Annotated in this window: 51 protein-coding genes, 1 pseudogene and 1 riboswitch (1 of these 53 cut by a window edge); of the genes and pseudogenes, 23 read left to right on the top strand and 29 right to left on the bottom strand. The window is 68.0% G+C overall.

Annotated features, from left to right (window positions below):
- The 5 genes from HWX14_RS33295 to HWX14_RS33275 form a co-directional block, all read left to right on the top strand.
- Nucleotides 1-1003: the 3' portion of a LacI family DNA-binding transcriptional regulator gene (locus HWX14_RS33295; RefSeq protein ID WP_175886396.1), read on the top strand. Its footprint begins 62 nt before the window's first position; 1003 of the gene's 1065 nt are visible here — the last part of the coding sequence; its start codon lies beyond the left edge, outside the window; it ends in the stop codon at nt 1001-1003.
- Between the two features lie 143 nt (nt 1004-1146).
- Nucleotides 1147-2148 (top strand): xylose isomerase, encoded by a 1002-nt coding sequence (locus HWX14_RS33290; RefSeq protein ID WP_175886395.1) that lies wholly within the window; start codon nt 1147-1149, stop codon nt 2146-2148.
- 37 nt (nt 2149-2185) lie between these two features.
- Nucleotides 2186-3013: a TIM barrel protein gene (locus tag HWX14_RS33285; protein WP_175886394.1), complete on the top strand. Its 828-nt coding sequence runs from the start codon at nt 2186-2188 to the stop codon at nt 3011-3013.
- Between the two features lie 74 nt (nt 3014-3087).
- Nucleotides 3088-4074 (top strand): inositol 2-dehydrogenase, encoded by a 987-nt coding sequence (gene iolG / locus HWX14_RS33280; RefSeq protein ID WP_175886393.1) that lies wholly within the window; start codon nt 3088-3090, stop codon nt 4072-4074.
- Nucleotides 4075-4219: 145 nt separating this feature from the next.
- Nucleotides 4220-4906 carry an HAD-IA family hydrolase gene (locus HWX14_RS33275; protein ID WP_175886392.1) on the top strand — a complete coding sequence of 229 codons (687 nt, stop codon included), beginning with the start codon at nt 4220-4222 and terminating at the stop codon, nt 4904-4906.
- Nucleotides 4907-4976: 70 nt separating this feature from the next.
- Here the strand turns inward: HWX14_RS33275 and ribB are convergent, their stop codons facing one another.
- From ribB to HWX14_RS33260, 3 genes are all read right to left on the bottom strand, one after another.
- Nucleotides 4977-5687 (bottom strand): 3,4-dihydroxy-2-butanone-4-phosphate synthase, encoded by a 711-nt coding sequence (ribB, locus tag HWX14_RS33270; protein WP_175886391.1) that lies wholly within the window; start codon nt 5685-5687, stop codon nt 4977-4979.
- 118 nt (nt 5688-5805) lie between these two features.
- Nucleotides 5806-5954: riboswitch (FMN riboswitch) on the bottom strand.
- A gap of 184 nt (nt 5955-6138) precedes the next feature.
- On the bottom strand, nt 6139-6825 hold the full coding sequence (locus HWX14_RS33265) for an XRE family transcriptional regulator (RefSeq protein ID WP_175886390.1): 687 nt from the start codon (nt 6823-6825) through the stop codon (nt 6139-6141).
- Nucleotides 6826-7044: 219 nt separating this feature from the next.
- A complete protein-coding gene (locus tag HWX14_RS33260) occupies nt 7045-8220 on the bottom strand; it encodes an MFS transporter (protein ID WP_175886389.1) in 1176 nt (391 codons plus the stop codon).
- Nucleotides 8221-8367: 147 nt separating this feature from the next.
- On the opposite strand from HWX14_RS33260, the gene HWX14_RS33255 reads away from it, so the two are divergent.
- The 8 genes from HWX14_RS33255 to lnt all read left to right on the top strand — a co-directional run bounded on the left by HWX14_RS33255 (nt 8368) and on the right by lnt (nt 16698).
- Entirely contained in the window at nt 8368-9300 is a 933-nt protein-coding gene (locus tag HWX14_RS33255) for a LysR family transcriptional regulator (RefSeq protein ID WP_175886388.1), read from the top strand.
- Nucleotides 9301-9514: 214 nt separating this feature from the next.
- On the top strand, nt 9515-10888 hold the full coding sequence (gene miaB, locus HWX14_RS33250) for a tRNA (N6-isopentenyl adenosine(37)-C2)-methylthiotransferase MiaB (RefSeq protein WP_126363228.1): 1374 nt from the start codon (nt 9515-9517) through the stop codon (nt 10886-10888).
- Nucleotides 10889-10922: 34 nt separating this feature from the next.
- On the top strand, nt 10923-11969 hold the full coding sequence (locus HWX14_RS33245; RefSeq protein ID WP_006477874.1) for a PhoH family protein: 1047 nt from the start codon (nt 10923-10925) through the stop codon (nt 11967-11969).
- 152 nt (nt 11970-12121) lie between these two features.
- On the top strand, nt 12122-12898 hold the full coding sequence (ybeY, locus tag HWX14_RS33240; RefSeq protein ID WP_126363230.1) for an rRNA maturation RNase YbeY: 777 nt from the start codon (nt 12122-12124) through the stop codon (nt 12896-12898).
- A gap of 12 nt (nt 12899-12910) precedes the next feature.
- Nucleotides 12911-13543: a gamma-glutamylcyclotransferase gene (locus HWX14_RS33235; protein ID WP_175886387.1), complete on the top strand. Its 633-nt coding sequence runs from the start codon at nt 12911-12913 to the stop codon at nt 13541-13543.
- Nucleotides 13544-13613: 70 nt separating this feature from the next.
- On the top strand, nt 13614-13763 hold the full coding sequence (locus HWX14_RS33230; protein ID WP_171984331.1) for a hypothetical protein: 150 nt from the start codon (nt 13614-13616) through the stop codon (nt 13761-13763).
- Nucleotides 13764-14057: 294 nt separating this feature from the next.
- A complete protein-coding gene (locus HWX14_RS33225; RefSeq protein WP_175886386.1) occupies nt 14058-14945 on the top strand; it encodes a transporter associated domain-containing protein in 888 nt (295 codons plus the stop codon).
- Between the two features lie 52 nt (nt 14946-14997).
- Nucleotides 14998-16698: an apolipoprotein N-acyltransferase gene (gene lnt, locus HWX14_RS33220; protein ID WP_175886385.1), complete on the top strand. Its 1701-nt coding sequence runs from the start codon at nt 14998-15000 to the stop codon at nt 16696-16698.
- A 50-nt stretch (nt 16699-16748) separates the two neighbouring features.
- On the opposite strand, the gene HWX14_RS33215 is transcribed toward lnt, so the two are convergent.
- Nucleotides 16749-18449 (bottom strand): hypothetical protein, encoded by a 1701-nt coding sequence (locus tag HWX14_RS33215; RefSeq protein ID WP_175886384.1) that lies wholly within the window; start codon nt 18447-18449, stop codon nt 16749-16751.
- 320 nt (nt 18450-18769) lie between these two features.
- Between HWX14_RS33215 and glyQ the strand changes: the two genes are divergently transcribed.
- Genes glyQ through HWX14_RS33190 form a run of 5 tightly spaced genes read left to right on the top strand, consistent with a single transcriptional unit; the run spans nt 18770 to nt 24211 of the window.
- The gene (glyQ, locus tag HWX14_RS33210) at nt 18770-19774 is read left to right on the top strand and encodes a glycine--tRNA ligase subunit alpha (RefSeq protein ID WP_006477868.1); all 1005 of its coding nucleotides are present in this window, start codon (nt 18770-18772) and stop codon (nt 19772-19774) included.
- A 22-nt stretch (nt 19775-19796) separates the two neighbouring features.
- On the top strand, nt 19797-21896 hold the full coding sequence (glyS, locus tag HWX14_RS33205) for a glycine--tRNA ligase subunit beta (RefSeq protein WP_175886383.1): 2100 nt from the start codon (nt 19797-19799) through the stop codon (nt 21894-21896).
- Between the two features lie 10 nt (nt 21897-21906).
- Nucleotides 21907-22470 (top strand): D-glycero-beta-D-manno-heptose 1,7-bisphosphate 7-phosphatase, encoded by a 564-nt coding sequence (gmhB, locus tag HWX14_RS33200; protein ID WP_175886382.1) that lies wholly within the window; start codon nt 21907-21909, stop codon nt 22468-22470.
- Between the two features lie 43 nt (nt 22471-22513).
- Nucleotides 22514-23278 (top strand): lysophospholipid acyltransferase family protein, encoded by a 765-nt coding sequence (locus HWX14_RS33195; RefSeq protein ID WP_175886381.1) that lies wholly within the window; start codon nt 22514-22516, stop codon nt 23276-23278.
- A gap of 45 nt (nt 23279-23323) precedes the next feature.
- Nucleotides 23324-24211: a SprT family zinc-dependent metalloprotease gene (locus HWX14_RS33190; protein WP_175886380.1), complete on the top strand. Its 888-nt coding sequence runs from the start codon at nt 23324-23326 to the stop codon at nt 24209-24211.
- A gap of 108 nt (nt 24212-24319) precedes the next feature.
- Here HWX14_RS33190 and gloA read toward each other — a convergent pair whose 3' ends face one another.
- Nucleotides 24320-24703 (bottom strand): lactoylglutathione lyase, encoded by a 384-nt coding sequence (gene gloA / locus HWX14_RS33185; protein ID WP_175886379.1) that lies wholly within the window; start codon nt 24701-24703, stop codon nt 24320-24322.
- Nucleotides 24704-24805: 102 nt separating this feature from the next.
- Here gloA and HWX14_RS33180 point away from each other — a divergent pair.
- Nucleotides 24806-25009 (top strand): annotated as a pseudogene (locus HWX14_RS33180) (EamA family transporter); the annotation flags it as partial.
- Nucleotides 25010-25098: 89 nt separating this feature from the next.
- Here the strand turns inward: HWX14_RS33180 and rsmA are convergent.
- Genes rsmA through HWX14_RS33160 form a run of 4 tightly spaced genes read right to left on the bottom strand, consistent with a single transcriptional unit; the run spans nt 25099 to nt 30745 of the window.
- Nucleotides 25099-25926 (bottom strand): 16S rRNA (adenine(1518)-N(6)/adenine(1519)-N(6))-dimethyltransferase RsmA, encoded by an 828-nt coding sequence (gene rsmA, locus HWX14_RS33175; protein ID WP_175886378.1) that lies wholly within the window; start codon nt 25924-25926, stop codon nt 25099-25101.
- A gap of 47 nt (nt 25927-25973) precedes the next feature.
- The gene (gene pdxA / locus HWX14_RS33170) at nt 25974-26963 is read right to left on the bottom strand and encodes a 4-hydroxythreonine-4-phosphate dehydrogenase PdxA (RefSeq protein WP_175886377.1); all 990 of its coding nucleotides are present in this window, start codon (nt 26961-26963) and stop codon (nt 25974-25976) included.
- Nucleotides 26964-26974: 11 nt separating this feature from the next.
- Entirely contained in the window at nt 26975-28333 is a 1359-nt protein-coding gene (locus HWX14_RS33165; RefSeq protein ID WP_175886376.1) for a peptidylprolyl isomerase, read from the bottom strand.
- A 51-nt stretch (nt 28334-28384) separates the two neighbouring features.
- Nucleotides 28385-30745 carry an LPS-assembly protein LptD gene (locus HWX14_RS33160; protein ID WP_175886375.1) on the bottom strand — a complete coding sequence of 787 codons (2361 nt, stop codon included), beginning with the start codon at nt 30743-30745 and terminating at the stop codon, nt 28385-28387.
- 223 nt (nt 30746-30968) lie between these two features.
- On the opposite strand from HWX14_RS33160, the gene HWX14_RS33155 reads away from it, so the two are divergent.
- Both HWX14_RS33155 and murU read left to right on the top strand, forming a co-directional pair.
- Nucleotides 30969-32018: a phosphotransferase gene (locus HWX14_RS33155; RefSeq protein ID WP_175886374.1), complete on the top strand. Its 1050-nt coding sequence runs from the start codon at nt 30969-30971 to the stop codon at nt 32016-32018.
- A gap of 22 nt (nt 32019-32040) precedes the next feature.
- Entirely contained in the window at nt 32041-32763 is a 723-nt protein-coding gene (gene murU, locus HWX14_RS33150; protein WP_175886373.1) for an N-acetylmuramate alpha-1-phosphate uridylyltransferase MurU, read from the top strand.
- A gap of 227 nt (nt 32764-32990) precedes the next feature.
- Here the strand turns inward: murU and HWX14_RS33145 are convergent, their stop codons facing one another.
- A complete protein-coding gene (locus HWX14_RS33145; RefSeq protein ID WP_175886372.1) occupies nt 32991-34862 on the bottom strand; it encodes an ABC transporter ATP-binding protein/permease in 1872 nt (623 codons plus the stop codon).
- Between the two features lie 176 nt (nt 34863-35038).
- Here HWX14_RS33145 and HWX14_RS33140 point away from each other — a divergent pair, with 176 nt between their 5' ends.
- The gene (locus tag HWX14_RS33140) at nt 35039-35434 is read left to right on the top strand and encodes an acyl-CoA thioesterase (protein WP_006485741.1); all 396 of its coding nucleotides are present in this window, start codon (nt 35039-35041) and stop codon (nt 35432-35434) included.
- Between the two features lie 38 nt (nt 35435-35472).
- Here the strand turns inward: HWX14_RS33140 and HWX14_RS33135 are convergent, their stop codons facing one another.
- Entirely contained in the window at nt 35473-35955 is a 483-nt protein-coding gene (locus tag HWX14_RS33135; RefSeq protein WP_175886371.1) for a nitrate reductase associated protein, read from the bottom strand.
- A 114-nt stretch (nt 35956-36069) separates the two neighbouring features.
- Here HWX14_RS33135 and fdhD point away from each other — a divergent pair, with 114 nt between their 5' ends.
- A complete protein-coding gene (gene fdhD / locus HWX14_RS33130; protein ID WP_175886370.1) occupies nt 36070-36924 on the top strand; it encodes a formate dehydrogenase accessory sulfurtransferase FdhD in 855 nt (284 codons plus the stop codon).
- A 51-nt stretch (nt 36925-36975) separates the two neighbouring features.
- Here fdhD and HWX14_RS33125 read toward each other — a convergent pair whose 3' ends face one another.
- From HWX14_RS33125 to HWX14_RS33040, 18 genes are all read right to left on the bottom strand, one after another.
- Nucleotides 36976-37743 carry an enoyl-CoA hydratase gene (locus tag HWX14_RS33125; protein WP_175886369.1) on the bottom strand — a complete coding sequence of 256 codons (768 nt, stop codon included), beginning with the start codon at nt 37741-37743 and terminating at the stop codon, nt 36976-36978.
- A gap of 91 nt (nt 37744-37834) precedes the next feature.
- A complete protein-coding gene (locus HWX14_RS33120; protein WP_050014680.1) occupies nt 37835-39034 on the bottom strand; it encodes an acetyl-CoA C-acyltransferase in 1200 nt (399 codons plus the stop codon).
- A 22-nt stretch (nt 39035-39056) separates the two neighbouring features.
- The gene (locus HWX14_RS33115) at nt 39057-41492 is read right to left on the bottom strand and encodes a 3-hydroxyacyl-CoA dehydrogenase/enoyl-CoA hydratase family protein (RefSeq protein WP_175886368.1); all 2436 of its coding nucleotides are present in this window, start codon (nt 41490-41492) and stop codon (nt 39057-39059) included.
- Between the two features lie 118 nt (nt 41493-41610).
- Nucleotides 41611-43410: an acyl-CoA dehydrogenase C-terminal domain-containing protein gene (locus HWX14_RS33110; RefSeq protein WP_175886367.1), complete on the bottom strand. Its 1800-nt coding sequence runs from the start codon at nt 43408-43410 to the stop codon at nt 41611-41613.
- A 56-nt stretch (nt 43411-43466) separates the two neighbouring features.
- A complete protein-coding gene (locus HWX14_RS33105; RefSeq protein ID WP_050014686.1) occupies nt 43467-44066 on the bottom strand; it encodes a TetR/AcrR family transcriptional regulator in 600 nt (199 codons plus the stop codon).
- A gap of 200 nt (nt 44067-44266) precedes the next feature.
- On the bottom strand, nt 44267-45541 hold the full coding sequence (gene clsB, locus HWX14_RS33100) for a cardiolipin synthase ClsB (RefSeq protein WP_175886366.1): 1275 nt from the start codon (nt 45539-45541) through the stop codon (nt 44267-44269).
- Nucleotides 45538-46032, bottom strand: a complete 495-nt coding sequence (gene nudB, locus HWX14_RS33095; RefSeq protein WP_175886365.1) for a dihydroneopterin triphosphate diphosphatase — start codon at nt 46030-46032, stop codon at nt 45538-45540. Before nudB ends, clsB begins: the two co-directional genes overlap by 4 nt.
- Before the next feature lie 158 nt (nt 46033-46190).
- Nucleotides 46191-47993: an aspartate--tRNA ligase gene (aspS, locus tag HWX14_RS33090; protein WP_175886364.1), complete on the bottom strand. Its 1803-nt coding sequence runs from the start codon at nt 47991-47993 to the stop codon at nt 46191-46193.
- A 67-nt stretch (nt 47994-48060) separates the two neighbouring features.
- On the bottom strand, nt 48061-48711 hold the full coding sequence (locus HWX14_RS33085; protein ID WP_006477842.1) for a DUF502 domain-containing protein: 651 nt from the start codon (nt 48709-48711) through the stop codon (nt 48061-48063).
- Nucleotides 48712-48772: 61 nt separating this feature from the next.
- Nucleotides 48773-49123 carry an FmdB family zinc ribbon protein gene (locus tag HWX14_RS33080; RefSeq protein WP_175886363.1) on the bottom strand — a complete coding sequence of 117 codons (351 nt, stop codon included), beginning with the start codon at nt 49121-49123 and terminating at the stop codon, nt 48773-48775.
- Nucleotides 49124-49218: 95 nt separating this feature from the next.
- A complete protein-coding gene (locus tag HWX14_RS33075) occupies nt 49219-49845 on the bottom strand; it encodes an SAM-dependent methyltransferase (RefSeq protein WP_175886362.1) in 627 nt (208 codons plus the stop codon).
- Nucleotides 49846-49862: 17 nt separating this feature from the next.
- The gene (ubiB, locus tag HWX14_RS33070; RefSeq protein WP_175886361.1) at nt 49863-51440 is read right to left on the bottom strand and encodes a ubiquinone biosynthesis regulatory protein kinase UbiB; all 1578 of its coding nucleotides are present in this window, start codon (nt 51438-51440) and stop codon (nt 49863-49865) included.
- 12 nt (nt 51441-51452) lie between these two features.
- On the bottom strand, nt 51453-52079 hold the full coding sequence (locus HWX14_RS33065) for an SCP2 sterol-binding domain-containing protein (RefSeq protein ID WP_006487883.1): 627 nt from the start codon (nt 52077-52079) through the stop codon (nt 51453-51455).
- A 164-nt stretch (nt 52080-52243) separates the two neighbouring features.
- Nucleotides 52244-53278 (bottom strand): TIM44-like domain-containing protein, encoded by a 1035-nt coding sequence (locus HWX14_RS33060; protein WP_175886360.1) that lies wholly within the window; start codon nt 53276-53278, stop codon nt 52244-52246.
- Between the two features lie 41 nt (nt 53279-53319).
- A complete protein-coding gene (gene ubiE, locus HWX14_RS33055; RefSeq protein WP_011546189.1) occupies nt 53320-54051 on the bottom strand; it encodes a bifunctional demethylmenaquinone methyltransferase/2-methoxy-6-polyprenyl-1,4-benzoquinol methylase UbiE in 732 nt (243 codons plus the stop codon).
- A gap of 52 nt (nt 54052-54103) precedes the next feature.
- A complete protein-coding gene (locus HWX14_RS33050; protein ID WP_027785404.1) occupies nt 54104-54517 on the bottom strand; it encodes a DUF971 domain-containing protein in 414 nt (137 codons plus the stop codon).
- On the bottom strand, nt 54514-54957 hold the full coding sequence (locus tag HWX14_RS33045) for an HIT family protein (RefSeq protein ID WP_126363292.1): 444 nt from the start codon (nt 54955-54957) through the stop codon (nt 54514-54516). The genes HWX14_RS33050 and HWX14_RS33045 overlap by 4 nt, the downstream gene beginning before the upstream one ends.
- Before the next feature lie 85 nt (nt 54958-55042).
- On the bottom strand, nt 55043-56713 hold a 1671-nt coding region (locus HWX14_RS33040; protein ID WP_175886359.1), incomplete at its 5' end, for a DUF3400 domain-containing protein.

Here is a 56713-nt window from a genome sequence, read left to right as displayed (position 1 = left end):
GCTCGCCGGCGTCAGCACGACGACCGTCGACCGCGTGCTGAACGAGCGCGGCAGCGTCTCCGCGCAGGCGCGCGAACGCGTGGTGGCGGCCGCGCGGCAGCTCGGCGTGCCGCGGCAGCTGCCCGACACGCGGCACGGGCTGATCCACGTCGACGTGCTGCTGCCGGACACCGACGCGCCGTTCTTCCGGCGGTTGCAGCAGGCGCTGCAGCGCTCGCTGCAGATGCTCGACCGGCGCGTGGTCGTGCACCGGACGATCCTGCCGGCCGCGGACGACGCGCGCGCCGCCGCGCTGATCGAACGGCCCGCGTACCGGCGCGCGGCGCTGATCGTCACCGCGCACGACACGGCCCGCATGCGCGACGCGCTGGCCGGCGCGATCGCCCGGGGCGAGACCGTCGTCACGATGGTCACCGACATCGGCGGCATCGACCGCGCGCATTTCGCCGGCATCGACAACTATCGCGCGGGGCGCACGGCCGGCTACTACATCGGCCGCCTCGCCGCGCGCCCCGGCCGCGTGCTGCTGCTCGGCGGCCGCATGGGCTACCGCGCGCACGCCGACCGGATGGCCGGCTGCCGCGACCAGCTCGCCGACGCGTTCGCCGCCATGCGCTGCGACGATGAGCCGGTCGAGACGCTCGACCAGGACGATCGCTGCTACCGCGCGGTGTCGAAGGCGCTGCAAACGCACGACGACGTGGTCGCGATCTACAACAGCGGCGCCGGGTCGGCCGGCATCGAAGCGGCGCTGCGCAAGGCCGGCGCGATCGGCCGCGTGGTGTGGATCGGCCACGAGATGATCGATCTGCACCGCACCTTCATCGAAGCCGGCGCGATGGATCTCGCGATCGACCAGGATCCGGACGGGCAGGCGATTTCCGCGGTGCAGCACGTGCTGCATGCGTGCGGCATCGTCGAACAGCCGCCGCCGGACGACCCGGTCGAATTCCGCGTGTTCTGTCCGGCGAACGTGAGGACGAGCGCGTACCTGCAGCCGTGAATCGCGCCCCGCGACGCACCGCATGCGCGCGGCGAAAAAATCGACCGCGGCATGGGCGATTTTTCGTCAACGTTTGTCATGCAGCCCGCGCCGCGCATCCGTACATTGATCAGCCATCCACGGACAAAAACGGACAGGAGACGATGGCTGAACCGATCCTCATCGGCGTGAACCTCGACGGCGTGCTCGAACACGACGGGCTGCCGCCGCCCCCGCCCGCCGAGCGCTTCCGGATGGTCGCCGCTGCCCGCGTGTTCGATTACATCGAAAAGAATCCGGCGCGCGGCGAGGACCTGTCGCCGTATTTCGCGCTGGTCGAGCGCCACGCGCTGCCGATTCGCGTGATCGGCGGCATCTGGTGCGCGGGCCGCGACGAAGCGCAGGTCGCCGAGACCGTCGCGGCAGGCGTACGCTTCGGCAGCACGGTGCTCAACTGCCAGCTGTTCGCGCATCACGCGGACGGCCATCCGCTGTCGGATCGCGAAGTCGCCGATTTCTATCTGCGCGCGTACGCATTGGGCGAGCCGGTCGGCTGCCTGCCGAGCCTCGAAGTGCACGTCGACATGTGGAGCGAGGCGTTCGCGCGCGTGGCGCGGGTCGCGCAACTTGTCGAGCAGGCCGGCGCGCCGTTCCGGATCACGCTCGATCATTCGCACCTGCTGTTCAAGATCGGCAACCGCGCCGAACTCGACGCAGCGGGCCTGCGCGAGTCGGCCGACGGCGGCCGCTCGCTGCTCGACCCGGCGTCGCCCGACGCGATCTACGCCGACTGGATCGCGCGCGGCTGGGTCCGGCATGCGCATGCGCGCAGCGTGACGCCGAACAACCCCGACAACCGCAGGATGCGCCGCGCGGACGGCAGGCCCGGCCGCGGCATCCAGTACCCGTTCGTCGCCCCGGCGCCGGGCGCGTATCACGGCGAATGGCATGCCGATGCGCTCGACACGTGGAAAGCCGCGGTGCGCCAGTTGCTGCAAGCGCAGGCTCACGCGCAGCCGCCGCTGCTCGAACAGATCAGTTGCGAGTTCATCCCGTTTCCCGACTACGGCGGCGGCGCACGCTATTCGATCTTCGACAACAACATCGCGTGCGCGCACTGGCTGCGCGACACGTGGCACGCACTCGCCGCACGCACCGGCACCTGACTCGGACCCGCCCCACTCCAGCCCCAAGGACAGAACGATGACGCAAGCCTTCCACTTTTCGCTGAACCGGATGAGCGCGCCGCGCTTGCCGCTCGACCGCTACGTCGCGCTGTGCCGGCGCCTCGGCGTCGACACGATCGAGATCCGCAACGATCTCGACGGCGTCGAGCTCGCCGACGGCACGCCGGCCGCCGCGGTCCGCGCGACGGCCGAAGCCGGCGGCGTGACGATCCTGACGATCAACGCGCTGCAGCGCTTCGAGCAATGGAACGCCGAGCGCGCGGACGAGGCGACCGTGCTGGCCGACTACGCGGCGCAATGCGGCGCGCGTGCGCTGGTGCTGTGCCCGACCAACAGCCGCAACGACACGCGCAGCGCGGACGCCCGCCATGCGGATCTCGTGACGGCGCTGAAGGCGCTGAAGCCGATCCTCGCGGCTCGCGGCCTGCTCGGCTTCATCGAGCCGCTCGGCTTCGAGGAATGCGCGCTGCGCCGCAAGTCGGATGCGGTGAAGGGCATCTACGCGGCGGCGGGCGAACCGGTGTTCCGGCTCGTGCACGACACGTTCCACCATCACCTCGCCGGCGAGGACATCTTCTTCCCGAACCTGACGGGCCTCGTGCACATCTCGGGCGTCGAGGAAACCGACCTGCCGATCGACCGGATGCGCGACGGCCATCGCGTGCTGGTCGGCGGCGCGGACCGGCTCGGCAACGTCCGGCAACTGCGCGAGCTGCTCGCGCGCGGCTACCGCGGCGCGTTGTCGTTCGAGCCGTTCGCGAGCGAAATCGCCGAAGCGGACGACATCGAAGCCCGGCTGCGGGCGAGCATCGACTACGTGCGCGGCGAACTGGCGGATCGCTGAGCGGACTACCGTGCCGATGCGCGACCCACGCCGGTCGCGCATCGGCAAGACAAGAACATCGACAGGAGAACGGCATGATCGAATTCGCTTTGTTCGGCGCGGGCAGGATCGGCAAGATCCACGCGGCGAATCTCGCGCGCCATCCGGGCGCGAAACTCAAGTACGTGATCGACCGGCATGCGCCGTCGGCGCAAGCGCTCGCCCGCACGCACGGCGCGCAGGTCGCCGACATCGAGCGCGCGCTCGGCGATGCGTCGGTGCAGGCCGTCGTGATCGCGTCGAGCACCGACACGCACGCGGACCTGATCGTCGCGGCCGCGAACGCGGGCAAGGCCGTGTTCTGCGAGAAGCCGGTCGACCTCACCGTCGAACGCTCGCGTGCGTGCGCGGACGTCGTGCGGCGCAGCGGCGTGACCTGCATGATCGGCTTCCAGCGCCGCTTCGACCCGACCTTCGCGGCGCTGAAGGCACGCGTCGAGCGCGGCGAGATCGGCGCGCCGGAAATGCTGGTCGTCACGAGCCGCGATCCGGGCGCGCCGCCGGCCGACTACATCCGCAGCTCGGGCGGCATTTTCAAGGACATGCTGATCCACGATTTCGACGTGTTCCGCTGGATCCTCGGCGACGAAGCGCAGACGCTGCACGCGACAGGCAGTTGCCTGACCGATCCGGCCGTGCGCGACGCCGGCGACATCGATTCGACCGCCGTGACGATCCGCACGCGGCGCGGGCTGCTGTGCCAGATCAACACGTCGCGGCGCGCGGCCTACGGCTACGACCAGCGCTTCGAACTGCTCGGCAGCCACGGGATGCTGCAGGCCGGCAACGTGCGGCCGACCGAGGTGAGCGCGTGGCTCGCCGGCGGCATCGCGACGGACGTGCCGGAGCCGTTCTTCCTCGAACGCTACCGGCATGCGTATGCGGCCGAAATCGCGCACTTCGTCGACGCGCTGCGCGACGGCACGCCGGTCCGGACCACGATCGACGACGGGCTCGCCGCGCTCGAGCTGGCCGAAGCCGCGATGACGTCGTGGAAAACGGGGCGCGTGATCGAGCTGTAACGCGGCAAACGGGGGCGGCGGTCCGGGCACGCGGGCCGCGGCTGCCGCATCGGGCACATTTACCGCCGCGTCGCGCGGCCCGTGCGTGAAAGCACGTATGATGGCGAATCGATCGGCGTCGCCGATATCCCGCGTTTTCATCACCATGCTCGATCACCTCATCTGCGACTGCGACGGCGTGCTCGTCGACAGCGAAGTCATCGCCGACCGCGTGCTGCTCGACACGCTGTCCGCCACGTTCCCGAACCTCGATTTCGAAGCCGCCGCGAAGTCGGCATTCGGCCAGCAGACGTCGCGTTTCCTCACCGGCATCGAATCCCGCTTCGGCATCGAAATGCCCGCCAACTTCATCGAGACCATCGAGCACAACATCGAGGTCGCGCTCGCGCAATCGCTCGCACCGATCAGCGGGGTGCGCGATGCGCTGCTGAAGGTCACGCTGCCCGCCGCCGTCGTGTCGAACAGCCGGCTCGTGCGCGTGCGCAACTCGCTCAAGCGCGCATCGCTCACCGAGATCTTCGGCGAGCGCGTGTTCAGCTCCGAACAGGTCGCGCGGCCGAAACCCTACCCCGACGTCTACCTGCACGCGGCGCACACGCTCGGCGTCACGCCGGCGCGCTGCGTCGTCGTCGAGGACAGCATCTCGGGGTTGAATGCCGCGCGGGCGGCCGGGATGAAGACGATCGCGTTCGTCGGCGCGAGCCACATCCCCGACAACTACGCGGACGCGCTGCGCGCGATGGGCATCACGCGGATCATGCGCAGGATGGACGAACTGCCGGCGCTCGTCGAAGCCGGCATGCGCGGCGAATTCGGCGACGTGCAGTCCTGACCGTCATTCGGGCCGGATCGGTCGATCCGGCCGCGCCACGGGCGCGCGAACGCGCCCGCCTTTCCTTCGCTCAGGCCGGCTCGCAGCAGCGTTCGCGCGCGGCCGCCAACGCCTCGCGGAACTCGACGAGTTCCGCGATCGTCAGCATCGGCAGCCCATGCCGTTGCGCGAAGCGCTCGACATCGTCGCCGCGCGTCATCGTGCCGTCCGGATTCATCAGCTCGCACAGCACGCCGGCCGGCTTCAGGCCCGCGAGGATCGACAGGTCGACCGTGCCTTCGGTGTGACCGCGGCGCGCCAGCACGCCGCCCGGTTGCGCACGCAACGGAAACACGTGGCCGGGGCGCACGATATCGTGCGGCTTCGCGCCGTCGGCGATCGCCGCGCGGATCGTCGTCACGCGATCGGCCGCCGACACGCCGGTATGCACGCCTTCGCGCGCCTCGATCGACACGGTGAACGCGGTGCCGTTGCGGCTTTCGTTGATCTGCACCATCGGCGGCAGTTCGAGCGCGCGCACCGTGTCGTCGGTCAGGCACAGGCACACGATGCCGCTGCACTCGCGGATCAGCAGCGCCATCGTCTCGGGCGTGATGCGCTCGGCGGCGACGATCAGGTCGGCTTCGTTCTCGCGGTCGTGGTCGTCCTGCAGCACGACCGCGCGGCCTGCGCGCATCGCGTCGAGCGCGGCGGCGATGCGCGGCGGCACCGGTTCGGAATCCAGCAGAGGGAGATCGGCAAAGGCGTCGGCGGGCGCCGACGAAACGGACATCAAGGACATGTGAAACGCTCCTCGCAAATACGATTTGGGCGAAAAACGTTTCAGGGCATTGCAAACAGACAGAACGACAACCCGCTTCGCATGCAGCACGAAGCGGCCCTGACGGACATGACTATCTGCACATCTTCTCTCATCCGGACTGTGACCGTCGGCTCTGGCATTCGACCAGATCTGCTGACCCCGCGCGGATGCGCGGGCGCTCGCGGGCTCGCCGGCTTACGCCAGCCTACCGCCGGTGGGGAATTTCGCCCCGCCCTGAAGACGCACTGATTGCCGGACGGGAACGCCCCGTCATCGGCGGGCCAAGCATACAACAGCCGCGCATGAAACGCAGCGAACGACCGGTAAAACCTTACTGACGACCCCGTCTAACGGCATCGTCCGAGCGGCCGGCGGACGAACCCGCGATCCCGCGAAAGCCGGGAACGCAGTCGCGCCGCGGCCCGCGCGATCAGTTGGCGGCCGCGTGCGCCGCGTCGGGCACGAGCCAGCGCGGCGGCACCTCGGGGCTCACCGTCACGCGGAACGCGCGCGCTTCGCTGTCGCCCGGGTTGCGCAGGCTGTACGGCTGGTCAGCGTCGAACACGATCGCGTCGCCGGTCGCGAGCAACTGGCGGCGGTCGTGCACGCTGACTTCGAGCGTGCCTTCGCTGACGACGAGATTGACCGTCGTGCCGGGCGCGCGGCGCACGCCGGGCTCCGTATGCAGCGGCGCGATCCGCAACTCGTGGAATTCGGCCGCGGCCGGCTCGCCTTCCGGGTACAGCGCACGTGCCGAAAAACGGCCGTTCGAGCTGACCACGCGCGACGCGCGCTCGGCCGCCAGGTGCTCGAAACCGTTCACCGCATGGCGCCGCAGGAACGCGGCGACCGACACCTTCAGCGCCGCCGCGATCTTGCACAGCACCTTGATCGACGGCACGCTGCGCGCCGATTCGATCTGCGCGAGCATCGCGCGCGACACGCCGGACAGCCGCGCGAGCGCATCGAGCGACAGTTGCCGCTCGGCACGCAAGCGCGCGAGGTTCACGCCGACGACCTGCTCGAGGACGTCGAGCGACGCGGCGCCGCGCCCGTCGGCGGCATGGCCGGACTCGAAGGAAGACACGTCGCGCACGAGCGCCAGGGATGAAGACATAGCATTGCCTCCGGGCCGCTGCGCGGCCCTGCGTAGGGGTAAGCCGGAATCGGAATCGGGTTGCGCCGGTCATTGGCGCGTATCGAGACGCTATCACCCGGCCTGGTACGGGCAAACGAAGTTATCTTCACACCGTTATCAGCATCGCGGAGGAATACGTTTCTCGCGAACCTTTTCCTGCCGCTATGGCGTCGCCGCGCAGGGCGCCGTGGCGACCGCTCACTGCGCCGCCGGCGCCGCGCCGCGCGCCGGGCCGCGCGCATCGAGCCGCATCGCGAGCCACGTGACGACCAGCGCCGCGAACGTCACCGCGACCGCGACCCACGGCAGCGCATCGAGCGCGAAGCCGTGTTCCAGCGCGAGACCGCCGAGCCACGCGCCGCCTGCATTGCCGACGTTGAACGCGCCGATGTTCAGCGTCGACGCCAGATGCGGCGCGCTCGCGGCCTTCTCGACCACGCGCGCCTGCAGCGGCGGCACCGTCGCGAACGCGGCGATCCCCCAGACGAATACGGTGACGGCGGCCGCGACCGGCAGGTGGCTCGTCTTCGCGAACACGGCCATCACGGCCATCAGCGCGACGAGGATCGCGATCAGCGACGGCATCAGCGCGCGGTCGGCGAGCTTGCCGCCGATCGTGTTGCCGACCGTCAGCCCCGCGCCGAACAGCACGAGGATCAGCGCGACCGCGCGCGGCGAGTAGCCCGACACGGTCTCGAGAATCGGCGCGATGTACGTGAACACGACGAACACGCCGCCGAAGCCGAGCACGGTCATCAGCAGCGCGAGCCACACCTGTGGCTCCTTCAGCACGCGCACTTCGTGGCCGAGACCGACCGGCCCGGCGTCGTGGCGGTTCGGCACCAGCGCGGCCACGCCGCCGAGCGCGAGCACGCCGAGCGCGGCGACGATCCAGAACGACGCGCGCCAGCCGAGCAGCTGGCCGACGAACGTGCCGAACGGCACGCCGAGCACGTTCGACAGCGTGAGCCCGGTGAACATCAGCGCGATCGCGCTCGCGCGCTTGTCGGCCGGCACCAGCGACGCGGCGACCACCGCGCCGATCCCGAAGAACGAGCCGTGCGCGAACGACGTGACGACGCGCGCGACCATCAGCATCGCGTAGCCGGACGCGGTCGCGCACAGCACGTTGCCGACGATGAAGATCGCCATCAGCAACTGCAGCGCGGCCTTGCGCGGCATGCGGCTCGTCAGCACCGCGAGCAGCGGCGCGCCGACCGCGACGCCGAGCGCGTAGCCGGTGACGAGCAGGCCGGCCGACGGCAGCGACACGGCGAGGTCGTACGCGACTTCGGGCAGCAGGCCCATGATGATGAATTCGGTAGTGCCGATGGCGAAGGCGCTGATCGCGAGCGCCAGGAGCGGAATGGGCATGACGTTCTCCGGAAGGCGGCGGCCGCGGCGCAGTGTCAGTGCCGCACCGCACAAGAAAGCGGGATGTGCGCGCATTGTCCCGAAGACGCCTATATTTGATAATTGGCGTGGCCTTTGAACCATTTTCAAATATTTCTGGAAAATCGCATGGACCGACTGGGCGACATCCGGCTGTTCGTCGAGGCGGCGGAGCTGGGCAGCCTCACCGCCGCCGGGCGCAAGCTGAACCTCACGCCGGCCGCCGCGAGCGCGCGGCTCGCGAAGCTGGAGGCGAAGATCGCGACGCGGCTGTTCGAGCGCTCGACGCGGCAATTGCGGCTCACCGACGAAGGCAAGCTGTACCTGAACTGCTGCCGCCAGGCGCTGCAGGCGCTCGACGACGCGGATGCGATGCTGCAGGAAGGCCGCAACGTCGTGAGCGGCAAGGTGCGGCTGTCGTCGACGTCCGATTTCGGCCGCCACCAGCTGCTCGACTGGCTCCACGAATTCACGACGCTGCATCCGGGCGTCACGTTCTCGCTGACGGCGTCCGATTCGTCATCGAACCTGTGGCAGGACGAGATCGATCTCGCGATCCGCTTCGCCGCGCCGCCCGACGGCGCGCTGATCGCCCGCCGGCTCGCGACCAACCGGCGCGTGCTGTGCGCGGCGCCGTCGTTCGTCGAACGCCATGGCCTGCCGGCCGATCCGCACGATCTGGCCCGCTTTCCGTGCAACGTGATCACGATCGCGTCCGGCCCGATGAACACCTGGCACTTCACGCGCGGCGACGAAGTGCAGATCCACACGGTGCCCGTGTCGACCGCGTTCGAGACCAACGACGGCGGCCTCACGCGCGAATGGACGCTGCGCGGCCACGGCATCGCGCTGAAGTCGCTGTGGGACATCGCCGACGACGTCCGCGCGGGCCGGCTGCGCGTGCTGCTGCCCGACTGGCGGCACCAGGACGCGCCGCTGCATGCGATCTATCACAGCAAGCGCTACATGGCGCCGCGCGTGCGCGTGCTGCTCGACTTTCTCGCCGAACGCTTCGCGCGCGAGGAAGCGGCGCTCGACGACCTGCTGAACGCGTGCCGATGACGGCCGCTTCGCCGCTATCGCGGGGTCCGAACCCGGAAGCCGGCGTCGCGCGCCCGCAACCTGTCGCCCGTCCGTCGTGGCGTGAAAAGCTATAATGGAAGGCTTTCCCGACGGCCTTTCCTGCCCGATGCGCGCGATTCGCGTGCCGCGCCCGGCCGTCCCGATTCACTCTTGACGACGCCCCCAGGTCAACCACTGCGAACGGCGAATCCCCATGACCAAGAAAGTTTACGTAAAGACCTTCGGCTGCCAGATGAACGAGTACGACTCGGACAAGATGGTGGACGTGCTCAATGCCGCCGAAGGCCTCGAAAAGACCGACACGCCGGAAGACGCGGACATCATCCTGTTCAACACGTGCTCGGTGCGCGAGAAGGCGCAGGAAAAGGTGTTCTCCGATCTCGGCCGCGTGCGCGAGCTGAAGGAAGCGAAGCCGGGCCTGCTGATCGGCGTCGGCGGCTGCGTCGCGAGCCAGGAAGGCGCGTCGATCGTGTCGCGCGCGCCGTACGTCGACCTCGTGTTCGGCCCGCAAACCCTGCACCGCCTGCCGCAGATGATCGACGCGCGCCGCGCGAGCGGCCGCGCGCAGGTCGACATCACGTTCCCCGAGATCGAGAAGTTCGACCACCTGCCGCCCGCGCGCGTCGAGGGGCCGAGCGCGTTCGTGTCGATCATGGAAGGCTGCTCGAAGTACTGCAGCTACTGCGTGGTGCCGTACACGCGCGGCGATGAAGTGTCGCGCCCGCTCGACGACGTGCTGACCGAAGTGGCCGGCCTCGCCGACCAGGGCGTGCGCGAAGTCACGCTGCTCGGCCAGAACGTGAACGCCTACCGCGGCGCGCTGACGGCCGGTTCGACCGACATCGCCGATTTCGCGACGCTGATCGAATACGTCGCCGACATCCCCGGCATCGAGCGGATCCGCTACACGACGTCGCACCCGAAGGAATTCACGCAGCGCCTGATCGACACGTACGCGAAGGTGCCGAAGCTCGTGAGCCACCTGCACCTGCCGGTCCAGCACGGCTCCGACCGCATCCTGATGGCGATGAAGCGCGGCTACACGGTGCTCGAATACAAGTCGGTGATCCGCAAGCTGCGCGCGATCCGCCCGGACCTGTCGCTGTCGACCGACATGATCGTCGGCTTCCCCGGCGAGACCGAGGACGATTTCGACAAGATGATGGCGCTCGTGCACGAGATGGGCTACGACACCAGCTTCTCGTTCATCTACAGCCCGCGCCCCGGCACGCCGGCCGCGAACCTCGCCGACGACACGCCGCGCGAGGTGAAGCTCAAACGCCTGCAACATCTGCAGGCGACGATCGAGGAGAACGTCGCGCGCATCAGCCAGTCGATGGTCGGGAAGGTCGAGCGGATCCTCGTCGAGGGCCCGTCGCGCAAGGACCCGAACGAGCTCGCGGGCCGCACCGAGAACAACCGGGTCGTGAATTTCCCGGCGCCGCTCGCGTCGCACCCGCGCCTGATCGGCCAGATGATCGACGTGAAGATCAACCATGCGTACCCGCATTCGCTGCGCGGCGAGCTCGTGCTCGTCAGCGACGACGCGAGCGCGGCCACCCACTGACCGACCGACGCCCCGACAGGAGCCCGACGCTACTTTGAAGACCGTCCAAGCACTGGAATTCACCGCCCCGCGCGACGACAACGCGCGCCTCGCCAACCTCTGCGGCCCGCTCGACGAGAACCTGCGGCAGATCGAACAGGCGCTCGACGTCACGCTCGCGCGGCGCGGCCACCGGATCACGATCCGCGGGCGCGGCGCCAAGCTCGCGCTCGCCGCGCTCGAAAACTTCTACAACCGCGCGCGCGATCCGCTGTCGGTCGACGACATCCAGCTCGCGCTGGTCGAAGTGCGCCACACGGCCGGCAACGGCCGCCAGGACACGGTCGACGTGCGCTTTCGCGGCGACCCCGATCATCCGTTCGACGAGCCCGTCGCGCAGCTCGACGCCAGCGAGCCGGAGGAAGAGCCTGGGCCGAAGCTCTACACGCGGCGCGCCGACCTGCGCGGCCGCACGCCCGCGCAGCGCGAATACCTGAAACAGATCCTTCAGCACGACGTGACGTTCGGCATCGGGCCGGCCGGCACCGGCAAGACCTACCTCGCGGTCGCGTGCGCGGTCGACGCGCTCGAGCGCGACCAGGTCAAGCGGATCGTGCTGACGCGCCCGGCCGTCGAGGCCGGCGAGCGGCTCGGCTTCCTGCCGGGCGATCTCGCGCAGAAGGTCGACCCGTACCTGCGGCCGCTATACGACGCACTGTACGACCTGCTCGGCTTCGACAAGACGGCCAAGATGTTCGAGCGCCAGATGATCGAGATCGCGCCGCTCGCGTACATGCGCGGCCGCACGCTGAACCACGCGTTCATCATCCTCGACGAGGCGCAGAACACGACGCCCGAGCAGATGAAGATGTTCCTCACGCGGATCGGCTTCGGCTCGAAGGCGGTCGTGACCGGCGACACGAGCCAGGTCGACCTGCCGCGCGGCCACAAGAGCGGCCTCGTCGAGGCGCAGCAGGTGCTCGGCGGCGTGCGCGGCATCGCGCTCACGCGCTTCACGAGCGCGGACGTGGTGCGCCATCCGCTCGTCGCGCGCATCGTCGAGGCGTACGACGAATTCCACGCGCAGCATCAGGACGGCTGAGCCGCGGCGTCGCCCGCATGCTGCCCCGGCCTCCCGGCCCGGCCCGCCAGACGACGCGCCGGGCTTTTTTTCGCCCCGGCGCGGCCGGTCCGAATTCGGGCGCGATCGGCCGTTTGGTGTATCCTCAACGCGTTCCAATCGCCGCACGCGTCATGAAATCCTCCCGTTCCCGCAAGTCCGGTCGCGCCCCGTCCGCCGCGTCCGAATCCCCCCGCCTTTCGCTGTTCGACGCGAAGGGCAAAGCCCGGACCGTCAACGCGCAGGGGCTGCGGATCGACTTCCCGGACGGCCGCAGCCTGATGTTCGACCTGTCGGGCAGCTCGGGCGACGCGGCCGTCGCGATCGTCGCGCAGCACAACGATCCGGCGATGCGCGCGAAGCTCGCGCTGCAGCCCGAGCACTACGACAGCGTGACGCTGCACGTCGGCGCCGAATTCGCGCCGCGCGAGGACGACCCCGAAGACGAGCCGCGCGCGCTGGAATTCGACCTGTCCGTCCAGTACGGCGACGAGATCACGAGCGACGTGCGCAAGACGCTGCCGAAGCGCAAGCTGATCGCCGAATGGATCGAGCCGGCGCTGTTCGCGAGCGCGCAGCTCACCGTGCGCTTCGTCGGCGAGAACGAAGGCCGTACGCTGAACGCCGGCTACCGCCACAAGGACTATCCGACCAACGTGCTGACCTTCGCGTACGACGCGGCGCCCGACGGCACCGTGATCGGCGACCTCGTGCTGTGCTGCCCGGTGGTCGAGAAGGAAGCGCACGAGCAAGGCAAGCCGCTCGCGGCCCATTACGCGCACCTGCTGGTGCACGGCGCGCTGCACGCGCAGGGCTACGACCACGAGACGAGCGACGAGGACGCGGCCGAAATGGAAGCGCTCGAAGTCGACATCCTCGCGAAACTGGGTTTCCCGAACCCGTACCAGTAAGCCGTCCGCCCGATGCGCAACGCCGCGATGCTGCCGCCCGCCTACCCGCCGTCGATCGGCGAAGGCCGTCTGCTGACCGAAGACGAGCTCGCGGCGTCGCTCGCGCATACGATGCGCGACTGGGACGGCCGGCAGGATCTCTGGCTGTTCGGCTATGGCTCGCTGATCTGGAACCCGGGGCTGCCGACCGTCGCCGCCGTGCGCGGCAAGGTGCACGGCTATCACCGCGGGCTCTACCTGTGGTCGCGCGTGAACCGCGGCACGCCCGAACGGCCAGGCCTCGTGCTGGCGCTCGATCGCGGCGGCTCGTGCTCGGGCATCGCCTTCCGGCTCTCCGGCCCGACCGCGCAGCCGCATCTCGAGACGCTGTGGAAGCGCGAGATGCCGATGGGCTCGTACCGGCCCGCATGGCTGCCGTGCTCGCTCGAGACCGGCGAACGCGTGAATGCGCTCGCGTTCGTGATGCGCCGCGACGCACCGACCTACACCGGCAAGCTGACCGACCCCGTCGTGAAGGAAGTGTTCGGCTGCGCGGCCGGCCGCTACGGCACGACGCTCGACTACGTGAGCCGCACGGTCGACGCGCTGCGCGCGAGCGGCATCCCCGACCGCGCGCTGGAAGGGTTGCTGGCGCGATGCCGGTGATCCGGCACGACGCGCGGCCTGCCGCCATGCAACACCGCGCCGCCCGCGCATCAGAACGAGGACACGCCCGATGAAACCGTCACGCTGGTCGCGTTGCAGGATCGCCGCGCTGCTCGTCGCCGCGAGCGTCGCGCTGTCCGGCTGCGGGATACTCGGCTGCGGCGGCGCCGCGACCAACGGCGCGGCCGCCGGCGGCTGCTCGGCCGGCATGCGGTTCTGAGCGGCGCGCCGGTGTCGGCCGCCTGCGGCAGAATGCCGCCGTCGCCGGCCGTTTCCCGCGTCGGGCCGCGCCGCCCTTCCCGCCACCGTTTTTTTGCCGCCGCGCCCCGCCGACCCTTTCTGCGATAGGATGGACCCGACGACGATGTCGCGCCCGGCGCGGCCGTCCGCGAGCGGGGCCCGCGCGAGCCGCCCACCCTGGCCGACCGGCCGGGTGACACGGTCGCGTCGTGCCCTTGGTGTATCCTTGCCTACTCCGTGACCGCGCGCCCCGGCATGACCCGGGCGCACCACCATGAACGATTCGTATCCCAGTCGTAAGTCAACCGACAAACCGCAAGAAAAGCGCTCGCTGCTCGAGCGCCTGACCGACTTCATCTCGCCCGAGCCCGAATCCCGCGGCGAGCTGCTGGAAATCCTCCAGGACGCCCACGAACGCAACCTGATCGACGCCGATTCGCTGTCGATGATCGAAGGCGTGTTCCAGGTATCCGATCTGTGCGCCCGCGACATCATGGTGCCGCGCGCGCAGATGGACGCGATCAACATCGCCGACAAGCCCGAGGATTTCATCCCGTTCGTCCTCGAAAAGGCGCACTCGCGCTATCCCGTGTACGAGGAAAACCGCGACAACGTGATCGGCGTGCTGCTCGCGAAGGATCTGCTGCGTTTCTATGCCGAGGACGAGTTCGACGTGCGCGGGATGCTGCGCCCGGCCGTGTTCATTCCGGAATCGAAGCGCCTGAACGTGCTGCTGCACGACTTCCGCGTGAACCGCAACCACCTGGCGATCGTCGTCGACGAATACGGCGGCGTCGCGGGCCTGATCACGATCGAGGACGTGCTCGAACAGATCGTCGGCGACATCGAGGACGAATACGACTTCGACGAGGAAGCCGGCAACATCATCTCGGGGCCGGACGGCCGCTACCGCGTGCGCGCGCTCACCGAGATCGAGCAGTTCAACGAGGTGTTCGGCACCGATTTCCCCGACGACGAAGTCGACACGATCGGCGGGCTGATCACCCATCATTTCGGCCGCGTGCCGCACCGCGGCGAGAAGCTGCAGCTCGGCAACCTCGTGTTCGAGATCCAGCGCGGCGATGCGCGCCAGGTCCATGTGCTGCTGGTGCGCCGCAACCCGCTCGCCAGCCGTCGCGCCGAAACCTCGCACGAAGACTGACCGTTCCGCGCCAGCCGCGCCTCCTTCAACCGCTCGCCCTCTTCCGCTTCACATGGACGATCCGATCCCGTCCCGCCCGGCTGGCGGCCTTCTCGCGCCGGCGCCCGGCCGCGCGCTGCCGCGCTGGCACTATCCGGCCGCGCTGCTCGCCGGCGCGGCCAATACGCTCGCGTTCGCGCCGACGCCGCATGGCGGCTGGCTGCAGCTCGTCGTATTCGTCTGGTTTTTCGCGCAGCTGACGCGCACGTCGAGCTGGCGCGGCGCCGCGCTCACCGGCGGCGCGTTCGGCTTCGGCAACTTCATCAGCGGCGTCTGGTGGCTCTACATCAGCATGCACGTGTACGGCGAAATGGCCGCGCCGCTCGCGGGCGGCGCGCTCGTGCTGTTCGCGCTGTACCTGTCGCTGTACCCGGCGTTCTCGGCCGGGCTGTGGTCGTTCTGCGCGGGCCATGCGTGGCACCGCCGCGAGCCCGACCCGCGGCCGTTCTCGCCGACCTGGCACGGCGCCTTTGCGTTCGCGAGCGCGTGGGCGCTCGGCGAATGGCTGCGCGGCACCGTGTTCACCGGCTTTCCGTGGCTCGGCAGCGGCTACCCGCAGGTCGACGGCCCGTTCGCGGGCTTTGCGCCGGTGGTCGGCGTGTACGGGATCGCATGGGTGCTCGCGCTGTTCGCCGCCCTGGTCGTGCAGGCGCTCGCCGCCGCGCGCCCGTCGCCGGTGCGTGACGGCGAAGCCGGCGCATCGAGCGGCAACGCGCGCGTGCGCATCGCCGCGCCGGCCGGCATCGCCGTCGCGCTCGTCGCGGCCGGCGTCGGGCTGTCGCAAGTCACGTGGACGGTGCCCGCGAACGCGCCGCTCACCGTGCGGCTGCTGCAGGGCAACGTGAAGCAGGACATCAAGTTCGAGCAGGAAGGCATCGACGCGGCGATCAAGATGTACCAGCAGATGATCGTCGAGAAGCCGGCCGACCTGATCGTCACGCCCGAGACCGCGATCGCGGTGATGATCCAGGAGCTGCCCGAGCCGTTCGCCGTCGCGATCCGCAAGTTCAGCGACACGACCGGTTCGGCCGTGCTGTTCGGCGCGGTCGGCGCGTCGGTGACCGAGGACGGCCGCTACGTCGACTACACGAACAGCCTGTACGGCGTGACGCCGAATTCGCGCGACATCTATCACTACGACAAGCACCACCTCGTGCCCTTCGGCGAATTCATCCCGTGGGGCTTCCGGTGGTTCGTCAACCTGATGAAGATGCCGCTCGGCGACTTCGCGCGCGGCGCGCCGGTGCAGAAGCCGTTCCTCGTGCACAACCAGCCGGTGATGGCCGATATCTGCTACGAGGACTTGTTCGGCGAGGAAATCGCCGCGACGATCCGCGACAACCCGCAGCCGCCGGGCGTGCTCGTCAACGTGACGAACCTCGCGTGGTTCGGCGACACGATCGCGCTCGACCAGCATCTGCAGATCGCGCGGATGCGCTCGCTCGAAACGGGCCGGCCGATGCTGCGCTCGACCAACACCGGGATGACGGCCGCGATCGACGCGCACGGCCGCGTGCTCGGCCAGCTCAAGCCGTTCACGATCGGCTCGCTCGACGTGCGGATCGAAGGCACGAGCGGCTTCACGCCGTACGTGACGAGCGGCAACAACATCGTGCTCGCGGTGTCGTTCGTGCTGCTCGCGTTCGGCTTCACGTTCGGGCCCGGGCTGCGCCGGCGCAACGGCCGGCAACCCGGCAACGGCGAGGCGAAATGAAACGACGGGCCGCTGCCGCGCGCGGCGGCCCGTGAGCGCGAACCGGCCGTTCAGGCCTGCCGGGACGACCGGGACGACCGGGACGACCGGGACGACCGGGCCGATTCAGCCGGTTGATCCAATGGTGCCGGCTGCGCGGCGAGGCCCCGCAGGTCGCGGCTCACTTCTTCCATCACCGGCGCCCACGCGCCGAACGTCGGTTGCCGGTACAACGTCGCGGTCGGATACCACGGGCTGTCCCGGCGCTCGAGCAGCCACGGCCAGTGCGGATTCACGTCGAGCAGCACCCAGGTGCGCGCGCCGAGCGCGCCGGCCAGATGCGCGACCGACGTGCACACGGTGATCACGAGGTCCAGCGCGCCGATGAACGCGGCCGTATCGTCGAAGCTCTTCAATTCGGCCGTGTAGTCCTCGATCGCGAAGCCGGCCGCGCGCGCGGCGGCGACGTCCGCGTCCGCCCCCGGCTGCAGCGAATAGAACGTCACGCCGTCGATCCCGCGAAACGCGTGCGCGTAGCGCTCGAGCCCGACGCGCCGGAACGGATTGCGCTGATGGCCCGCACTGCCCGTCCACACGAGCCCGACCTTCAGCCGGCCGTCGCCCGCGAGCCGCGCGCGCCACGCGTCGCGTGCGCCCGGCTCGGCGCGCAGGTACGGCACCGACGTGGCGAGCGTCGACGCCTCCAGCCCGAGCATCAGCGGCAGGCCGATCAGCGGCACTTCGTAATCGAATGAAGGCAGCGCGTCGATGCCGCCGCCCGCGCCGAACACGTCCGCGTGCGCGCCGAGGCTGCGCTGCATCAGCGTGCCGAGCGCCGGAAACGTATTCCACGCGAGCCGGCCGCCCTCGCGATGCACGCGTTCGGCGAGCGGCGCGACGAAGCGGCAGAACTGCAGCACGTCGCCGAGCCCCTGCTCGCCCCACACCAGCAGCGTCTTGCCGGCGAGCGGCTCGCCCTGCCAGCGCGGGCCCGGCAGCGCCGGCCGGCGGCCGCGCAACTCGCCGGCGCCGTCCCAGCGCGCCTCGTGGCCGCGCCAGCCCGCCGCATGGTTGCCGCGCACGAGCTGGATGATCGCGAGATTGAAACGGAACGACGCGTCGTCGGGCGCCAGCTCGCACGCACGCGCCGCATGGCGCTCGGCGTCGTCCCAACGCTGCGCCTCCTTCATCGCCATCGCGACGTTGTTCATCGCGAGCGCGTTGTCAGGCGCGAGATCGACGAGCCGCGCGGCGCACGCGAGCGCGCCGTCGAGGTCGTGCGTCGCGATCCGCGCGACGACGAGGTTGATCCATGCCTGCGCGTCTCGCGGATCGTGCTTCACGGCCGCGTCGAGCAACGCGATCTCCTCCGCGCGATCCGCGCCCGACAAGCGCAGCGCGATCGCGAGGTTGTTGCGCAGCGACGGCCAGCCGGCATCGATCGCGAGCGCCGCGCGGTATGGCGCGACCGCATCCGCGTGACGGCCGGCCATCTGCAGCGCGTAGCCGTGGTTGAAGTGCGTGGCCGCGCCCGGCTGCGCACGCGCCGCGCCTTCGGCGAGGGCAATCGCGTCGTCCGTGCGCTGCCGCGCGACCAGCGTGGCCGTGAGCTGCGCGATCGCCGGCGCATCGACCGCATGCAGATGGGCGGCGGCGGCGAGCCACAGTTCGTGCGCGGCGCGCTCACCGCGCGCGTGCGCGTCGGCGGCCTGCCCGAGCAGCGCGAGGAACGGCGGAAGCAGTGGAATCAGGATGTCGGTCGGTTCGTCCATGCAGTGAGCGTCGGCAAGCGGTGACGCGGCGCGCATGGCGCGCGCCGCAATACGCGCATCTTACCGCCCGCGCGAAGCGCCGCGGCACGCGCGTCGCGGCAGGCCGCACGCGGCCGCGCGGCGCATGCGGGCCAGGTGCGCGCAGGCCGCCGGAAACGGGCCGGCGGCGGCCTCGCCCGCGTTCCGGCCGCATCCGGTCGCCGATCCGGTAAAATTACGCGTTTCTGCACACTAACAAGCCGCGCCGCCGCGCGAGCCGACCCTCCGGGCCCGCCCGGAGCGCCGCCCGCAACGGAGCGCCAGCGCCACGAAGGCTCTTCATGCTTACGTTTCAGCAAATCATCCTGACGCTGCAGTCCTACTGGGACAAGCAGGGTTGCGCCCTGCTCCAGCCCATCGACATGGAAGTCGGCGCGGGCACGTCGCACGTCCACACGTTCCTGCGCGCGGTCGGCCCCGAGCCGTGGCGCGCCGCGTACGTGCAGCCGTCGCGCCGCCCGAAGGACGGCCGCTACGGCGAAAACCCGAACCGCCTGCAGCACTACTACCAGTACCAGGTCGTGCTCAAGCCGGCGCCGGAAAACATCCTCGACCTGTACCTCGGCTCGCTCGAGGCGCTCGGCTTCGACCTGAAGCAGAACGACGTGCGCTTCGTCGAGGACGACTGGGAAAACCCGACGCTCGGCGCGTGGGGCCTCGGCTGGGAAGTGTGGCTGAACGGGATGGAAGTCACGCAGTTCACGTATTTCCAGGAAGTCGGCGGGCTCGAATGCAAGCCGGTGCTCGGCGAGATCACGTACGGCCTCGAGCGCCTCGCGATGTACCTGCAGAAGGTCGAGAACGTGTACGACCTCGTGTGGACCGAGTGGGAAGAGCAAGGCCCGAACGGCCCCGAGCTGCGCCGCCTGTCGTATGGCGACGTGTACCACCAGAACGAGGTCGAGCAGTCGACCTACAACTTCGAGCATGCGAACGTCGACCTGCTGTTCACGTTCTTCAACAGCTACGAAGCGGAAGCGAAGAAGATGATCGACGCGCAGCTCGCGCTGCCCGCGTACGAGCTCGTGCTGAAGGCCGGCCACACGTTCAACCTGCTCGACGCGCGCGGCGCGATCTCGGTCACCGAGCGCGCGGCGTACATCGGCCGCATCCGCGCACTGTCGCGTCTCGTCGCGCAGGCTTACTACGACTCGCGCGAGAAGCTCGGCTTCCCGATGCTCGGCAACCCGCCGGGCGTGCCGGGCCTCACCACCGACGCCCAGGACGCCGCGCAACCGGCATGGGCGCCGCCGCTCAAGGTCGAACGCAAGATCGATCAGGACTGACGAGACGAGATTCAATCCAGACATGACGCACAATCATCCCGCCCCCCTGCTCGTCGAACTGCTGACCGAAGAGCTGCCGCCGAAGGCCCTCGCGCGCCTCGGCGACGCGTTCGCCGAAGGCATCGCACAACGCCTCGCCGCGCGCGACCTCATCGAAGGCGAACTCGTGTTCGAGCGCTACGCCACGCCGCGCCGCCTCGCGGTCGTCGTGCAGAACGTGCGCGCCGTCGCGCCTGACAAACAGGTCCGCGAAAAAGTCCTGCCCGTGTCGGTCGCGCTCGACGCCGAAGGCAAACCGACGGCCCCGCTCGCGAAGAAGCTCGCGGCGCTCGGCCACCCGAACGCATCGATCGCCGATCTCGAGCGCGCGCAGGACGGCAAGGCCGAAGCGTTCTTCATCAACTACTCGGCGGCCGGCGCCACACTCGCCGACGGCCTGCAGGCCGCGCTCGACGAAGCGCTCGCGAAGCTGCCGATCCCGAAATTCATGACGTACCAGCGCCCGGACGGCTCGGACGTGAAGTTCGTGCGCCCGGTGCATCGCCTGACGGTGCTGCACGACGATCGCGTCGTGCCCGTCACCGCGTTCGGCGTCGATGCCGGCGACACGACGCTCGGCCATCGCTTCCTGTCCGACGGCCTGGTCGCGATCCAGCATGCGCGCGCGTATGCCGACACGCTGCGCAACAAGGGCCGCGTGATCGCGCACTTCGCCGATCGCCGCGAAACGATCCGCACGCAGCTGAACGAACATGCGAACGGCGACACGGTCGTGATGCCCGAATCGCTGCTCGACGAAGTCACGTCGCTGGTCGAATGGCCGGTCGTCTACCCGTGCCGCTTCGAGGACGAATTCCTGCAGGTGCCGCAGGAATGCCTGATCCTCACGATGCAGACGAACCAGAAGTATTTCGCGCTGACCGACGTCGCCGGCAAGCTGCGCTCGCGCTTCCTGATCGTGTCGAACATCGAGACGAAGACGCCGGGCGAGATCATCGAAGGCAACGAGCGCGTCGTGCGCCCGCGCCTCGCCGATGCGAAGTTCTTCTTCGAGCAGGACAAGAAGAAGCCGCTCGCCGACCGCGTGCCGCAACTCGCGAACGTCGTCTATCACAACAAGCTCGGTTCGGCGCTCGCACGCGTCGAGCGTCTCGAGGCGCTGGCCGGCGAGATCGCCCCCGCGATCGGCGCCGACACCGCGCACGCGAAGCGCGCCGCGCGCCTCGCGAAGGCCGACCTGCTGACCGACATGGTCGGCGAGTTCCCCGAGCTGCAAGGCACGATGGGCACGTACTACGCGCGCCACGACGGCGAAGCCGACGACGTCGCACTCGCGTGCGCCGAGCACTACCAGCCGCGCTTCTCCGGCGACGCACTGCCGACCACGCCGGTGTCGACCGCCGTCGCGCTCGCCGACAAGCTCGAGACGATCGTCGGCATCTGGGGCATCGGCCTCGCGCCGACCGGCGAGAAGGATCCGTTCGCGCTGCGCCGTCACGCGCTCGGCGTGCTGCGCCTGCTGCTCGAGAAGCAACTGCCGCTCGATCTGGTATCGCTGCTGCGCACGGCCCACGCACGATTCGACGGCGTGCCGGGCGTCGCCGAATCGACCGACGCGATCTTCGCGTTCTTCATGGATCGCCTGCGCGGGCTGCTGCGCGAGCGCGGCTATTCGGCCGGCGAAATCGACGCGGTGCTGAGCCTGAACCCGACGCGCATCGACGATCTCGTCGCACGCCTCGACGCGGTGCGCGAATTCACGCGCCTCGCGGAAGCCGAAGCGCTCGCGGCCGCGAACAAGCGGATCTCGAACATCCTGAAGAAGTCGGAGGGCGGCGCGAACGGCACGGTGCAGCCGACGCTGCTCGTCGAGGCCGCCGAGAAGGCGCTGCACGAACAGCTCGCGGCCGTCACGCCGCACGTGCAGTCGCAGCTCGAGGCGCGTGCGTACACGGGCGCACTGTCGGCGCTCGCCGCGCTGCGCGCGCCGGTCGACACGTTCTTCAACGACGTGATGGTCAACGCGGAAGATCCGGCCCTGCGCGCGAACCGTCTCGCGCTGCTGTCCGCGCTGCACCAGCAGATGAACTGCGTCGCCGACATCTCGAAGCTCGCCGCATAAGGGCCGCACGATGCCGACCAGCCCCAACCGAAAGCTCGTCGTCCTCGACCGGGACGGCGTGATCAACGTCGATTCGGATGCGTTCATCAAGACGCCCGACGAATGGATCGCGCTGCCCGGCAGCTTCGAGGCGATCGCCCGGCTCAACCACGCGGGCTACCGCGTGGTGGTCGCGACCAACCAGTCCGGCATCGGTCGCGGGCTGTTCGACATGGCCGCGCTCAACGAGATGCACCTGAAGATGCATCGCGCGGCGGCCGCGGTCGGCGCGCGCATCGACGCGGTGTTCTTCTGCCCGCACACGGCCGAGGATCATTGCGAGTGCCGCAAGCCGAAACCCGGCATGATGCAGATGATCGCCGAGCGCTTCGAGATCGATCCCGCTCACACGCCGGTCGTCGGCGATTCGCTGCGCGACCTGCAGGCCGGCGTCGCGGTGGGCTTCCAGCCGCACCTCGTGCTGACCGGCAAGGGCAAGAAGACGCTCGCCGCGGGCAATCTGCCGGACGGCACGAAAGTCCACGACGACCTGCGCGCGTTTGCGCTCGATTTTCTTTCACACGAACACGAGTGATGCGGCTGCCGCGCGCATCCTCCCCAACACCAGACTCACGCCGATGCGCTTCGTCCGCTCCCTGCTGCTGCTGATCTACTTCATCGTGTACACGGTGCCGTACGCCACCGCGTGCTTCATCGCGTTCCCGTTCATGCGCCCCGACGCGCGCTACTGGATGGCGGCCGGCTGGTGCAAGTCGACGCTGTGGGTCGTGCGCTGGCTGAACGGCATCCGCTACCGGATCGAAGGGTTCGAGAACCTGCCCGACGGCCCGGCCGTGCTGCTGTCGAAGCACCAGTCCGCATGGGAGACGCTCGCGTTTCCGGCGCTGATGCCGAAGCCGCTGTGCTACGTGTTCAAGCGCGAGCTGCTGTACGTGCCGTTCTTCGGCTGGGCGCTCGGGCTGCTGCACATGGTCAACATCAACCGCAAGGAAGGCAAGAACGCGTTCAATTCGGTGATCCGCCAGGGCAAGAAGCGCCTGTCGGAAGGCGCATGGATGATCATGTTCCCCGAAGGCACGCGCACGCCGGTCGGCAAGCAGGGCAAGTACAAGACGGGCGGCGCGCGCTTCGCGATCGAAACCGGCACGCCGGTCGTGCCGATCGCGCACAATGCAGGTCGTGTGTGGCCGCGCAATTCGTTCACGAAATTCCCGGGCGTCGTCACGGTGTCGATCGGCAAGCCGATCGCGAGCGAAGGGCTGACGCCCGATGCATTGAACTCGCAGGTCGAAGCATGGATCGAAGCGGAAATGCGCCGCATCGACCCCGATGCGTATCGTCAGGCGGGCAACGCCGGCACCCGCGATGCCGCGCGCGCCTGACGCCCCGGACTGCAGCCGTTGCGTACGACAAAAAGAAGCGAACTGATGAAACAGCGTCCGCGGCCACGGCCTGCCGTCGTGGCCCTCGATCATCGACAGATGGATCTGCCGCTCTTCGACGGGCCGGCCGCGGCGCCGTCGGCGCCTGCCGCCCCGCCGGCGCCGCCCGAAGCCGCCCCCGCCGCGCCGCTCGATCCGGGCCCGGCACCCGATCGCTCGCGCGTGCGCACGTTCGCGCTCGACAGTCGCGTGCTCGAATACCGGCTGAAGCGCTCGGCGCGCCGCACGATCGGCTTCACGATCGACGGCAGCGGGCTGTCGATCACCGCGCCGCGCTGGGTCACGCTCGCCGACATCGAAGCGGCGATCGCCGAGAAACAACGCTGGATCTTCGCGAAGCTCGCGGAGTGGAAGACGCGCACCGAGCAGCGCGCGCTGCCGCAGATCGACTGGCGCGACGGCGCGCAGCTGCCGTATCTCGGCAAGACGGTGACGATCGCGCTCGGCGCGGGCGCCGTCGCGTTCGATGCCGACGCGCTGCGGCTGTCGCTGCCGCTACCCGCGCAGGCCGACATGCAGCAGATCAAGGATCGCGTGCAGGGCTGGCTGCAGGGCGAAGCGAAACGCATCTTCGGCGAGCGCCTTGTCGTGTATGCGGAAAAACTCGGCGTCACGTATTCGATGTATGCGCTGTCGTCGGCCGCGACGCGTTGGGGCAGTTGCTCGAGCGACGGCAAGATCCGCCTGAACTGGCGGCTGATCCATTTCCCGATGTCGATCATCGACTACGTCGTCGCGCACGAGCTGTCGCACCTGCGCGAGATGAACCACAGCCCGGCCTTCTGGCAGACCGTCGAATCGATTTTCCCCGAGTTCCGCGAAGCGCGGCACACGCTCAAGCATCACCCGCCCGAGCTGCTGCCGTCGCTTTGACGCGCGCGGCTTCGGCGCCAATGAAAAAGGGCGATGCGGATTACGCCGCATCGCCCTTTTTTGCTGCCGCGGCGTACATCGCACGCCGCCGCCCGGTTCGTCCGGCGCTTACTTCTTCTGGATGAACTCGATCTTGTAGCCGTCCGGATCCTCGACGAATGCGATCACGGTCGTGCCGTGCTTCATCGGGCCCGCCTCGCGCGTGACCTTGCCGCCTTGCGCCTTGATCTTCTCGCAGGCCGCGTACGCGTCTTCCACCGCCACGGCCAGATGGCCGAAGCCGTTGCCGAGATCGTAGGACGGCGTCTCCCAGTTGTGGGTCAGCTCGATCACGGTGCCCGTGCTCTCGTCCTCGTAGCCGACGAACGCGAGCGTGAACTTGCCTTCCGGATAATCCTCGCGACGCAACAGCTTCATGCCGAGCAATTCGGTGTAGAACTTGATCGAGCGGTCGAGATCGCCGACTCGCAGCATCGTATGCAGCAAACGCATGTGTTGTACTCCTGTGGGGACTTTCCAGAACCGGAAATTCTACCGGAGTCGGGTGAAATTCGCCGGGGGCGCCTAGCCGGGGGTGCCTAGCCCGGGGGCCGCAGCTATCTGTCGTGGTTCCGGCTGCTGACGCGCTACAGCGCGTCCCGGCGGTCCGTCTTCACGTTCCTGTCGCCGCTGTTCAGCGGCGTCGCGTTCGGCGTGCTGCTGCTCGGCGAATCGGTCGGCTGGCGCTTCATGTCCGCGGCCGCGCTCGTGCTGACCGGCATCGCGCTCGTCAACGCGCCGCCGCGCCGGCGGATGTGACGACCGCGCACGACGCGCGGACCACAAAAAAGGCTGCCCGCCGGGCAGCCGTCTTCGATACAGCTGGTGGGCAGCTCGCGCCGCGCGCGTCATCCGGCCTTGCGCAGCGCCGCCAGCGCCTGCGCCACGCCGACATATTCGGCCACGCTCACATCCTCCGCACGGCGCGCGAGATCGAAGCCGAGCGCATCGAAATCGATCGTCTCGCGGTAGTCGCCGAGCGTATTGCGCAGCATCTTGCGGCGCTGCGAGAACGCGGCCGTGACGATTTCGCCGAGCAGCACGGGATCGACGTCCGGCAGTTCGTGCGGCTCGTACGGAATCATCCGGACGATCGCCGAATCGACCTTCGGCGGCGGCTGGAACGATTCCGGCGGCACGTCGAGCATCTTTTCCATCACGTAGCGGTACTGCAGCATCACCGACAGCCGCGAAAACGCCTTCGTGCCCGGCTCCGCGACCATCCGTTCGACGACTTCGTTCTGCAGCATGAAATGCTGGTCGATGACCGCATCGGCGAACGTCATCAGGTGAAACAGCAGCGGGCTGGAGATGTTGTACGGCAGGTTCCCGACGATGCGCAGCGACGGCTTGTCGCCGGGCGCCGCGAGCGAACGGAAGTCGAACGCGAGCGCGTCGCCCGCGTGCAGTTCGAGCAGCGCGCCGAAGCGTTGCTGCAGGCGCCCGATCAGGTCGCGGTCGAGCTCGACCGCGTGCAGCGGCGACTCGGGCGTCGCGAGACGCTCGATCAGCGGCCCGGTCAGCGCGCCGAGCCCGGGACCGATCTCGACCATCCGCTGGCCGCGCGCGGGGCCGATCGTCGAGACGATCGAGTCGATCACGCCGTGATCGACGAGGAAGTTCTGCCCGAAGCGCTTGCGCGCGAAATGGCCTTGGTGCTGTCTGCTGTTCGACATCGACTGAGTAAAACGAAAAATACGACGAATGGGGTAAGCCGGCAGCGTCAGGCTGCGCGGCGATGGCGCGCCATCGTGACGGCCGTATCGAGCGCGGCGATCATGCTGCCCGGATCCGCGCGGCCCGTGCCGGCGAGATCGAGCGCGGTACCGTGATCGACCGACGTGCGGATGATCGGCAGGCCGAGCGTCACGTTGATGCCCTCGCCGAACGTCGCGTACTTCAGCACGGGCAGGCCCTGGTCATGGAACATCGCCAGCACGCAATCGGCATCGGCCAGATGGCGCGGCTGGAACAGCGTGTCGGCGGGATACGGGCCGCGCGCGTCGATGTGTTGCGCGTTCGCGCGGGCCAGCGCCGGCGCGATCACGTCGATCTCCTCGCGGCCGAGATAACCGTTCTCGCCCGCATGCGGGTTCAGGCCCGTCACGAGGATGCGCGGCGCGGCGAGACCGAAATCGCGCCGCAGGTCGCGATCGATGATCGCGAGGGTCTCGACGAGCCCGTCGATCGTCAGCGCGGCCGATACGTCCTTCAGCGGCAGGTGCGTGGTCGCGAGCGCGACGCGCAGCGGCCGGTGGCCGGTGCCGGCCAGCATCATCACGACGCGCGGCGTATGCGTGCGTTCGGCCAGGTATTCGGTATGACCGGTGAACGGCACGCCCGCATCGTTGATCGTGCTCTTCTGCAGCGGCGCGGTGACGATCGCGTCGTACCGGCCCGCCAGCGCGCCGTCGATCGCCGCGTCGAGCAGCCCGAGCACGTAGCGGCCGTTCGCCGCGTCCAGCTTGCCCGCCTGCGCGGGCGCGGCCAGCGCGTGATGCGCGACCGACACCGGCGCGCCGCCGGCCAGCGTGGCCGCGTCGGCGCCGACCGCCGCCGCCCGCGCGTCGAGCAGCGCGGCATCGCCGAGCACGGTGAAATGCGCGTCGGGCCAGCGCTGCGCGGCGTCACGCAGCGCCTGCACGGTCAGCTCCGGGCCGACCCCCGCGGGTTCGCCGGTGGTGATCGCGATCTGCAGCGCGGGCGTGGTCATCCTGGGCTCGCTCAGTTCGCCGGGCCGACGCCGCCGATCTTGTACTGCACGTACGACGAATCGCGCAGCTCGCGCAGCCAGTCGGCATACGCCTGTTCGGCCTTGCGCTGGCCGATCGCCTGACGGGCGATGTCCATCTGCTGCTGCACCGAGCCTTCCGCCTCGCGACGCTCGACCACCTGGATCAGGTGGTAGCCGTACTCGGTACGAATCGGCTGGCTGATCTGGCCGGCCTGCAGGTTGTTCATCGCGCGCTCGAATTCCGGCACGGTCTCGCCCGGGCTGATCCAGCCGAGATCACCGCCCTGCGATGCGGAACCGTCCTGCGAGTAGGTACGGGCGAACTTCTCGAAATCGCCGCCGGCCTCGACCTGCTTGCGGATGTCCTGCAATTGCTGGCGCGCCTGGCCTTCCGACTTGCCTTCGCCGACGCGCAGCAGGATGTGGCGCACGTGCGTCTGGACGATCTTCGGCGCCGCGGCGCTTGCGCCCTGGCTCTGGCGGCGATCGACGAGACGAACGATCTCGAAGCCGTCCGGCACGCGGATCAGCGTCGGGTTGACCTGGCCCGGGCGCAGCTTCGACGCGGCGTCGACGACGTCGGGCGGCAGCGCGCTCGGCGACTTGAAGCCGAGATCGCCGCCCTTCTTCGCGTCGTTCGCCTCGGAGTTGTTCTTCGCGAGGCGCTCGAAATCGGCGCCCGACTTCGCCTGCTGCAGCAGCGCGTCGGCCTTCTTCTGCGCGGCTTCGATGTCGGCCTGCGGCGCGTTGGTGGGCGCCTTGATGAAGATGTGCTGGAAGCGCAGGTCCTGCTGCTGCGACGCGTTCGGCCCGCGCTGGCTCGCGATGTAGTTCGCGACCTCGGCGTCCGACACCGTGATCTTGCCGTCGACCTCGCGCTCGCGCAGCTTCGACAGCATCAGCTCGGTGCGCGCATCGCTCGTGAAGATGCTCCAGGGCACGCCCTGCGCCTCGAGACGCGCGCGGTACTGGTCGAGCGTCATCCCGTTCGCCTGCGCGAGACGCTGCAGCGTGGCCTGCACGGTCGCGTCGTCGATGCGGATCCCGTCGTCCTTGGCCTTCTGCACCTGGATGCGCTCGAGCACCATCTGGTTCAGCACCTGCGCGCGCAGCTGGTCGGCCGGCGGCACCGGCGCGTTCTGCTGCTGCAGCCGGCGCGCGATCAAGCCGACGCGCTGGTCGAGTTCGCGGCCCGTGATCACGTCGTTGTTGACGACCGCGACGACTTCGTCGGCGAGCTGCGCGCCTTGCGAACCGAGCGCCTGCGCCGCGGCCGGCGCGGGGGCGAGCAGCGCGGCGGACGCGGCGAGGCTGGACACGACTGCCGCGAAACGAAGGGTTTTCTTCATTGCCACTGAAACTCCATTGAAATCGTGCTGACCGGTGCAGACATGCCGGCGTTACTCGTAGTTGCTGAAGCGGGACATCGGCGGCGGCGGCGGCGGCAACGGCGTGTAGCCCGGCACCCCGGCGCGGAATGCGGACACGAGGCCGTTGTCGACGGTCGACAAGCCCTTGAGCGTCAGCTGCATCATGAATCGCGTCGACGAGTTCTGCTGTCCCGACGTATTGATGCCGTTCGCAAACCGCTGCACCCCGACCCCGAGCGCCCAGCAGTCCGCGTCGTATTGTAAGCCGAGCAGACCGTCGACCACGCGATCGGCGGCGAGGTCGTAGTTGAAGCGGCCGATCGCATACAGGCGGCGCGTGAGCGGCCACTGCGCGGACACCAGGAACTGGTTGATCGGCTGGTTGTCGAGCGTGGTGTTCGCGCGCGTATAGCGGTAGCCGACGTTGATCACGCGGCGCTCGCCCGGGCTGTAGCCGAAACCGACGCTCGACTTCACGAGCTGGTTGTTGTTCTGGTTGTACTGGAACGCCGTTTCCGACATGAAGCCCGAGCCGAGCTTCAGCGCGGCGCCGACGATCAGGTCCGAGTGGCGCGCCAGCACGGCGCTCTGCCCGGGGTTCAGCGTGACGCGCTGATCGGCGAAGTAGTACTGCTGCGCGATCACGAACCGCGCGCGCTCGTCGCCGGTGCGCGGATCGATGAAGCGCGACGTGAGGCCTGCCGTGATCCGGTTCGCATCGGCGATCCGGTCGTTGCCGACGAACGTGTTCGGCTGGTAGATCTCCGCGAGGCCGAAGTCCGATTCCGCGGTGTCGAACAGCGGCGCGTTCGATTGATCGCGATACGGCGTGTACACGTAGTACAGGCGCGGCTCGAGGGTCTGGATGAAGTCCTGGCCGAACAGGCGCACCGAACGGTCGAAGATCAGGCCCGAGTCGAAGCTCACGGTCGGGATCGACTCGGTGAAGCGCTTCGGGTTGTTCGGCGTGGTCGACGACAGGTAGTTCAGGTCGTACGACGCGAAGTGGTACTGGACCTTCGGCACGACGAAGTAGCCGGGGCCGTACACGCCGTACGAGATGTACGGGTTGAAGACGATCCGGTCGCCCTGGGTCGCATCGGCGGTCGTGATGCGGAACCGCGAATAATCGGCTTCCGCGCCGAAGTCGAAGCCGCCGACGTTGTACTTCGTGTACTTCACGTTCAACTGCGGCTCGCGGCTGTACGGCGCGATCGACGGCGGCAGCGTCTGCCAGTGCTGGTAGCGCGCGAGCACCGACCACGGACCGTTGTTGTACGTGAGGCCGGCTTCCTGCTGGTACAGCGTCTGCGTCCCGTTGACGAACTGGTTCATCGACCCAAGGTCTTCGGGATACGTGTTGTCCGAGACCTTGTTGAAGTAGACGTAGCCGCCGAAGCCGCCGCCGAAGTTCTGCTGGTGCTGCCAGTAGATCGCGTAGCGGTTGCGGTGCGCGAGCCGGTCATCCGGCAGGTAATTGGCCGTAAACGTGCCCGAATACGACGGCGACAGGTAGCGGAACGTCGCCTCGGTCATCACGCCGCGCCGCGAGATGATGCGCGGCGTGAGCGTCAGGTCGCGGTTCGGCGCGATGTTGAAGTAGTACGGCAGCGTCAGCTCGAAGCCGTTGCTCGAGTTCATCGAGAACGTCGGCGGCAGCAGGCCGCTGCGCCGCTCGCCCGACAGCGGGAACGTCATCCACGGGCTCGCGAAGATCGGCACGCCCTGGAAGAACAGCACGCCGTTGCGCGCGGTGCCCTCGTCGGCGCCCGTATCGAAGTCGAAGCGGCTGCCCTTGATGTACCACGCGGGGTTCGTCGAGCACTGGCACGCCGTGTACGTGCCGTTGACGAACACCGAGCGCTCGTTGTCGACCATGTCGACGCGCTCCGCGCTGCCCGACCCGCCCGTCATGTTGAAGTGGTACTTCGGCGCGGTCATGAAGCCCTGGTTCGCCTCGATCTTCAGGTGCGCCTCGGGGCCCGCGAACGACGTGCCGCCATTGACCACCTTGACCTGGCCGTACGCATCGGCCATGTCGGTATCCTGATCGTAGTGGAGCGCGTCGGCCTTCACGACGGCGTCGCCGCGCCGCAGCTCGGCCGAACCCTTCGCGGCGAGGTCCTGCTCGGCGGTGCCGCTCGTATGGTCGGCGATCACGAAGGCGGCCGGCTTCGCGCCGTCCTTCAGCGGATGATCCTCGAGCTGGGGCGCGAGACGCAGATCCCACGGCGAGTCGAGCGGCTGCGGCTGCGCGGCCGCGCCCGACAGCTGCGCGTACGACACGGCCGGCACGAGGCCGGGCACGGCCAGGAGCGCGAGCGCGAGCCGCCGTTTGCGCGGCGCCCCGTCACCGGGGAAAACATTCGGGAATAGCGGTTTGGGCGGCATCTATCGTTTGGCGAATCGCCCCTTGTCAACCGCGCCTGCACGGCACCTTCGCGCGCGGCGGGCCGCGCCGTCGAGCCGCGACTGCGGCTCTTCGCAAACCGGGGAGGCGATCGGGCGGACGGCGCGACAGGCGGCGGGCCTGCACGGCGGAAGCTGACGCGGGGCGCGTCAAAAAAGTCGTGGGGTATTATATGGCAAGACGTTCCCCCCTCCGCCGAGTTTCATGACGCCCCCATCCGCCGCATCCCAGCCCGACGCCCGCCTCGACGCGCTCACCGCATGGCTGCACCCGCTCGCCGGGCGCTACGCCCTCGATCTGTCGACCCTCGCGCCCGCCTCGTCGGACGCCAGTTTCCGCCGCTATTTCCGCGTCGCGTCGGCCACGAGCCCCGGCGGCTCGCTGATCGCGGTCGATGCGCCGCCGCCCGAGAAGTGCCGCGAGTTCGTCCAGGTCGCGCAGCTGCTCGCCGCGGCCGGCGACCACGTGCCGGACGTGCTGGCCCACGATTTCGACGCGGGCTTCCTGCTCGTGACCGACCTCGGCCGCACGTCGTACATCTCGGTGCTCGATCCGGCCGACCCGATTGCGGCCCGCCCGCTGATGCGCGCCGCGCTCGACGCGCTGATCCGCTTCCAGCTCACGTCGAAGCCCGACGTGCTGCCGCCGTTCGACGAGGCGTTCCTGCGCCGCGAGATGGAGCTGCTGCCCGAATGGTTCGTCGGCCGCCACCTCGGCAAGCCGGTCACCGACGCGATGCGCGGCACGCTCGACCGCACCTTCGCGCTGCTGGTCGCGAGCGCGCATGCGCAGCCGCAGGGCTTCATGCTGCGCGACTTCATGCCGCGCAACCTGATGGTCTGCGAGCCGAACCCGGGCGTGCTCGACTTCCAGGACGCCGTCTACGGGCCGCTGACCTACGACGTCGTGTCGCTGCTGCGCGATGCGTTCATCAGCTGGGACGAGGAGTTCGAGCTCGACTGCTTCGCGTACTACTGGGAAAAGGCGAAGAAGGCCGGCCTGCCGGTCGACCCGGATTTCGGCGAGTTCTACCGCCAGCTCGAATGGATGGGGCTGCAGCGCCATATCAAGATCCTCGGCCTGTTCGCGCGCATCAACTACCGCGACGGCAAGCCGCACTACCTGAACGACCTGCCGCGCTTCCTGACCTATGCGCGCAAGGTCGCGCTGCGCTATCGCCCGCTCGTGCCGTTCGCGAAGCTGCTCGACGAGCTCGAGGGCAACGCGCCGGCCGACGTCGGCTATACGTTCTGACCGTTCTCACACCCAGTCGAACATGAGCACTACCCTCACCACGGCGATGATCTTCGCCGCCGGGCGCGGCGAACGGATGCGCCCGCTGACCGATACCCGCCCGAAGCCGCTGCTCGAGGCCGGCGGCAAACCACTGATCGTGTGGCAGATCGAAGCGCTCGCGCGGGCGGGCATCGAGACGATCGTGATCAACCACGCGTGGCTCGGCGAGCAGATCGAGGCCGCGCTCGGCGATGGTTCGCGCTGGGGCGTGCGGCTCGCGTATTCGGCCGAAGGCGAAGCGCTCGAAACCGCGGGCGGCATCGCGCAGGCGCTGCCGCTGCTCGAGCGCGACGGGCAGCCGACGGTGTTCGTCGCGGTGGCCGGCGACGTGTACTGCGCATTCGACTATCGGACGCTCGCCGCACGTGCGGCGCACATGGCCGCGCTCGATACACCCGCGATGCATCTCGTGATGGTGCCGAACCCGCCGTTTCATCCGGCGGGCGATTTCGTGCTCGGTGGCGACGGGCGCCTGTCGCTCGACGGCGGCGAACGCGTCACGTTCGGCAGCATCGGCCTGTACGACACGCGGATGTTCCGCGACATCGTGCCCGGCACGCACCGCGCGCTGTCGCCCTACTTCAAGGCAACGATCGAGGCCGGACTGGCGACCGGCGAACTGTACGAAGGGATCTGGGAAAACGTCGGCACGCCCGCGCAGCTCGGCGAACTCGACGCGCGGCTGCGCGCCGCGGCAAGCTGATCGTTTCGCGACCGACTGCCGGTTCCCCGGCGTGGCGGCCGATGGGCTGACAGGCCGTTGACGGCGCGCGGTCGACCAGCCGCGAACCGATCCGGGAGCGGATGCCGGAGACGCTCCGCCGGCTCGCCCAGCCATGACGGCGCCACGCCGCAGGTTGCCGGACAGCCGGCACACCGCCCGCTCCCGCTCTCGCCGCGCGCCACTGCACGCAGCACGCCGCCAAGCCGTTACGCGGCTTCGGCCTCTTCCCCGCCCGCCGCCGCGCGCTGCTGCTGCAGCGCCCACATCTGCGCATACAGCCCATCGGCGCGCACGAGTTCGTCGTGCGTGCCGCGCTCGACGATTCGCCCGTGGTCCATCACGAGGATCTGCTGCGCGTGCACGACCGTCGACAGCCGGTGCGCGATCACGAGCGTCGTGCGATGCCGCGCGATCTGGTCGAGTTCGTGCTGGATCGCGCGCTCGGAGCGCGAATCGAGCGCCGACGTCGCTTCGTCGAACAGCAGCACCGGCGGGTCCTTCAGCAGCGTGCGCGCGATCGCGACGCGCTGCTTCTCGCCGCCGGACAGCTTCAGCCCGCGCTCGCCGACCGGCGTGTCATAGCCCTTCGGCAACGTTTCGATGAAGTCGTGGATATGTGCGGCGCGCGCGGCCGCGACCACCTCGTCGCGGGTCGCCGTCGGCCGGCCGTACGCGATGTTGTAGTAGATCGAGTCGTTGAACAGCACGGTGTCCTGCGGCACGATCCCGATCGACGCGCGCAGCGATTCCTGCGTGACGTCGCGAATGTCCTGCCCGTCGATCCGGATCGCGCCGCCCGTCTCGCGGTCGAGATCGTAGAAGCGGAACAGCAGCCGCGACAGCGTCGATTTCCCCGAACCGCTGTGACCGACCACCGCGGTCGTCGTGCCGGCCTCGATCGTGAACGTCACGTCGTGCAGGATCTGCCGCGACGGCTCGTAGGCGAAGTTCACGTGCTCGAAGCGCACCTGCGCGCCGGCCACCGCGAGCGGCCGCGCATCGGGCCGGTCGGCCACCTCCTTCGGCGCCGACAGCAGCCCGAACATCCGGTCCATGTCGGTGAGGCTCTGCTTCAGCTCGCGATAGACGACGCCGAGGAAGTTCAGCGGAATGTACAGCTGCAGCATGAACGTGTTGATCAGCACGAGATCGCCGAGCGTCAGCTTGCCCGCGAGCACGCCCTGGGTCGCGCGCCACAGGATGAACACGAGCCCCGTGCCGATGATCGCCTGCTGGCCGAAGTTCAGCACCGACAGCGAGTTCTGCGAGCGGATCGCGGCCTTCCGGTAGCGCTTCAGGTTCTCGTCGTAGCGCTGCGCTTCCCACTCCTCGTTGCCGAAGTACTTCACCGTCTCGTAGTTGATCAGCGAGTCGATCGCGCGCGAATTCGCACGCGAATCGAGTTCGTTCATCGTGCGGCGGAAGTGCGTGCGCCAGTTGGTGACCTTCACGGTGAACACGATGTACGTGACGAGCGCCGCGAACGTCACGTACGCGTAGTACGCCTCGTACTTGACCACGAAGAAGCCGAGCACGAGCCCGACCTCGACGAGCGTCGGCAGGATGCTGTACAGCGAGTACGAAATCAGTTGCTGGATGCCGCGCGTGCCGCGCTCGATGTCGCGCGACATGCCGCCGGTCTGGCGTTCGAGATGGAACCGCAGCGACAGCCCGTGCAGATGCCGGAACACCTGCAGCGCGAGCTGGCGCACCGCGCTCTCGGTGACCTTCGAGAACAGGATCTCGCGCAGCTCGGTGAAGAGCGACGTCGACAGCCGCACGAGCGCATACGCGACGACCAGCAGCCCGACGCCGCCCGCGAGGATGATCCCGGCCGACTGCTCGGCACGGCCGAGCGCGGTGAGCTGCTGCACGGCGGACAGGTGATCGACGATGCGCTTCATCACGACCGGCACGCCGAGGTTCGCGACCTTCGCGCCGATCAGGCAGCCGAGCGCGAGCGCGACGCGCCATTTGTAGGTGGTCAGGTACGGCAGCAGCGACCGGATGGTCTGCCAGTCGTTGCGAGGCCCGGTCGAAGCCGGCGCGGGCTCGCCGGAAGCGGGAAATCGGCGCATGGGGAAAAGGTCCTGCGGCGATGCCGGACGCGCGTATCGACGGCCGGCTCGCGCGCTTTCTCGTACAATTTGCGAACGTTGTATTGTCGCAGAAGCCGCTTCGCGCCGCTGCCGGCGGCCTCGCCGGCCAGCCTGCGCGCGGCGGCTCATTTAATTACAGGATGAAAGCCCCCGCCATGACCGATTCGACCCTCGAACTCCCGCAGAAGCAGCCCGCGCTGCGCGTCGTCCCGCAACCGCACGACGCGAACGTTCACGGCGACGTGTTCGGCGGCTGGATCATGTCGCAGGTCGACATCGCCGGCTCGATTCCGGCGAGCCAGCGCGCGAACGGCCGCGTCGCGACGGTCGCGGTCAACTCGTTCGTGTTCAAGCAGCCGGTATTCGTCGGCGATCTGCTGAGCTTCTACGCCACCATCATGCGCACCGGCAACACGTCGATCACGGTCGACGTCGAGGTGTACGCGCAACGCATGCGCCTGATGGGCGAAGTCGTCAAAGTTACCGAAGCGACGCTCACCTACGTCGCGACCGGCCCGGACCGCAAGCCGCGGCAACTGCCGCCGCTCTAACGCGGGCAAGCGCTGCGCCGCGGCACAGCATGCGGCCGTCAGTGCGTGGCCGTCAGCCCGAATTCCCGCATCGCGGGCACGAAATCGTGATTCAGCGTCGGCTTGCGCGACAGCTTGACCAGCACGTAGCGCTGGAACGGCGCGAGCCGCTGCCACTGCGCGAGCGCGGGCGCCGGCAGCCCGGCCAGCGCGCTCTGCTGCACGAGCGACGCCGGCACCGTGTCGACGGCGCGCCAGGCCGGCTGCTCGTCCGGCTGGAACCATGACGGCTCCAGATCGGCATGCGTGCGCAGCATTTCGAACAGCGCGTGATCGAAGTTGGGCTCGATCGCGGTGTCGTCGTCGGCCGGAAAGCGCGCGAGCAGCTTGCGGTCCTCGAGCGGCAGCAGTTGCCACTGGTCGAGCGAAATACGCAGCCCGAAGCGGTCGAGATTGAAACGCACGATCATCGGGATATACGTGAAGTTTTCCGACGAATCGTGTTCGAAGTTGAAGAGCAACGGAGCGTCGCTGAGTCCCATGGTCGTTACCTGACGTGGCGGATGCCGGCGCGGCCGGCTTGCCTGAGGTATTTTAGAACCTCTGCGCGCGGGCGGCGGCACGATCGTCGCCGGCCGCACTTCGAATCAACGGGAGTGCTCGTGAATCCGACCCAATCAGACGCACCGCGCGACGCATCGCGCGACGAACCGCGCGGCGCGATCGAGCTGCCCGTGCGCCGCACGCGCGGCGGCGCGGTCGAAACCGCGTACGACTTCGTCGGCCAGGAATGGCCGGTCGCACTCGTCTTCAACGGCATCTCGCACGCGGTAATGATGTGTACGCCATGCGACCTCGAAGCGTTCGCGGTCGGCTTCGCGATCTCGGAAGGGATCGTCGCGCGCGGCAGCGACATCAAGGACATCGAGGTGATCCTGCACGCCGACGCGCCGCTGCCGCATGCGGAAGTCCACCTGGAAGTCGTCCAGCAGGCGTTCGCCGCGCTGAAGGACCGGCGCCGCGCGCTCGCGGGGCGCACGGGCTGCGGCGTCTGCGGCATCGAGAGCATCGACCTGCTCGACCTCGCGCCCGAACGCGTGCCCGATACCGGCTTTCTCGCGCGCCTCGCGCCCGACGCGCTCGCGCATGCCGCGCATGCGCTGCCGGCGCATCAGGCGCTGACGAAACTGACCGGCGGCCTGCATGCGGCCGCGTGGTGCGATGCAACAGGCGCGATCCGCATGGCATTCGAGGACGTCGGCCGCCACAACGCGCTCGACAAGCTGATCGGCTCGCTCGTGCTGGCGCGCGCCGATACCACCGACGGCTTCGTGTTCCTGTCGAGCCGCGCGAGCTACGAGCTCGTGCGCAAGGCCGCGCGGGTCGGCATCCCGCTGGTCGCGACCATCTCCGCGCCGTCGTCGCTCGCGATCGACATCGCGAAGGCGGCCGGCTTGCGGCTCGTCAGCTTCTGCCGCGAAACGGGCCACGTCGACTACGGCACGGCCTGATCGCGCTCCAGGCCGCGCACCGGCGATCCGCCGCCGGCGCGGCCTGCTCCATCAGTCAAACTGACGGAAATCCGGCTTGCGCTTCTCGAAGAACGCGGTCATCGCCTCGCGCGCTTCCGGCGCGCGCAGCATCTCGGAGAAGTGCGCGGCTTCCTTGGCCATCCGCGCGGGCGTCGCCACGCCGCCGGTATCCTTGAGCAGCGCCTTCGTCACACGCAACGATGCCGCCGGCAGCGCCGCCAGCTTCGCCGCCTGCTTCGCCGCGAATGCGTCCAGCTCGGCCGCCGGCAGCACGCGGTTGACGATGCCGATCCGGTGCGCTTCCAGCGCGTCGAACGCCTCGCCCAGCAGCAGCTTCTCGGCGGCGACCTGATGGCCGGCCAGCCGCGGCAGCAGTGCGCTCGACGCGGCTTCCGGGCACAGCCCGAGCTGCACGAACGGCAGCGAGAACGTCGCGGTGTCGGCCGCGTAGACCAGATCGCAGTGCAGCAGCATCGTCACGCCGACGCCGACCGCGATGCCCGGCACCGCCGCCACGACCGGCTTGCTCGCGCTGCTGATCCGCGCCAGGAACTGGAACACCGATGCGGTGTCGTCCTTCGGCGGGGCCTTCAGGAAATCCTCGAGATCGTTGCCCGCGCTGAAATTGCCGTCGCTGCCGCGCAGCAGGATCACGCGCGTCGCCTTGTCTTCCTGTGCGTCCGCGAGCGCATCGGCCATCGTCTGGTACATCGCCGCCGTCAGCGCGTTCTTCTTCGCCGGGCGTGCGATCGTGATCGTCATCACGCCGTCGGCGCGTTCCACTTGAATGTCGGCCACAACCGTCTCCTTTGAGTGTCTCTACCGGAATGAAAAAACGGTGCGCGAGCTCGTGGCCCGCGCACCGTCGTCGCTTGTCGTCGCGTCCCGCTTACAGGCGTTCGATGATGCCCGCCGCACCCATGCCGGTGCCGACGCACATCGTGACCATCCCGTACTTCAGGTTGCGGCGGCGCAGGCCGTGCACGACGGTTGCCGCGCGGATCGCGCCGGTCGCGCCGAGCGGGTGGCCCAGTGCGATCGCGCCACCCATCGGGTTGACCTTCGACGGATCGAGGCCGAGATCGCGCATCACCGCCAGCGACTGCGCGGCGAACGCTTCGTTCAGCTCGATCCAGTCGAGATCGTCCTGCTTCAGGCCGGCGGCCTTCAGCGCGGCCGGAATCGCTTCCTTCGGGCCGATGCCCATGATTTCCGGCGGCACGCCGCGCACCGCGAAGCTCACGAAGCGCGCGAGCGGCGTCAGGTTGAATTCCTTCAGCACCTTCTCCGACACGACGAGCAGCGCACCGGCGCCGTCCGACGTCTGCGAGCTGTTGCCGGCCGTGACCGAGCCCTTGTTCGCGAACACCGTGCGCAGCTTCGCGAGGCCTTCGAGCGACGTATCCGCGCGCGGACCTTCGTCGAGCTTGATCTCGCGCGTCTTCACGTCGACTTCGCCGGTCGCGAGGTTCGGGAACCGCTCGGTGAGCGTGTACGCAGCGATTTCGTCGCCGAATTCGCCGGCCTGCTGCGCGGCGAGCGCCTTGCGGTGCGACTCGACCGAGAACGCGTCCTGGTCGTCGCGGCTCACCTTCCACTGCTCGGCGACGCGCTCGGCCGTCAGGCCCATCCCGTATGCGATGCCGAAGTCTTCGCTGCGATCGAAGATGTGCGGCGACATCGACGGCTTGTTGCCCATCATCGGCACCATGCTCATCGATTCGCAGCCGCCCGCGAAGATCGCGTCAGATTCGCCGACGCGGATACGGTCGGCCGCCATCGCCAGCGCGGTGATGCCCGACGCGCAGAAGCGGTTGACCGTCACGCCGCCGACCGTCTGCGGCAGCCCGGCGAGCAGCGCGCCCATGCGCGCGACGTTCAGGCCCTGCTCGGCTTCCGGAATCGCACAGCCGATGATCGCGTCCTCGATCACCTTCGTGTCGAGACCGGGCACCTGCGCGACCGCCGACCTGATCGCGTGAACCAGCAGCTCGTCGGGGCGCGTGTTCTTGAAGACACCGCGCGGGGCCTTGCCGATCGGGGTGCGGCTGGCGGCGACGATGTATGCGTCTTGCAGTTGTTTGCTCATTTCAGACTCCTTGTCTGCTCGCTCAGTTACGCACCGGCTTGCCGGTCTGCAACATGCCCATGATCCGTTCCTGCGTCTTCTGCGTGCCGAGCAGCTCGACGAACGCGCGGCGCTCCAGCGCGAGCAGCCATTCTTCGTCGACGAGGCTGCCGGCTTCGACGTCGCCGCCGCACACGGCTTCGGCGATGCGGCTCGCGATCAGGTAGTCGTGGTCGCTGATGAAGCGGCCGTCACGCATGTTGACGAGCGACGCCTTGATCGTCGCGATCGCCGAACGGCCCGCGACCGGCACGTCCTTCGCGCGCAGCGGTGCGCGATAGCCGGTGTCGGCCAGCGCACGCGCTTCCTTCTTCGCGGTGTCGAGCAGTTCGAACACGTTGAAGACGATCGTGTCGGACGGCTTCACGTAGCCCATCGCACGGGCGTCGTGCGCGGACGCCGACACCTTCGCCATCGCCGCGTTCTCGAACGACTTCGTGACGAACTTCAGGATGTCGGTGGTCGCGTTCGCGGCCGTCGCGGCGTCCGCTGCACGCAGCGCCGCTTCCTTCAGGCCGCCGCCCGCCGGCACGAGGCCGACGCCCACTTCGACGAGACCGATGTAGCTCTCGACGTGCACGACGCGCTTCGCGCTGTGCAGCATCAGCTCGCACCCGCCGCCGAGCGCGATGCCCGACACGGCCGCGACGACCGGCACGTTCGCGTACTTCACGCGCAGCATGCCTTGCTGGAACTTCTTGACGAACGGCTCGATGCCCTTCGCGCCGCCCATCATGAACGCGGGCATCGCCTCTTCGAGGTTCGCGCCGGCCGAGAACGGGCCGCCCGGCGTGCCGAGCTTCAGCGACGTCGGCTGCCAGATCACCACGCCCTTGTAGTCCTTCTCCGCGAGTTCGATCGCCTGCACGAGGCCGTCGATCACGCTCGGTCCGATCGTGTTCATCTTCGACTTGAACGACACGATCACGACGTCGTCTTCACCGGCACGATCGTCGACCCACGCGCGCACCGCGTCGGTTTCGAACAGCGTCTTGCCGTACGTCTTCGGATCGGCACCCGCTTCGCCCAGCAGCGGCGCGCGGAACACCTGCTTGCCGTACACGGCCAGGTCCGAACGCGGCACGAAGCGCTTCGATGCCGGCGCCCACGAGCCTTCGGCCGTGTGCACGCCGCCCTGCTCGGCGACCGGGCCTTCGAGCACCCACGACGGCAGCGGTACGTTCGCGAGCGCCTTGCCGGCCGCGATGTCTTCCTGCACCCACTCGGCGACCTGCTTCCAGCCGGCGGCCTGCCAGCCTTCGAACGGGCCTTCGTTCCAGCCGAAGCCCCAGCGGATCGCGAGGTCGACGTCGCGCGCGTTGTCGGCGATCGACTCGAGATGCACGCCGATGTAGTGGAACACGTCGCGGAAGATCGACCACAGGAACTGCGCATGCGGATGATCGGTCTCGCGCAGCAGCTTCAGGCGTTCTGCCGGCGGGCGCTTCAGGATGCGGCCGACCGTTTCGTCCGCCTTCGCGCCCGAATCGACGTAGCTGCCCGTCTTCGCGTCGAGCACCTTGATCGCCTTGCCTTCCTTCTTGTAGAACCCGCCGCCTGTCTTCTGGCCGAGCGCGCCCTGCTTCACCAGTTCGGCGAGCACGGCAGGCGTCTGGTAGACCGGGAAGAACGGATCGTCGGCGAGGTTGTCCTGCATCGTCTTGATCACGTGCGCCATCGTGTCGAGGCCGACCACGTCCGCGGTGCGGAACGTCGCCGACTTCGCGCGGCCGAGGCGGCTGCCCGTCAGGTCGTCAACTTCGTCGAAGCGCAGGCCGAACTTCGCGGCCTCGGTGATCACCGCGAGGATCGAGAAGATGCCGACGCGGTTCGCGATGAAGTTCGGCGTGTCCTTCGCGCGCACGACGCCCTTGCCGACGACGCTCGTCAGAAAGGTTTCGAGCTGGTCGAGGATCTCCGGACGCGTGTGCGCGGTCGGGATCAGCTCGACGAGGTGCATGTAGCGCGGCGGGTTGAAGAAGTGCACGCCGCAGAAGCGCGCCTTCAGCTCGTCCGAGAATCCTTCGGACAGCTTCGTGATCGACAGGCCCGACGTGTTGGTCGCGAAGATCGCGTTCGGCGCGATGTGCGGCGCGACCTTCTTGTACAGGTCGTGCTTCCAGTCCATCCGCTCGGCGATCGCCTCGATCACGACGTCGCATTCGGCGAGCTTCGCGATGTCGTCTTCGTAGTTGGCGGCTTCGAGGTACTTTGCATCATCCTTCACGCCGAACGGCGCGGGCGACAGCTTCTTCAGGTTCTCGATCGCCTTCAGCGCGATCGCGTTTTTCGGGCCTTCCTTGGCCGGCAGGTCGAACAGCAGCACCGGCACGCGCGCGTTGACGAGGTGCGCGGCGATCTGCGCGCCCATCACGCCGGCGCCCAGCACGGCGACCTTGCGAATCAGGAAATTGCTCACGGGATGTCTCCGGATAGTGTCGTGCAGCGCGGAATGTGAGGGCTGCACGGCGAAGTGAGTACCAGGAACCGTTGCGTTCGGGCGGCGCGGCACGCGGCGCGCACCGCCCGGACTCGCGTCAGAACAGCGATTCGTCGACTTCCATCAGCGTCTTCGAACCGGCGCGCGCGGCGCGGATCGTCGATGCCGTTTCGGGCAGCAGACGCGCGAAGTAGAAGCGGGCCGTCGCAAGCTTCGACTTGTAGAACGGGTCTCCGCTACGGTCGCCCGACGCTTCCTTGTCGAGGGCGAGACGCGCCATGCGCGCCCAGAAGTACGAGAACACCAGGTGGCCGACGGTGCGCAGGTACGGCACGGCGGCCGCGCCGACTTCGTCCGGGTTCTGCATCGCCTTCATGCCGATTTCCATCGTCAGCTTCTGCACCTTTTCACCGATGTCGGCGAGCGGGTTGATGAACTCGGCCATTTCCGGCTTCACGCCTTCGGCTTCCGCGAATTCGGTCACGAGCTTGCCGAACTTCTTCAACTTTGCGCCCATGTCGCCGAGCACCTTGCGGCCCAGCAGGTCGAGCGACTGGATCGAGTTCGTGCCTTCGTAGATCATGTTGATCCGCGCGTCGCGCACGTATTGCTCCATGCCCCACTCGGAGATGAAGCCGTGGCCGCCGTAGATCTGCATCGCGTGGTTGGTCGACTCGAACGCGTTGTCGGTCAGGAACGCCTTGATGATCGGCGTGAGCAGCGCGACGAGGTCGGCCGCTTCCTTGCGCACCGCTTCGTCCGCGTGCGACAGCTCCTTGTCGATCTGCAGCGCGGACCAGTACGTGAACGCGCGCGCGCCTTCGGCGTAGGCCTTCTGCGTGAGCAGCATGCGGCGCACGTCCGGGTGCACGATGATCGGGTCGGCCGGCTTGTCCGGCGCCTTCGGGCCCGTCAGCGAACGCATCTGCAGGCGTTCCTTCGCGTACGTCAGCGAGTTCTGGTACGCGACTTCCGTGAGGCCGAGGCCCTGCATGCCGACGCCCAGGCGTGCAGCATTCATCATCACGAACATCGCGTTCAAGCCCTTGTTCGGCTCGCCGACCAGCCAGCCCTTCGCGCCGTCGAGGTTCATCACGCACGTCGAGTTGCCGTGGATGCCCATCTTGTGTTCGATCGAGCCGCACTTGATGCCGTTGCGCTCGCCCGGCTCGCCCGAGGCGTCCGGAATGAACTTCGGCACGATGAACAGCGAGATCCCCTTCGTGCCTTGCGGCGCGTCCGGCAAGCGCGCGAGCACGAGGTGGACGATGTTCTTCGACATGTCGTGCTCGCCGCTCGAGATGAAGATCTTCGTGCCGCTGATCGAGTACGAGCCGTCGCCGTTCGGTTCGGCCTTGGTGCGCAGGATGCCGAGGTCGGTGCCGCAATGCGGCTCGGTCAGGCACATCGTGCCCGTCCATTCGCCCGACACGAGCTTCGGCAGGTATTGCTGCTGCAGTTCCGGCGCGCCGTGCGCGTGCAGGCATTCGTACGCACCGTGCGACAGGCCCGGATACATCGTCCATGCCTGGTTCGCCGAGTTCAGCATTTCGTACAGCGCGTTGTTCACGAACGCGGGCAGGCCCTGGCCGCCGTAGTCCGGATCGCAGCCGAGCGCCGGCCAGCCGGCCTCGACGTATTGTTGGTAGGCTTCCTTGAAGCCGGTCGGGGTCTTCACGACGCCGTCGCCTTCATAGGTGCAGCCTTCGCGGTCGCCGACCTGGTTCAGCGGGAACAGTACCTCGGAGCAGAACTTGCCCGCTTCCTCGAGGACCTGGTTGATCGTGTCGGCGTCGAGGTCCGCATGCTTGGGCATTTGCTTGACTTCGGCTTCGACGTTCAGAAGCTCGTGCAACACGAATTGCATGTCGCGCAGCGGCGCGGCGTACTGTCCCATGACTCTCTCCAAAGGTGGGCTACGGCTCGAGCTCCTGGCGGGCGGGTCACGCGCCGCTAACGGCTCTCGCTCTGATACGAAACAATCGTCTTTTCCAGCGCGGCCCACGTGAGGCGCACGGCGTCCGGCGAATGCAGGAAGCGTGCGTCGTGATGCAGGCCGAGCGTGAAGCTGTACAACTCGAAGAGCATCAGGTCCGGATCCGTATCCGCGCGCAGATGCCCTTCTTCCATCGCCTGCGAAATGGCGCGCAGCAACGCGGCACGCCAGGCGGTCACGCTCGCGATCAACTGCTCGCGCACGGGGCTGTCCGGCCGGTCGTCGTACTCCACTGCGCCACTGATGTAGATGCACCCGGTCGTCACCTCCTGGATGCGCTTCTCGATCCAGCGCGCCAGCATCGCCCGAAGACGCGGCAGACCGCGCGACTCGCGCAGGCTCGGAAAGAACACCTCGTTCTCGAAACGATGGTGGTACTCGCGGACGACCTCGACCTGCAGGTCCTCGCGCGATCCGAAGTGCGCGAACACGCCGCTCTTGCTCATCTGCATGCGCTCGGCCAGCAGGCCGATCGTCAGCCCCTCCAGCCCATCACGGCTGGCGAGGTCCAAAGCAGCTTCAAGTATCGCGGCACGCGTCTGTTCGCCTTTTCGCATAGCTATTTCTGTAACCGTTCGGGGGTTCGAATAAAATCGAACGGCCGTACTATTATTGAGTGCGGCCGCTCGCGAAACAAGGAAATTATTAGAAACCGGTGTCTAACCGAGCCGCTATTTTGCGCGATTCCGGCGGGACCGGAGCGGCTTTTCCGCACGAACGTGCGGACAGATTTTCTGAAGCGAATACTTAGTCGGCGTCAGTCGTAACCGCCGACCGTCAGCGCCTTCATCACGAGGCGGTACGTGTTGTACGCCAGCCAGTTCAGCAGCCGCTCGATGCGCGGGCGCGCGGCGTAGTGCGCGGCGTCGATCTCCCGGCCTTCGGCGAATGCGGTGGCGATCGCGTCGCGCAACTGGTTCGTCACTGCATCGTAGCGCACCAGCACGACGTTCGCTTCATTGTTCAGCATCAGGCTCAGCGCGTCCAGGTTCGACGAGCCGACCGTCGCCCAGTTGTCGTCGATCACGGCGACCTTGCCGTGCAGGATCGTCTTGTCGTATTCCGCCACGCGCACGCCCGCGCGCAACAGCGAGTGATACAGGAACGGCACGGCCGTATCGAGCGCCGTGAATTCCTTGCGGCCGATCAGCACCTGCACGTCGACACCGCGCCGGGCCGCGCCCGTCAGCGCGCGGCGCAGCTTGCGGCCCGGCATGAAGTACGGATTCGCGAGCAGGATCCGCTGGCGCGCCTGGCCGATCGCCGCGAGATACGCCTTCTCGATCGCGCGCCGGTTCACGACGTTGTCGCGCGCGACGAACGCGACGCTCGGCTCGGTCACGACCCGCAGCGCGCCGGCCTTGATCCATCGATGGCTGCGCATCCAGCGCCGGAACATGTCCGGGAACGCTTCGCCGCCGTGCAGCCCGGCCGCGTACTGCGCATACGGCTTGTGGCCGAACTGGATCCGGTGCCACTGCAACTCGAACGCCGCGCGCACGTCGGACACCGCGGGCCCGGCCATCTCGACCGCGAAATCCCAGCGCGGGAACGGCAGCGTCGCGCTGCCCTGCGTGAAGTCGTCGACGATGTTGATGCCGCCGCAGAACGCGGCCGTCTGGTCGATCACCGCGAGCTTGCGGTGGGTGCGCGAGAAGCCGAAGCGGCCGAACAGGAAGCGGTTGTAGATGCAGTGCTCGACGCCGGCTTCGGCCCATGTGTCGAACAGCGGCAAGCGCGCGGTGCCGATGCCGTCGGTGATCACGCGCACGCGCACGCCGCGCTGCGCCGCGCGGATCAGCGCGTCCGACACCGGGCGGCCGGCCGCGTCGTCGCAGAAGATGTAGGTTTCGAGCATCACCTGCTCGCGGGCCGCGTCGATCCGCTCGATCAGCGCGTGAAAGAATTCGCCGCCGGTTTCGCACAGCCGCACCGTGTTGCCGGCGGTAAACGCGAGCCGCGACGCGGAGCCGCGCTCCTGCAGGAACATCTGCCGCAATTGCGCGAAGCGCTTGCGGGTCTCCGCATTCATGCGGACGAGCCGTGCGGCGCACGCATGAGGGCCACGCGCGCGGGCAATTGCAGGATCGCCTCGGCGTTCGACGGCGAGAAGCAGCGCGCGGCCGCCTCGCGGAACGGCAGCCACGCGTGGTCGACGTGCTCGCGCGGCGACAGCGTCACGTCGACGCGCTGCGGCACGCACAGGCCGAACCAGTGCTCGACGTTGCGCGTGACGCCCGGCGCATAGCGGTGCAGGTATTGCGGATAGATCGTGTATTCGATCCGGTGATGCCAGTCGACGAGCGCGCTGGCCGGCACGTCCGGCGTGCCGACCGCGATGCCGGTTTCCTCGGCCACTTCGCGCGCGGCGGTGAGCGCGAGCGGCTCGTCGAGCGCGTCCTTCGAGCCGGTGACCGATTGCCAGAAATCGGGCTGGTCGGCACGCTTGATCACGAGCACATCGAGGTCGGGCGTGTAGATCACGACGAGAACGGATTCGGGAATTTTCGGCGGCTTCGTCATCTTGGTTTCATGCGGCACGAGGCCGTGCGTCGACCCGGTGCTCCGAACGTACGGCAAGTGCTGCGACTGTACCGCAAAAAATGAAAAAGGCGCATCGCTGCGCCTTTTTCATGGGTGTCGTGTGCGCGTGACCGCACACACGACCTGCGAGAAGCGCGTTACGCCTTCGGCTGTTCCGGCTGACGCAGACGGATGTGCAGCTCGCGCAACTGACGCTCGTCGACCGGGCTCGGCGCCTGCGTGAGCAGATCCTGCGCGCGCTGCGTCTTCGGGAACGCGATCACGTCGCGGATCGAATCGGCGCCGGCCATCATCGTGACGATGCGGTCGAGACCGAATGCGATACCGCCGTGCGGGGGCGCGCCGTACTGCAGCGCGTCCAGCAGGAAGCCGAACTTCAACTGCGCTTCTTCCGCACCGATCTTCAGCGCGCGGAACACCTTGCTCTGCACTTCCTCGCGGTGGATACGCACCGAGCCGCCGCCGATTTCCCAGCCGTTCAGCACCATGTCGTATGCCTTCGCGAGGCAGCGGCCCGGGTCGGTCTCGAGATACTCGAGGTGCTCGTCCTTCGGGCTCGTGAACGGGTGGTGCGCGGCAACGTAGCGCGCGTCTTCGTCGTCGTATTCGAACATCGGGAAGTCGACGACCCACAGCGGCTTCCAGCCGGCCTGGACGAGACCGTTCGCCTTGCCGAACTCCGAATGGCCGATCTTCAGGCGCAGCGCGCCGAGGCTGTCGTTGACGACCTTCGCGCGGTCGGCCGCGAAGAAGATGATGTCGCCGTCTTCAGCGCCGGTGCGCTCGAGGATCGCCGCGATCGATGCGTCGTGCAGGTTCTTCACGATCGGGCTTTGCAGGCCGTCGCGGCCCTTCGCCTTCTCGTTGACCTTGATCCACGCGAGGCCCTTCGCGCCGTAGATGCGCACGAATTCCGTGTAGCCGTCGATGTCGCCGCGCGACAGCTCGCTGCCCTTCGGCACGCGCAGCGCCGCGACACGGCCGTCCTTCGCGTTGGCCGGGGTGCTGAACACCTTGAAGTCGACGTCCTTCATCGCGTCGGTCAGCTCGGTGAATTCGAGCTGCACGCGCAGGTCCGGCTTGTCCGAACCGAAACGCGCCATCGCTTCCGAGTACGGCATCACCGGGAATGTCGCGTCGAGTTCGACGTCGATCGTCGTCTTGAAGATGTGACGGATCATGTCTTCGAACAGGTCACGGATTTCCTGCTCGCCGAGGAACGACGTTTCGCAGTCGATCTGCGTGAATTCCGGCTGACGGTCGGCGCGGAGATCCTCGTCGCGGAAGCACTTGGTGATCTGGTAGTAACGGTCGAAGTTCGCGACCATCAGCAGCTGCTTGAACAGCTGCGGCGACTGCGGCAGCGCGAAGAACTGGCCCGCGTTCACGCGCGACGGCACGAGATAGTCGCGCGCGCCTTCCGGCGTGCTCTTCGTCAGCATCGGCGTTTCGATGTCGATGAAGCCCTGCTCGTCGAGGTACTTGCGCGCCTCGATCGCGACGCGATAGCGCAGACGCAGGTTGTGCTGCATCTGCGGGCGGCGCAGGTCGAGCACGCGGTGCGTGAGACGCGTCGTTTCCGACAGGTTGTCGTCGTCGAGCTGGAACGGCGGCGTGACCGACGCGTTCAGCACGTTCAGCTCGTGGCACAGCACTTCGATCTTGCCGCTCTTCAGGCCGGCGTTGACCGTGCCGTCCGGACGGTTGCGCACGAGGCCCTTGATCTGCACGCAGAATTCGTTGCGCACGCCTTCGGCGGTCGCGAACATCTCGGCGCGATCCGGGTCGCACACCACCTGCACGAGGCCTTCACGATCGCGCAGGTCGATGAAGATCACACCGCCGTGATCGCGGCGGCGCTGCACCCAGCCGCACAGCGACACGGTTTGGCCCAGCAGGTGTTCGGTCACGAGACCGCAGTATTCAGTACGCATCGACATGATGTTTGCTTTCGTTCGGTTTGATCAACGGGCGCCGCAACGCGCGGCCCGGGCGATGATTCTTTACTTACAGCGGCGGCTCGACGGGACGGCGGGCGGGCGCCGGAGCCGGCGCCGAAGGCGCCACGACGCCCATCGAGACGATGTACTTGAGCGCGGCATCGACCGACATGTCGAGTTCGATGACTTCGCTCTTCGGCAGCATCAGGAAGAAGCCCGACGTCGGGTTCGGCGTCGTGGGCACGTACACGCTCACGTACTCTTCCGTCAGATGGTTGACCACGTCGCCGCCGGGCGTGCCGGTCAGAAACGCGATCGTATACGAGCCGCGGCGCGGGTATTCGATCAGCAGCGCCTTGCGGAACGCGTTGCCGCTGCTCGACAGCAGCGTGTCCGATACCTGCTTGACGCTCGTGTAGATCGGCCCGACGACCGGGATGTGACGCACGACCGCGTTCCACCACGTGACGAGCTTCTGGCCGATGAAGTTCTGCGTGGCCAGCCCGACCACGAAGATGAACGCGAGCGTCAGCACCGCGCCGATCCCCGGCAGATGGAAGCCGAGCATCCGCTCGGGCTGCCACGATTCGGGCAGCAGGAGCAGCGTCTGGTCCATCGTGCCGATGATGAGGCCGAGCACCCACAGCGTGATCGCGAGCGGGACGAGAACCAGCAAGCCGGTCAGGAACACCGTTTTCAGGGTCGTCTTTTTCATCATCTGCCGTCAATGAACCGCGCCGGAAGCGCGGGTTGGTCGCGACCCGGCCGGGCCGCGACGGTCAACTGCCGGCGGCGGGCGTCGCGGCCGGTGCCGGCGCGGCGCTCGTCGTCGTGGTGCTGCCCGCACTGCTCGCCGCAGCCGGCGCGGCCGCGGCGGGAGCTTCCGCCGCGGGTGCTGCCGGCGCCGCGTCGCCCGACGCCGTCGCCGGTGCGCTGGCGCCGCCCGAGCCGCCGCGGAAATCGGTGACATACCACCCCGAGCCCTTCAGCTGGAAACCGGCGGCGGTCACCTGTTTGCGAAAAGCATCCTTCCCGCATTCAGGGCATTGCGACAGCGGCGCGTCGCTCATCTTCTGGAGCACGTCCTTCGCGAAACCGCACGCTTCGCATCGATAGGCGTAGATCGGCATGATATTTTTCCCGCAGAAACTGGAAACGGCTTGCAAAACCTTGAATTATAGCCGAAACCCCGGCGCGCTCCGGCAATCGCCGCGACGCCCGCGCATCAGCGGCGACGCCACGTGAGCCAGCGCTCGTGACCGTCGAACACGGCCAGCGAATCGGTCACGGGCAAATCCTCGAGCAGCTCGAAGTGCGGCGCGAGCAGCGCGTCGAGTTCCGCGCGCTCGATCCCGAACGGCGGCCCCTTCGGTTTGGCCACCACGAAGAAATAGCCGGCCAGCAATCCGCCCGTGGGCAGCAGCTCGGCCATCCGCGCCGCATAACCGGCGCGCAGGCTCGGCGGCAACGCGCACAGGAACGCGCGCTCGTACACCCACTGCACGTCGAACGGCGGCCGGTACGCGAAAAAATCGGCCTGCTCGACGACGTCCGCATGCGCGCCGAGCTGCGCCTTCGCCGCAGCGACCGCCTGCGCGGCGAAATCGATCGCCCGCACCGGCCAGCCGGCCTGCGCGAGCCATCCGGCCTCCTGCGCACTGCCGCAACCGGGAATCAGCACCGCGCACGGCTCGCGCCGCTGCGCGAACACGCGAAAGCCGTCCGGCACGCCGCCGAATTCCCACGGCGTCACGCCGCGCGCGAAGCGCTCGTTCCAGAACGACGCACTGCCCGGGTCGCGCGTCGCGAAATCGGCGGCCGACGGCGCGGCCGGTTGCTTCGGATCGGACATCGCCGTGCTCCTTTCGGTCAAGCGCCGTACGCGAGCGCGAGCAGCACGCGCGCGACGAGCGCCCCGACACCGACGGCCAGGCCGAAGATCAGCAACGCCTGCAGCAGCCGGTTCGTCCGCTTCTGCTCGACGAGCACCTGACGCATCAGCTCCTCGCTCGCGGCGCGCGGCGCATCGTGGCGCGCGGCCAGCACATGGTGGATCAGGCGCGGCAGTTGCGGCAGCGTCTTGCTCCACTGCGGCGCCTCGACCTTGAACCGCTCGTACCAGCCGCGCAGGCCGATCTGCTCGGTCATCCAGCGCTCGAGATACGGCTTCGCGGTCTTCCACAGGTCGAGTTCCGGGTCGAGCGAGCGACCGAGCCCTTCGACGTTCAGCATCGTCTTCTGCAGCAGCACGAGCTGCGGCTGGATCTCGACGTTGAAGCGGCGCGACGTCGAGAACAGGCGCATCAGCACCTGGCCGAGCGAGATGTCCTTCAGCGCGCGATCGAAATACGGCTCGCACACCGCGCGGATCGCGCTTTCGAGTTCCTCGACGCGCGTCTCGGGCGGCACCCAGCCCGATTCGAGGTGGAGCGTCGCGACGCGGTGGTAGTCGCGCTTGAAGAACGCGAGAAAGTTCTGCGCGAGGTAATTCTTGTCGAAATCGGACAGCGCGCCGACGATCCCGAAATCGAGCGCGATATAGCGGCCGAACGTGTTCGGGTCGAGGCTCACCTGGATGTTGCCGGGGTGCATGTCCGCATGGAAGAAGCCGTCGCGGAACACCTGCGTGAAGAAGATCTCGACGCCTTCGCGCGCGAGCTTCTTGATGTCGACGCCGGCCGAGCGCAGCGTCTCGACCTGGCTGATCGGCACGCCGGTCATGCGCTCCATCACGAGCACCTGCGACGTCGAGAAATCCCAGAACATTTCCGGCACGAGCAGCAGGTCGAGGCCCGCGAAGTTGCGCCGCAGCTGGCTGCCGTTCGCGGCCTCGCGCATCAGGTCGAGCTCGTCGTGCAGGTACTTGTCGAATTCGGCGACGACCTCGCGCGGCTTCAGGCGCCGGCCGTCGGCCCACATGCGCTCGGTCCACGTCGCGATGTCGCGCATCAGCGCGAGGTCGGAATCGATCACCGGCAGCATGTTCGGCCGCAGCACCTTGACGGCCACCGCCTTGCCCGCGTGCACGCCCTGCTTGAGCTTCGCGAAATGCACCTGCGCGATCGACGCGCTCGCGATCGGCTCGCGCTCGAATTCGTCGAACAGCTCGTCGACCGGCGCGCCGAGCGACTTCTCGATGATCGCGATCGCGACGGCCGAATCGAACGGCGGCACCTGGTCCTGCAGCTTCGCGAGTTCGTTCGCGAAATCGACCGACAGCAGGTCGCGGCGCGTCGACAGCACCTGGCCGAACTTCACGAAGATCGGGCCGAGGCTTTCGAGCGCGTGGCGCAGCCGCACGGCGGGCGGATCGGAGAAGCGGCGGCCGATCGTCGTGATCCGCAGCAGCAGCTTCACGCGCCGGTCGTCGATCCGGGACAGCATCACTTCGTCGAGACCAAAGCGGATGACGGTGTAGACAATCTTGATGAAACGGAAAATGCGCATGCCCTGCGGCCCTCAGTGCGCGCCGCGCGGGCCGGAACCCGTGCGCGCGCCGATTTTTTGTTCGAGTCGCTCGACCCGCTTTTCGACCCGCGCGAGCGCATCGCGTGCGCGCGCCAGTTCGGCGTCGAAGCCGCCGAGCGACGCGCGCCGGACGACTTGCGGGTTTTCGTCGAGCCAGTATTCGGCGACGGAATCGAGCACGTTGCGGCCGGTGCGGCGCGCGCGCGCGCCGGCGTCGCGCACGACCGTCGCGATCCGGTACGCCGCCGCGTCGCCAACCAGCTTCGCGAGATCTTCTTCCGGTTCCCAGCGCAGGTGCTCGGCCAGCTTCGCGATCTGCGTCGCGAATTCCGCGTCGCCTTCGATCTTCACGTGCTTCATCACGGCCGCCTGGCCGCCCTGCAGGAACGCGGCGACCGTGTCGCCGGCAAGCGCGATCGACACGTCGACCTGTTGCGCATCGTGCGCGTCGACGGCCGACAGATAACCGTCGGGCTGCACCAGCAGCGTGAGCGTGACGGGAGGCACGTCGATCCGGGCAGTCTTGCCCGCATAGGGAATCAGGCGGTCGCGCGCCCACGATTCGCGCGCGAGCAGGTGATTGACGGCAGCGGCAAAAGGCTTGGCGGCAAAGGTCATCGGGCTGGGAAAGAAAAAACCCGCGCAGGCCGGGCGCCCACGCGGGTTTCTATTGTAACGTCGGATCGGCGGCAGACCGTGCCTGACCGTACACCCGGGCGGCAAGCGGTCGCAGTGCGGCGGCCGTCGCCCGGGTGCGCGGCGGCGCCGGCCGCCGGTCACGCTCAGTGCGTGTTGATCTGCTGGATACCCGCGAGCAGCCAGCCCTGGCTGCCCGACTTCGACAGGTTCCACACCTCGTCGAACGGCGCAGCCGACGTATTCGCCGCTTCGCGGATCAGGCCGTGGAAGCGCACGCTCGCCGACTGCTCGATGCCGCGATCCTCGATCGCGACCAGTTCCGCGTCGAGCTGCACGACGTCGGTCTGGTTCGCGTCGTTGCCGCGCGAATCGAGGTCGATCTTGATCTCGGCGAACATTTCGGGCGTCGTGAACTCGCGGATATCGGCCAGGTTGCCCTGGTCCCACGCCGCCTGCAGGCGCACGAAGTAGACCTTCGCGCTGCGCAGGAACGCTTCGGTGTCGAAGCCGGCCGGCACCTGGAGCGGTGCAGCCGCCATCGCGCCTGCTGCGCCGGCGGCCGCTGCGCCACCGCCGAACACGCCCTGCGCTTCGTTCGCATAGCTGCTGCCGCTACCGGCATAGTTGCTGCCGGTGTTGCTTTGCTGGAACGACGGGCTTTGCGAGTAGCCGCCCGACGACGACGACGCGCCGCCGACCGAATACGCCGGCTCCTGCGGACGACGGCGGTTCATGAACTTGCGGACGAGCCAGATGCCGACCATCGCGAGCAACGCGATCACGATGACGTTCGCCATCATGCTTGCGAAGGCGCCGCCGAGACCGAAGTGCGACAACAGCGCCGCGATGCCCAGACCGGCCGCGAGACCGGCGATCGGCCCGAGCCAGCGCGAGCGGTTGGGCTGCGCGGCCGGCGTGGGCGCGGCCGGATTCGTACGCTGCGCCTGCGACGGCGCGGCCTGCTGCATCGGCTGCTGCGCGGGCGGCGTGGCCTGGCGCTGCGTGACGGAGGAATTCTGGCGGCCGATGCTGCGCCCGCCGCCCATGCGCCGGGCTTCGGCGTCGAGCGATGCGAACGTGCCGGCCGTGAGCAGGCCGACCATCAGCAGCGTGCCGACCCGTCGAGCCCACGGCTTCGACGGCTTGCTACGGTTGAACAACGAACGCGATTCAGACATCAGCTTCTCCGAATGTAAGACGAATGTAGGGAAAGAACCCCTTAGTACTTGGTCCCTAGGTGTAAAGCTACCACGCCACCTGACAAATTGTAATATTTGACGGCATCGAGGCCCGCTTGTTCCATCATCGTCTTCAGCGTGTCCTGATCGGGGTGCATCCGGATAGATTCAGCAAGATACCGATAACTTTCAGCATCTTTCGCGAACTTGTCGCCAAGCCACGGTAATACTTTGAAAGAATACAGATCGTACGCCTTTTTCAGCGGATCCCAGACTTTCGAGAATTCCAGCACCATCACGCGGCCGCCGGGCTTCGTCACGCGGCGCATCTCGGCGAGCGCGGCATCCTTGTGCGTCATGTTGCGCAGCCCGAACGCGACCGTGACCACGTCGAAGTAGTTGTCCGGAAACGGAATTTTCTCGGCGTCGCACAACAGCGACGGCGTCACGATGCCCTTGTCGAGCAGGCGGTCGCGGCCGACCCGCAGCATCGATTCGTTGATGTCGGTATGCCAGACCTCGCCCGTCGGCCCGGCCGCCTTCGCGAACGACTTCGTCAGGTCGCCGGTGCCGGCCGCGATGTCGAGCACCTTGAAGCCGGGGCGCACGTTCGCCTGCGCGATCGTGAACGCCTTCCACGCGCGGTGCATGCCCGCCGACATCAGGTCGTTCATCAGATCGTAGTTGCTCGCGACCGAATGAAACACGCCCGCCACTTTCTTCGCTTTTTCGTTTTCCTCGACGCTTTCGAAGCCGAAGTGGGTTTTGCTCATCGCGTTGATCCTCAGTAAATGGCAAGACGGCGCCGAGCGGGCGCCGTCGATTTCAGTGGCAGTGGCCGTGCGGCGCGCCGGCCGCCTGCATCGGGGCGTCGCGTTCGACGCCCGCCGCCTTCAGTTTGTCGAAATAGTCGCGCCACAGCGCGTCCTGCTGCGTCGCCAGTTCGTACAGCAGGTCCCACGAGTAGATGCCGGTCGAATGGCCGTCCGAGAACGTCGGCTGCAGCGCGTAGTTGCCGACGCCCTCGAGCGCGGTGATCGTCACTTCGCGCTTGCCGGTCTGCAGCGTCTCCTGGCCGGGCCCGTGGCCGCGTACCTCGGCCGACGGCGAATACACGCGCATCAGCTCGAACGGAATCCGGAAGTTCTCGCCGTTCGGGTACTGCAATTCGAGCACGCGCGACACCGCGTGCACGACGACGCCGGACGGAATCGGCGTCGTGGAAGTCAAACCGCTCATGGCTGCCTCGAATCGGTCATGCGTTGAATTTCCTCGCGCACCGCATTGTGCAGCAGCGAGGCCTGCGCCGCGCGCGAGCGCAGCAGCGCCTCGGACACGCTGCGCTGGCGCGGCGCCCACACGGGCTGCGGGAAATGGGCATCGTTGGAAAAGCGCGGAATCACGTGCCAGTGCACGTGCGGCACCATGTTGCCGAGGCTCGCGAGATTCACCTTGTTCGGCTGCATCACGCGGCGCACGGCCCGCTCGACCGCGTAGACCACGCGCATCAGATGTGCCCGCTCGGGCTCGCCGAGATCGGAGAACTCGGCCACGTGCGCGCCCCAGATCACCCGGCAGAAGCCCGGGTAGTCGTGCTCGGCCGTGGCCAGCACGACGCGCAGCGCATCGTCCTGCCAGAGCACCTCGCCGCCGTCTTCACGGCAAAACACGCATTCCATCGTCGCTCCCATGTGGACGGGCGCCGGCATGGTTATGCCGGCGCCCGCTCATTCCTGGCCCGGTCGGGCGATCGTCATGCCCGCATTAGACCAGCACGCGCTCGATCCCGCCATGGTTGGCCCGTGCGACATAATCGGCCATCCAGTTCTCGCCGAGCACCTGGCGTGCGATTTCGACCACGATGTAGTCGGCTTCGATGTTCGCGTCCTCGTTGTAACGCGACAGCCCCTGCAGGCACGACGGGCAGCTCGTCAGGATCTTCACGTCCGGACCGCTCGCGCCCGCCGCGGCCGGCGCAGGCGCCGGCGCTTCACCGGCCACCACCGGAATCGCGCGCAGCTTCGCCGCCCCCTTGCGGATCTCCTCTTCCTTGCGGAAGCGGACCTGCGTCGACACGTCCGGACGCGTCACCGCCAGCGTGCCCGACTCACCGCAGCAGCGATCGTTCTTCTCGATCCTGTAGCCGTCCTTCTCCGAACCCATCAGTTCGTTGACGAGCTTCACCGGGTCGATCGTCTTGATCGGCGTGTGGCACGGGTCGTGATACATGTAGCGCGTGCCCGTCACCCCGTCGAGCTTCATCCCCTTCTCGAGCAGGAACTCGTGAATGTCGATGATCCGGCAACCCGGGAAGATCTTGTCGAATTCATACCCGGCCAGCTGGTCGTAGCACGTGCCGCACGACACCACCACCGTCTTGATGTCGAGGTAGTTCAGCGTGTTCGCGACGCGGTGGAACAGCACGCGGTTGTCGGTCACGATCTTCTCGGCCTTGTCGTACTGCCCCGAGCCGCGCTGCGGATAGCCGCAGCACAGGTAGCCCGGCGGCAGCACCGTCTGCACGCCCGCCTCCCACAGCATCGCCTGCGTCGCGAGCCCCACCTGCGAGAACAGCCGCTCGGAGCCGCAGCCCGGGAAGTAGAACACCGCCTCCGAATCGACGGTCGTCGACTTCGGGTTGCGGATGATCGGCACGATCTTGTTGTCCTCGATGTCCAGCAGCGCCCGCGCCGTCTTCTTCGGCAGGTTGCCCGGCATCTTCTTGTTCACGAAGTGGATCACCTGCTCGACCGCCGGCGGCTTGCCCGTCGTCGCCGGCGGGTGCTGCGTCTGCTTCGTCACGACCTTCTTCAGCATGTCGTTCGCGAAGCGCTGCACCTTGTAGCCCACGCCCATCATCACGCCGCGCGCGAGGTTGATCGTCTGCGGATTGGTCGCGTTCAGGAAGAACATGCCCGCCGCATTGCCGGCGTTGAACTTCTTCTTGCCCATCTTGCGCAACAGGTTGCGCATGTTCATCGTCACGTCGCCGAAGTCGATCTTCACCGGGCACGGCGTCGCGCACTTGTGGCACACCGTGCAGTGGTCGGCCACGTCGTTGAACTCGTCCCAGTGCTTGATCGACACGCCGCGGCGCGTCTGTTCCTCGTACAGGAACGCCTCGACCAGCAGCGACGTCGCGAGGATCTTGTTGCGCGGGCTGTACAGCAGGTTCGCGCGCGGCACGTGGGTCGCGCACACCGGCTTGCACTTGCCGCAGCGCAGGCAGTCCTTCACCGAATCGGCGATCGCGCCGATGTCGGACTGCTGCATGATCAGCGACTCGTAGCCCATCAGCCCGAAGCTGGGCGTGTACGCGTTGCGCAGGTCCGCGCCGTCGAGCAGCTTGCCCTTGTTGAAGCGCCCGTTCGGGTCGACGCGCTGCTTGTACGCGCGGAATTCGGCGATCTCGTCGTCGGTCAGGAATTCGAGCTT

Source organism: Burkholderia sp. BCC0044 (assembly GCF_902832955.1).
Taxonomy (GTDB): domain Bacteria; phylum Pseudomonadota; class Gammaproteobacteria; order Burkholderiales; family Burkholderiaceae; genus Burkholderia.
This window is presented reverse-complemented; position numbering and strand designations above follow the sequence as displayed.

Bases quoted from the DNA above. Each gene is read 5' to 3' on its own strand.
- HWX14_RS33140 (WP_006485741.1), top strand. From the start codon at position 35,039: ATGACCGATTCGACCCTCGAACTCCCGCAGAAGCAGCCCGCGCTGCGC.
- HWX14_RS33160 (WP_175886375.1), bottom strand. From the start codon at position 30,745: ATGCCGCCCAAACCGCTATTCCCGAATGTTTTCCCCGGTGACGGGGCG.
- ybeY (WP_126363230.1), top strand. From the start codon at position 12,122: ATGAAATCCTCCCGTTCCCGCAAGTCCGGTCGCGCCCCGTCCGCCGCG.
- HWX14_RS33145 (WP_175886372.1), bottom strand. From the start codon at position 34,862: ATGCGCCGATTTCCCGCTTCCGGCGAGCCCGCGCCGGCTTCGACCGGG.
- HWX14_RS33225 (WP_175886386.1), top strand. From the start codon at position 14,058: ATGAACGATTCGTATCCCAGTCGTAAGTCAACCGACAAACCGCAAGAA.
- HWX14_RS33290 (WP_175886395.1), top strand. From the start codon at position 1,147: ATGGCTGAACCGATCCTCATCGGCGTGAACCTCGACGGCGTGCTCGAA.
- HWX14_RS33080 (WP_175886363.1), bottom strand. From the start codon at position 49,123: ATGCCGATCTACGCCTATCGATGCGAAGCGTGCGGTTTCGCGAAGGAC.
- HWX14_RS33195 (WP_175886381.1), top strand. From the start codon at position 22,514: ATGCGCTTCGTCCGCTCCCTGCTGCTGCTGATCTACTTCATCGTGTAC.
- iolG (WP_175886393.1), top strand. From the start codon at position 3,088: ATGATCGAATTCGCTTTGTTCGGCGCGGGCAGGATCGGCAAGATCCAC.
- HWX14_RS33165 (WP_175886376.1), bottom strand. From the start codon at position 28,333: ATGAAGAAAACCCTTCGTTTCGCGGCAGTCGTGTCCAGCCTCGCCGCG.
- HWX14_RS33135 (WP_175886371.1), bottom strand. From the start codon at position 35,955: ATGGGACTCAGCGACGCTCCGTTGCTCTTCAACTTCGAACACGATTCG.
- HWX14_RS33235 (WP_175886387.1), top strand. From the start codon at position 12,911: ATGCGCAACGCCGCGATGCTGCCGCCCGCCTACCCGCCGTCGATCGGC.
- HWX14_RS33215 (WP_175886384.1), bottom strand. From the start codon at position 18,449: ATGGACGAACCGACCGACATCCTGATTCCACTGCTTCCGCCGTTCCTC.
- gloA (WP_175886379.1), bottom strand. From the start codon at position 24,703: ATGCGTTTGCTGCATACGATGCTGCGAGTCGGCGATCTCGACCGCTCG.
- pdxA (WP_175886377.1), bottom strand. From the start codon at position 26,963: ATGACCACGCCCGCGCTGCAGATCGCGATCACCACCGGCGAACCCGCG.
- ubiB (WP_175886361.1), bottom strand. From the start codon at position 51,440: ATGCGCATTTTCCGTTTCATCAAGATTGTCTACACCGTCATCCGCTTT.
- glyS (WP_175886383.1), top strand. From the start codon at position 19,797: ATGACGCACAATCATCCCGCCCCCCTGCTCGTCGAACTGCTGACCGAA.
- HWX14_RS33065 (WP_006487883.1), bottom strand. From the start codon at position 52,079: ATGACCTTTGCCGCCAAGCCTTTTGCCGCTGCCGTCAATCACCTGCTC.
- lnt (WP_175886385.1), top strand. From the start codon at position 14,998: ATGGACGATCCGATCCCGTCCCGCCCGGCTGGCGGCCTTCTCGCGCCG.
- clsB (WP_175886366.1), bottom strand. From the start codon at position 45,541: ATGAATGCGGAGACCCGCAAGCGCTTCGCGCAATTGCGGCAGATGTTC.
- glyQ (WP_006477868.1), top strand. From the start codon at position 18,770: ATGCTTACGTTTCAGCAAATCATCCTGACGCTGCAGTCCTACTGGGAC.
- HWX14_RS33265 (WP_175886390.1), bottom strand. From the start codon at position 6,825: ATGTCTTCATCCCTGGCGCTCGTGCGCGACGTGTCTTCCTTCGAGTCC.
- HWX14_RS33060 (WP_175886360.1), bottom strand. From the start codon at position 53,278: ATGTCTGAATCGCGTTCGTTGTTCAACCGTAGCAAGCCGTCGAAGCCG.
- HWX14_RS33075 (WP_175886362.1), bottom strand. From the start codon at position 49,845: ATGTCCGATCCGAAGCAACCGGCCGCGCCGTCGGCCGCCGATTTCGCG.
- murU (WP_175886373.1), top strand. From the start codon at position 32,041: ATGAGCACTACCCTCACCACGGCGATGATCTTCGCCGCCGGGCGCGGC.
- HWX14_RS33230 (WP_171984331.1), top strand. From the start codon at position 13,614: ATGAAACCGTCACGCTGGTCGCGTTGCAGGATCGCCGCGCTGCTCGTC.
- HWX14_RS33260 (WP_175886389.1), bottom strand. From the start codon at position 8,220: ATGCCCATTCCGCTCCTGGCGCTCGCGATCAGCGCCTTCGCCATCGGC.
- HWX14_RS33110 (WP_175886367.1), bottom strand. From the start codon at position 43,410: ATGGGACAGTACGCCGCGCCGCTGCGCGACATGCAATTCGTGTTGCAC.
- HWX14_RS33050 (WP_027785404.1), bottom strand. From the start codon at position 54,517: ATGAGCGGTTTGACTTCCACGACGCCGATTCCGTCCGGCGTCGTCGTG.
- HWX14_RS33045 (WP_126363292.1), bottom strand. From the start codon at position 54,957: ATGGAATGCGTGTTTTGCCGTGAAGACGGCGGCGAGGTGCTCTGGCAG.
- HWX14_RS33085 (WP_006477842.1), bottom strand. From the start codon at position 48,711: ATGATGAAAAAGACGACCCTGAAAACGGTGTTCCTGACCGGCTTGCTG.
- ubiE (WP_011546189.1), bottom strand. From the start codon at position 54,051: ATGAGCAAAACCCACTTCGGCTTCGAAAGCGTCGAGGAAAACGAAAAA.
- HWX14_RS33285 (WP_175886394.1), top strand. From the start codon at position 2,186: ATGACGCAAGCCTTCCACTTTTCGCTGAACCGGATGAGCGCGCCGCGC.
- HWX14_RS33120 (WP_050014680.1), bottom strand. From the start codon at position 39,034: ATGAGCAAACAACTGCAAGACGCATACATCGTCGCCGCCAGCCGCACC.
- rsmA (WP_175886378.1), bottom strand. From the start codon at position 25,926: ATGTCGAACAGCAGACAGCACCAAGGCCATTTCGCGCGCAAGCGCTTC.
- HWX14_RS33105 (WP_050014686.1), bottom strand. From the start codon at position 44,066: ATGCGAAAAGGCGAACAGACGCGTGCCGCGATACTTGAAGCTGCTTTG.
- miaB (WP_126363228.1), top strand. From the start codon at position 9,515: ATGACCAAGAAAGTTTACGTAAAGACCTTCGGCTGCCAGATGAACGAG.
- nudB (WP_175886365.1), bottom strand. From the start codon at position 46,032: ATGACGAAGCCGCCGAAAATTCCCGAATCCGTTCTCGTCGTGATCTAC.
- gmhB (WP_175886382.1), top strand. From the start codon at position 21,907: ATGCCGACCAGCCCCAACCGAAAGCTCGTCGTCCTCGACCGGGACGGC.
- HWX14_RS33190 (WP_175886380.1), top strand. From the start codon at position 23,324: ATGAAACAGCGTCCGCGGCCACGGCCTGCCGTCGTGGCCCTCGATCAT.
- HWX14_RS33275 (WP_175886392.1), top strand. From the start codon at position 4,220: ATGCTCGATCACCTCATCTGCGACTGCGACGGCGTGCTCGTCGACAGC.
- aspS (WP_175886364.1), bottom strand. From the start codon at position 47,993: ATGTCGATGCGTACTGAATACTGCGGTCTCGTGACCGAACACCTGCTG.
- HWX14_RS33155 (WP_175886374.1), top strand. From the start codon at position 30,969: ATGACGCCCCCATCCGCCGCATCCCAGCCCGACGCCCGCCTCGACGCG.
- HWX14_RS33255 (WP_175886388.1), top strand. From the start codon at position 8,368: ATGGACCGACTGGGCGACATCCGGCTGTTCGTCGAGGCGGCGGAGCTG.
- ribB (WP_175886391.1), bottom strand. From the start codon at position 5,687: ATGTCCTTGATGTCCGTTTCGTCGGCGCCCGCCGACGCCTTTGCCGAT.